The 56,521-nt window shown below is 69.7% G+C and carries 50 protein-coding genes and 1 tRNA gene (1 of these 51 cut by a window edge); 36 read left to right on the top strand and 15 right to left on the bottom strand.

What is annotated here, in order from left to right:
* Positions 1–73: 73 nt before the first annotated feature.
* From trxB to E3U25_RS08550, 7 genes are all read right to left on the bottom strand, one after another.
* A complete protein-coding gene (gene trxB / locus E3U25_RS08580) occupies positions 74–1,021 on the bottom strand; it encodes a thioredoxin-disulfide reductase (RefSeq protein WP_116220637.1) in 948 nt (315 codons plus the stop codon).
* Positions 1,018–2,445 (bottom strand): L-seryl-tRNA(Sec) selenium transferase, encoded by a 1,428-nt coding sequence (selA, locus tag E3U25_RS08575; RefSeq protein ID WP_116220638.1) that lies wholly within the window; start codon positions 2,443–2,445, stop codon positions 1,018–1,020. Before selA ends, trxB begins: the two co-directional genes overlap by 4 nt.
* Positions 2,446–2,522: 77 nt before the next feature.
* Positions 2,523–4,004: a 5-methyltetrahydropteroyltriglutamate--homocysteine methyltransferase gene (locus E3U25_RS08570; protein ID WP_116221661.1), complete on the bottom strand. Its 1,482-nt coding sequence runs from the start codon at positions 4,002–4,004 to the stop codon at positions 2,523–2,525.
* A 51-nt stretch (positions 4,005–4,055) separates the two neighbouring features.
* Positions 4,056–5,627, bottom strand: a complete 1,572-nt coding sequence (locus E3U25_RS08565; protein WP_140847270.1) for a hypothetical protein — start codon at positions 5,625–5,627, stop codon at positions 4,056–4,058.
* 9 nt (positions 5,628–5,636) lie between these two features.
* Positions 5,637–6,143: a hypothetical protein gene (locus E3U25_RS08560; protein ID WP_116220640.1), complete on the bottom strand. Its 507-nt coding sequence runs from the start codon at positions 6,141–6,143 to the stop codon at positions 5,637–5,639.
* Position 6,144: 1 nt separating this feature from the next.
* Positions 6,145–6,507 carry a DsrE family protein gene (locus E3U25_RS08555; RefSeq protein WP_116220641.1) on the bottom strand — a complete coding sequence of 121 codons (363 nt, stop codon included), beginning with the start codon at positions 6,505–6,507 and terminating at the stop codon, positions 6,145–6,147.
* A gap of 29 nt (positions 6,508–6,536) precedes the next feature.
* Positions 6,537–6,767: a sulfurtransferase TusA family protein gene (locus E3U25_RS08550; RefSeq protein ID WP_036760382.1), complete on the bottom strand. Its 231-nt coding sequence runs from the start codon at positions 6,765–6,767 to the stop codon at positions 6,537–6,539.
* A 322-nt stretch (positions 6,768–7,089) separates the two neighbouring features.
* On the opposite strand from E3U25_RS08550, the gene E3U25_RS08545 reads away from it, so the two are divergent.
* Positions 7,090–8,292: an aminotransferase class V-fold PLP-dependent enzyme gene (locus E3U25_RS08545; protein ID WP_116220642.1), complete on the top strand. Its 1,203-nt coding sequence runs from the start codon at positions 7,090–7,092 to the stop codon at positions 8,290–8,292.
* A gap of 126 nt (positions 8,293–8,418) precedes the next feature.
* Here E3U25_RS08545 and E3U25_RS08540 read toward each other — a convergent pair whose 3' ends face one another.
* Entirely contained in the window at positions 8,419–9,525 is a 1,107-nt protein-coding gene (locus E3U25_RS08540; protein WP_116220643.1) for a transglutaminase-like domain-containing protein, read from the bottom strand.
* A 220-nt stretch (positions 9,526–9,745) separates the two neighbouring features.
* On the opposite strand from E3U25_RS08540, the gene E3U25_RS25030 reads away from it, so the two are divergent.
* On the top strand, positions 9,746–10,498 hold the full coding sequence (locus tag E3U25_RS25030) for a UGSC family (seleno)protein (protein WP_425355719.1): 753 nt from the start codon (positions 9,746–9,748) through the stop codon (positions 10,496–10,498).
* Positions 10,495–11,529, top strand: coding sequence for a hypothetical protein (locus tag E3U25_RS08525; RefSeq protein ID WP_116220645.1), 1,035 nt, complete (start codon positions 10,495–10,497; stop codon positions 11,527–11,529). Before E3U25_RS25030 ends, E3U25_RS08525 begins: the two co-directional genes overlap by 4 nt.
* Positions 11,530–11,629: 100 nt before the next feature.
* Here E3U25_RS08525 and E3U25_RS08520 read toward each other — a convergent pair whose 3' ends face one another.
* Both E3U25_RS08520 and E3U25_RS08515 read right to left on the bottom strand, forming a co-directional pair.
* Positions 11,630–12,619, bottom strand: coding sequence for a LysR family transcriptional regulator (locus tag E3U25_RS08520; RefSeq protein WP_036753478.1), 990 nt, complete (start codon positions 12,617–12,619; stop codon positions 11,630–11,632).
* Positions 12,620–12,688: 69 nt separating this feature from the next.
* Positions 12,689–13,462: an SDR family oxidoreductase gene (locus E3U25_RS08515; RefSeq protein ID WP_116221662.1), complete on the bottom strand. Its 774-nt coding sequence runs from the start codon at positions 13,460–13,462 to the stop codon at positions 12,689–12,691.
* A gap of 220 nt (positions 13,463–13,682) precedes the next feature.
* Between E3U25_RS08515 and E3U25_RS08510 the strand changes: the two genes are divergently transcribed.
* From E3U25_RS08510 to E3U25_RS08495, 4 genes are all read left to right on the top strand, one after another.
* A complete protein-coding gene (locus E3U25_RS08510; RefSeq protein ID WP_083539108.1) occupies positions 13,683–14,711 on the top strand; it encodes a TRAP transporter substrate-binding protein in 1,029 nt (342 codons plus the stop codon).
* Between the two features lie 188 nt (positions 14,712–14,899).
* Complete coding sequence (gene selB, locus E3U25_RS08505) at positions 14,900–16,855, top strand: selenocysteine-specific translation elongation factor (RefSeq protein ID WP_166435381.1); 1,956 nt, start codon at positions 14,900–14,902, stop codon at positions 16,853–16,855.
* Positions 16,852–17,769, top strand: coding sequence for an NAD(P)/FAD-dependent oxidoreductase (locus E3U25_RS08500; protein ID WP_116220648.1), 918 nt, complete (start codon positions 16,852–16,854; stop codon positions 17,767–17,769). Before selB ends, E3U25_RS08500 begins: the two co-directional genes overlap by 4 nt.
* Positions 17,770–17,780: 11 nt before the next feature.
* Positions 17,781–17,874 (top strand) — tRNA-Sec (locus E3U25_RS08495).
* A gap of 282 nt (positions 17,875–18,156) precedes the next feature.
* Here the strand turns inward: E3U25_RS08495 and E3U25_RS08490 are convergent.
* On the bottom strand, positions 18,157–18,357 hold the full coding sequence (locus tag E3U25_RS08490) for a hypothetical protein (protein ID WP_114536667.1): 201 nt from the start codon (positions 18,355–18,357) through the stop codon (positions 18,157–18,159).
* 87 nt (positions 18,358–18,444) lie between these two features.
* Between E3U25_RS08490 and E3U25_RS08485 the strand changes: the two genes are divergently transcribed.
* Positions 18,445–18,663, top strand: coding sequence for an RNA polymerase sigma factor (locus E3U25_RS08485; RefSeq protein WP_244294864.1), 219 nt, complete (start codon positions 18,445–18,447; stop codon positions 18,661–18,663).
* Positions 18,664–18,718: 55 nt separating this feature from the next.
* Here E3U25_RS08485 and pdxY read toward each other — a convergent pair whose 3' ends face one another.
* Complete coding sequence (gene pdxY, locus E3U25_RS08480; RefSeq protein ID WP_072462259.1) at positions 18,719–19,555, bottom strand: pyridoxal kinase; 837 nt, start codon at positions 19,553–19,555, stop codon at positions 18,719–18,721.
* Positions 19,552–20,304, bottom strand: a complete 753-nt coding sequence (locus tag E3U25_RS08475; RefSeq protein ID WP_116220649.1) for an MOSC domain-containing protein — start codon at positions 20,302–20,304, stop codon at positions 19,552–19,554. The genes pdxY and E3U25_RS08475 overlap by 4 nt, the downstream gene beginning before the upstream one ends.
* Before the next feature lie 220 nt (positions 20,305–20,524).
* Here E3U25_RS08475 and E3U25_RS08470 point away from each other — a divergent pair, with 220 nt between their 5' ends.
* From E3U25_RS08470 to E3U25_RS08440, 7 genes are all read left to right on the top strand, one after another.
* Complete coding sequence (locus E3U25_RS08470) at positions 20,525–21,115, top strand: ANTAR domain-containing response regulator (RefSeq protein WP_036753460.1); 591 nt, start codon at positions 20,525–20,527, stop codon at positions 21,113–21,115.
* Complete coding sequence (locus tag E3U25_RS08465) at positions 21,106–22,278, top strand: CmpA/NrtA family ABC transporter substrate-binding protein (RefSeq protein ID WP_116220650.1); 1,173 nt, start codon at positions 21,106–21,108, stop codon at positions 22,276–22,278. The genes E3U25_RS08470 and E3U25_RS08465 overlap by 10 nt, the downstream gene beginning before the upstream one ends.
* A gap of 288 nt (positions 22,279–22,566) precedes the next feature.
* A complete protein-coding gene (locus E3U25_RS08460) occupies positions 22,567–23,775 on the top strand; it encodes an MFS transporter (RefSeq protein WP_116220651.1) in 1,209 nt (402 codons plus the stop codon).
* Positions 23,776–23,790: 15 nt separating this feature from the next.
* Positions 23,791–26,223, top strand: a complete 2,433-nt coding sequence (gene nirB / locus E3U25_RS08455) for a nitrite reductase large subunit NirB (RefSeq protein WP_116220652.1) — start codon at positions 23,791–23,793, stop codon at positions 26,221–26,223.
* On the top strand, positions 26,220–26,555 hold the full coding sequence (gene nirD, locus E3U25_RS08450; protein ID WP_036753448.1) for a nitrite reductase small subunit NirD: 336 nt from the start codon (positions 26,220–26,222) through the stop codon (positions 26,553–26,555). Before nirB ends, nirD begins: the two co-directional genes overlap by 4 nt.
* An 11-nt stretch (positions 26,556–26,566) precedes the next feature.
* On the top strand, positions 26,567–27,424 hold the full coding sequence (locus E3U25_RS08445) for a formate/nitrite transporter family protein (RefSeq protein ID WP_116220653.1): 858 nt from the start codon (positions 26,567–26,569) through the stop codon (positions 27,422–27,424).
* A gap of 8 nt (positions 27,425–27,432) precedes the next feature.
* Complete coding sequence (locus E3U25_RS08440) at positions 27,433–30,036, top strand: nitrate reductase (protein ID WP_116220654.1); 2,604 nt, start codon at positions 27,433–27,435, stop codon at positions 30,034–30,036.
* Between the two features lie 14 nt (positions 30,037–30,050).
* Here the strand turns inward: E3U25_RS08440 and E3U25_RS08435 are convergent, their stop codons facing one another.
* Entirely contained in the window at positions 30,051–31,154 is a 1,104-nt protein-coding gene (locus E3U25_RS08435; RefSeq protein ID WP_116221663.1) for an ABC transporter ATP-binding protein, read from the bottom strand.
* Positions 31,155–31,246: 92 nt separating this feature from the next.
* Here E3U25_RS08435 and E3U25_RS08430 point away from each other — a divergent pair, with 92 nt between their 5' ends.
* The 14 genes from E3U25_RS08430 (at position 31,247) to E3U25_RS08365 (ending at position 45,724) form a co-directional block, all read left to right on the top strand.
* Complete coding sequence (locus E3U25_RS08430) at positions 31,247–32,260, top strand: Fe(3+) ABC transporter substrate-binding protein (protein WP_036753436.1); 1,014 nt, start codon at positions 31,247–31,249, stop codon at positions 32,258–32,260.
* 22 nt (positions 32,261–32,282) lie between these two features.
* Positions 32,283–33,926 (top strand): ABC transporter permease, encoded by a 1,644-nt coding sequence (locus E3U25_RS08425; protein ID WP_116220655.1) that lies wholly within the window; start codon positions 32,283–32,285, stop codon positions 33,924–33,926.
* Positions 33,927–33,979: 53 nt separating this feature from the next.
* Positions 33,980–34,399, top strand: a complete 420-nt coding sequence (locus tag E3U25_RS08420) for a DUF2946 family protein (RefSeq protein ID WP_116220656.1) — start codon at positions 33,980–33,982, stop codon at positions 34,397–34,399.
* A 68-nt stretch (positions 34,400–34,467) separates the two neighbouring features.
* A complete protein-coding gene (locus tag E3U25_RS08415; protein WP_166435382.1) occupies positions 34,468–35,451 on the top strand; it encodes a DUF1775 domain-containing protein in 984 nt (327 codons plus the stop codon).
* Positions 35,438–36,070 (top strand): SCO family protein, encoded by a 633-nt coding sequence (locus tag E3U25_RS08410; protein WP_116221664.1) that lies wholly within the window; start codon positions 35,438–35,440, stop codon positions 36,068–36,070. Before E3U25_RS08415 ends, E3U25_RS08410 begins: the two co-directional genes overlap by 14 nt.
* A 411-nt stretch (positions 36,071–36,481) precedes the next feature.
* Entirely contained in the window at positions 36,482–37,759 is a 1,278-nt protein-coding gene (locus E3U25_RS08405; RefSeq protein WP_036753426.1) for an ABC transporter substrate-binding protein, read from the top strand.
* Between the two features lie 73 nt (positions 37,760–37,832).
* On the top strand, positions 37,833–38,795 hold the full coding sequence (locus E3U25_RS08400; protein ID WP_028713855.1) for a carbohydrate ABC transporter permease: 963 nt from the start codon (positions 37,833–37,835) through the stop codon (positions 38,793–38,795).
* Complete coding sequence (locus E3U25_RS08395; protein ID WP_036753423.1) at positions 38,792–39,625, top strand: carbohydrate ABC transporter permease; 834 nt, start codon at positions 38,792–38,794, stop codon at positions 39,623–39,625. Before E3U25_RS08400 ends, E3U25_RS08395 begins: the two co-directional genes overlap by 4 nt.
* Before the next feature lie 3 nt (positions 39,626–39,628).
* A complete protein-coding gene (locus tag E3U25_RS08390) occupies positions 39,629–40,630 on the top strand; it encodes an ABC transporter ATP-binding protein (RefSeq protein WP_036753420.1) in 1,002 nt (333 codons plus the stop codon).
* 41 nt (positions 40,631–40,671) lie between these two features.
* The gene (locus tag E3U25_RS08385) at positions 40,672–41,457 is read left to right on the top strand and encodes a ThuA domain-containing protein (protein ID WP_116220658.1); all 786 of its coding nucleotides are present in this window, start codon (positions 40,672–40,674) and stop codon (positions 41,455–41,457) included.
* The gene (locus E3U25_RS08380) at positions 41,457–42,506 is read left to right on the top strand and encodes a Gfo/Idh/MocA family protein (RefSeq protein ID WP_116220659.1); all 1,050 of its coding nucleotides are present in this window, start codon (positions 41,457–41,459) and stop codon (positions 42,504–42,506) included. Before E3U25_RS08385 ends, E3U25_RS08380 begins: the two co-directional genes overlap by 1 nt.
* 66 nt (positions 42,507–42,572) lie before the next feature.
* Positions 42,573–43,733: a Gfo/Idh/MocA family protein gene (locus E3U25_RS08375; RefSeq protein ID WP_116220660.1), complete on the top strand. Its 1,161-nt coding sequence runs from the start codon at positions 42,573–42,575 to the stop codon at positions 43,731–43,733.
* 270 nt (positions 43,734–44,003) lie between these two features.
* The gene (locus tag E3U25_RS08370) at positions 44,004–45,131 is read left to right on the top strand and encodes an aminodeoxychorismate synthase component I (protein WP_166435383.1); all 1,128 of its coding nucleotides are present in this window, start codon (positions 44,004–44,006) and stop codon (positions 45,129–45,131) included.
* Positions 45,089–45,724, top strand: coding sequence for an aminotransferase class IV family protein (locus E3U25_RS08365; protein WP_116220662.1), 636 nt, complete (start codon positions 45,089–45,091; stop codon positions 45,722–45,724). Before E3U25_RS08370 ends, E3U25_RS08365 begins: the two co-directional genes overlap by 43 nt.
* Before the next feature lie 5 nt (positions 45,725–45,729).
* Here E3U25_RS08365 and E3U25_RS08360 read toward each other — a convergent pair whose 3' ends face one another.
* Entirely contained in the window at positions 45,730–46,512 is a 783-nt protein-coding gene (locus E3U25_RS08360; protein WP_244294867.1) for an IclR family transcriptional regulator, read from the bottom strand.
* A 210-nt stretch (positions 46,513–46,722) separates the two neighbouring features.
* On the opposite strand from E3U25_RS08360, the gene nadA reads away from it, so the two are divergent.
* The 7 genes from nadA to glgA form a co-directional block, all read left to right on the top strand.
* The gene (nadA, locus tag E3U25_RS08355; protein WP_114536629.1) at positions 46,723–47,775 is read left to right on the top strand and encodes a quinolinate synthase NadA; all 1,053 of its coding nucleotides are present in this window, start codon (positions 46,723–46,725) and stop codon (positions 47,773–47,775) included.
* A 1-nt stretch (position 47,776) separates the two neighbouring features.
* The gene (locus E3U25_RS08350; RefSeq protein WP_116220664.1) at positions 47,777–49,345 is read left to right on the top strand and encodes an L-aspartate oxidase; all 1,569 of its coding nucleotides are present in this window, start codon (positions 47,777–47,779) and stop codon (positions 49,343–49,345) included.
* Positions 49,342–50,193, top strand: a complete 852-nt coding sequence (gene nadC, locus E3U25_RS08345) for a carboxylating nicotinate-nucleotide diphosphorylase (protein WP_116220665.1) — start codon at positions 49,342–49,344, stop codon at positions 50,191–50,193. The genes E3U25_RS08350 and nadC overlap by 4 nt, the downstream gene beginning before the upstream one ends.
* A gap of 233 nt (positions 50,194–50,426) precedes the next feature.
* Positions 50,427–52,823 carry a glycogen/starch/alpha-glucan phosphorylase gene (locus E3U25_RS08340; protein ID WP_116220666.1) on the top strand — a complete coding sequence of 799 codons (2,397 nt, stop codon included), beginning with the start codon at positions 50,427–50,429 and terminating at the stop codon, positions 52,821–52,823.
* 21 nt (positions 52,824–52,844) lie between these two features.
* The gene (gene glgB / locus E3U25_RS08335; RefSeq protein ID WP_116220667.1) at positions 52,845–55,046 is read left to right on the top strand and encodes a 1,4-alpha-glucan branching protein GlgB; all 2,202 of its coding nucleotides are present in this window, start codon (positions 52,845–52,847) and stop codon (positions 55,044–55,046) included.
* A 43-nt stretch (positions 55,047–55,089) separates the two neighbouring features.
* Positions 55,090–56,352 carry a glucose-1-phosphate adenylyltransferase gene (gene glgC, locus E3U25_RS08330; RefSeq protein WP_072462239.1) on the top strand — a complete coding sequence of 421 codons (1,263 nt, stop codon included), beginning with the start codon at positions 55,090–55,092 and terminating at the stop codon, positions 56,350–56,352.
* A protein-coding gene (glgA, locus tag E3U25_RS08325) for a glycogen synthase GlgA (protein ID WP_036753389.1) crosses the window boundary here: on the top strand, positions 56,349–56,521 show its 5' portion. 1,231 nt of this gene lie beyond the right edge of the window; the window shows 173 of its 1,404 coding nt (coding positions 1–173); it begins with the start codon at positions 56,349–56,351; the stop codon falls past the right edge of the window. The genes glgC and glgA overlap by 4 nt, the downstream gene beginning before the upstream one ends.

Here is a 56,521-nt window from a genome sequence, read left to right as displayed (position 1 = left end):
GGCCGCCGGCCGCCGGCGACGGCATCGGCGAAGAAAGCTTCCCGTTGCGCGCCCCGCCGCGGCCCCGTCCGCGTCACATCCCGTCGAGGTAGCGTTCCGCGTCCAGGGCGGCCTGGCAGCCGCTTGCGGCGCTGGTGACGGCCTGGCGATAGATCTGGTCCTGCACGTCGCCCGCGGCGAAGACGCCGGGGATCGAGGTCTGGGTCGCCATGCCGTGCCGCCCGCCCTGGGTGACGATATAGCCGCCGTCCATCTCGATCTGCCCGGCGAAGAGGTCGGTGTTGGGATGATGGCCGATGGCGATGAAGACGCCGTCCACCGCGATCTCGTCGACGGTCCCGTCCGCGGTGCTGCGCAGCCGGACATGGGTCACGCCGCGGTCGTCGCCCAGAACCTCGTCGATCTGGCTGTTCCAGCGCAGGGTGATCTTGCCGGCGGCGACCTTCTCCATCAGCTTGTCCTGCATGATCTTTTCGCAGCGCAGCTTGTCGCGGCGGTGGACCAGCGTGACATGGCTGGCGATATTGGCCAGATACAGCGCCTCTTCGACGGCGGTATTGCCGCCGCCGACCACGGCGACCGGCCTGCCCTTGTAGAAGAAGCCGTCGCAGGTCGCGCAGGCCGAGACGCCGCGGCCCATCATCGCCTGTTCGGACGCCAGTCCCAGGTATTTCGCCGAGGCGCCGGTGGCGATGATCAGCGCGTCGCAGGTGTAGCTGCCATTGTCGCCCTGCAGCCGGATCGGCCGGGCGGCCAGGTCGGCTGCGTTGATGTGGTCGTGGACATAGTCCGTCTCGAAGCGCTCGGCATGTTGCTGGAAGCGGACCATCAGGTCGGGGCCCTGCACGCCCTCGGCATCGGCGGGCCAATTGTCTACGTCGGTGGTGGTCATCAGCTGCCCGCCATGCGCCATCCCGGCGATGAGCATGGGCCTGAGATTGGCGCGGGCGGCATAGATCGCGGCGGTATTGCCGGCCGGGCCCGAGCCCAGGATGATCAGTTTCGAATGGCGTTCCGTCATGGCAGTTCCTTGGTTGGGGTTGGTTCGGCCAGCAGCGCGGCAAGGCCGGGCAGTTGCTCGACCAGCGGCTGCGGATCGTCGAGGCAGCGCAGGTCCAGCCAGACCGCGCCCTCGGCGATCCGCCCGATCACCGGCAGCGGCAGGCGGCGCAGCGCCCGCGCGATCCGCTCGGCGCTGGCGCCCGGCGCGGGGATGCGCAAGGCCAGGCTCGGCAGCTTTTCCAGCGGCAGCGCGCCCGAGCCGATCTGCGCCTGCGAGGCCGCGATCTCGGGCGCATGGCCGGCCGGCAGGGCGGCGGCCAGCGCGGGCAGGATCGCCTGGGCCATGGCCTGCATCTCGTCGGGCCGCCGGGCCAGGTGGCGCAGGGTCGGCAGCCGGTCCGCCAGCCGGTCGGGGTCGCGGTAAAGCGCCAGCGTCGCCTCCAGCGCCGCCAGCCGCACCTTGTCGAGCCGCAGGGCGCGTTTCAGCGGATGTTTCGCGCACCGTTCCACCAGGTCGCGGCGCCCGGCGATGAAGCCCGCCTGCGGCCCGCCGAGCAGCTTGTCGCCGGAAAACGTCACCAGGTCCACGCCCTCGGCCAGCGCGTCCTGCACGCTGCGTTCATGCGGCAGGCCCCAGCGCGACAGGTCGACCAGCGTGCCCGAGCCCAGGTCGTCGACCAGCGGCAAGCCGTGCCTGCGCGCCACCGGCAGCAGGTCCGGGCAGCGCGTCTCATGCGTGAAGCCTAGCACCTGGTAGTTCGAGGGATGCACCTTCAGCAGCAGCGCGGTGTCGGGGCCGATGGCGCCTTCGTAGTCGCGCAGATGGGTGCGGTTGGTGGTGCCGACCTCGCGCAGGCGGGTGCCGGCGCTTTCCATGATCTGCGGCATGCGGAACGAGCCGCCGATCTCGATCAGCTCGCCGCGCGAGACGATGGTCTCGCGCCCCTGGGCCAGCGCCGCCAGCACCAGCAGGATGGCGGCGGCGTTGTTGTTGACGATGCAGGCGGCCTCGGCGCCGGTGATCTCGGCGACCAGCGCCTGCACGGCATCGTCGCGCTGGCCGCGCCGGCCGGCGTCGAGGTCGTATTCCAGCGCCAGCGGCCCGGTCATGGCGCGGTTGGCGGCCTCGACCGCTCGCGGGGCGTAGATCGCGCGGCCGAGATTGGTGTGCAGCACCGTGCCGGTCATGTTGAGCACGCGCCTCATCGCCGGCGCGTTGCGGCTGTCGAGCCTTTCCAGCGCGGCCCCGGCCACCCTCCGGGCGGCGCTTTCCCGGTCCTCGGCCTCTGCGGTGCCGGCCAGAAGCTGCTGGCGGTATTCGTCCAGCAATTCGCGGATGCAGGCCAGGCTGGCGGCATGGCCATGCGCCTCGACGCAGGCGCGGCCGGCGGGCGTTTGCACGATCTCGTGCAGGGGCGGCAGGGTGGAAAGCTTGGATTGCATCTGTCAGTCCTTTGGGTGCCGGGTTGCTGCGGCCATGATGCGCGGCCCGGCGGCGATGCGACAGGGTCTTGGCGAGGTCACCGGAACCTCGCCGCGGCCTGGGCGATGGCGGCGATCTTGTCGCAGGCGAGGTCGCCGCAGCAGATCGGGTTGTCGGCGAAGGTGGCGAAGCCGCAATCTGGATGCAGCAGCACCCGTTCGCGCCCGAAGAGCGCGATGGCGCGCGCGATGCGGGCGGCGATATCGTCCACCGCCTCGGCCGCCTGCAGCTTCTGGTTCAACACGCCCACGCCGATGCGCGCGTCCTCGGGCAGGGCCGTCAGGATCGACATGTCGCCCGCGCGCGGCGTCGCGGCTTCCAGCAGATAGGCGCCCGCGCGGACCTGGGCCAGGGTGTCGATCAACGGCGCATAGCTGCCGCTCAGCGCCACCGACTCGTCGGGGGTCCAGTTGCCGCGGCAGACATGCAGCGCGATGCGGTCGCGGTCGAAGCCGTCGAAGACCGCGTTCAGCAGGTCGCGGGCAAAGCCCAGCTCATGCTCGGGCGCCAGCGTTTCCGACAGCGCGCCGCACATGAAGCTGCGCTTGTTCTTGGCGCCGGAAAAGACCACGTCCGACAGCACCGGCTCGTCGAACTGGATCAGCGCGGCGCCGGCCTCGACCAGCTCGGCCAGTTCCTCGCGCAGGACGCGCACGATGTCGGCGGCGATCTCTTCGCGGCTGGCATAGGCGCGGTCCGAGATGCATTCCATCCACATGGTCCGGGTCAGCAGATAGGGGCCGGGCAGGGCGACCTTGACCGGCCTGTCGGTCAGCGCGCGGGCGAAATCGACCTCATGCGCGACGATGGGGCGGGTGCGGCGCAGCCGGCCGAAGACCGCCGGGTGGCGCACATCGCCGGCGGGGATGTCGAGCGCGCGCAGCTCGGCCTCGAACTCCTCGGGGTGGTCGACCAGGGGCAGCAGGTCGGTCAGCGGGATCAGCTGGCAGTTTTCCAGCCGGGTGGCGACGAAACTGGCATAGCTGTCGCGGCGCTGTTCGCCGTCGGTGACGACATCGGCGCCGGCGCGTTCCTGCGCGGCGACGGCCAGCCGCACCGCGTCGTCTGCGGTCTGGTGAAAGGCGGCCTCGGACAGGCGGCCCTCGACATGGGCGTGCATGGCCTCGACCATCCAGCGCGGCCGCGGCCACGAGCCCATGCCCATCACCGCCAGCGGCGGCACCGGCGGGACGGGGCGCGCTACCCGCGGCGGCAGGGGGGCCGGTTCGGCGGGAACGGCGGGCGGCGGCTCGGCCCGGCGTTCCGACAGCGCGCCCTTGCAGATCAGGAAGGATCGCTGCCTTCCCTCGCGATGGACCGACAGGAACGCGTTGCCGGTCATCCGGCACCAGGCCGGCAGATCCTCGTCGACCGAGATCTCGGTCGAGAGGATCTCCAGCAGGCCGCCGCGCGGCAGCGGGTCGATATGCTTGCGGATCAGCAGCAAAAGGCCGTTGCCGCAATCCAGGTCGCCGCCGTCGAAGGACACGTCGGGCGGCAGCGGATGGGGGGTGGTCATGGGCGGTTCCTCCGGCGAAAGGGGGCCGCCGGCTGCCCGGCGGGCCATGGGTCAGCCGCGGCGGCGGCGGGCCAGTTCATAGCCGATCGCGCCCGAGGCGATCACCGCCACGGCAAGCGTCAGCAACAGCGCGGGCGACAGCGGCGCCCCGGCCGGGACCGGCACCACCGAGGCGGTCATCGGCGCAGCCGCCGGGGCCGGGGCCACGCCGCCCTCGGGCCTGGCCAGCGTTTCCAGCGCGACCTGGGTGCCGTAGCTGCGCGCCAGCAGCACCCGGCCCAGATCCTTGAAGATCGACTGGCCGGTGACGCGGCCCTGTCCCAGCACCAGGTCCACATTGGCGATCTGCGGCCCGCCCAGATCGGCCGAGCGGTTGCCCTGCCTGTCCTCGACATGCCAGGAGGTGACGTGATCGCCCTCGACGCTGTTGACCACGACCTTGAAATAGCCCTCGGGCCCGTCGACGGACTGGCCGGGTTTCAGGCGGATTTCCTGCTTGTTGGTCAGCATGAAGCCGAAGGCGTGGCCGGTCGGGCAGGTCACGGGCCAGACCGCGAAACGCGGGTCGCGGGCGAAATCGGCGCCGTAGTCGAAGGCGAAGGCATCGCCGTAGACCTTGAGACTGACCTTGCCGCCCTCGAACGCCGCGGGCCAGGGCGACAGGAACGCCACCACGTCGCCATGCTCGAACACCAGCGCCTTGCGGGCGTCGTGGTCCTCGATCAGCCGGTCGGACAGCACCGGGCCGAGGGTCTTGGCGGCGACGACCGCGCCGCCCTCGACCAGTTCCACCGTCGCGGTGCCGGCGGCCTCATCCACCGCGGCGACGCGCAGGGTCTGCCCGCCCATGGTCCAGGCGTCGCCCGGCGCGGCGAGGCCCTTGAACACCTCGGTCTCGGCATAGGTCATGCGGTCCATCCGCACCCCGGCCAGCCAGTCGAACACCAGCGCCTCGCGGCTCATCTCGCGCAGCTTGCCCTGGTTGTAGAGCTGGGCGAAGGAATTGCCCCACCAGTTCGGTTCCGTGGTGGAAAAGGCGGGCGAGCCGAAGGCCCATTCCCAGTCGAGGCCGGAAATGGTGCGCACATGCAGGGTGTGGTTCACCATCTGCTCGTGCCCGATGCTGGCGTAGTAGTGATAGACGGTGCCGCCCACCGCCACCGCCTGGCCGGCGGGGATGGTCACGTCCTTCTGCATCACCACGGTCATGTCGTAGTCGATATAGGTCGCGGTCCGGCCCAGGATCGGCACCTTCTCGCCGCGCAGGGCGACCTCGCCGCCCCAGCTGTCCTCCAGATAGGCCAGCCCGCCCGGCGGGATGACGACCTCGCCGTTCTCGACCCGGCTCTGGCGGATCAGCACGCTGTCGTGCTTCAGCGAGCGGCGGTCGAAGTCGTCGAAGGTCTCGAGCCCCTGATGCAACCCCGGCAGGCCCGCGACATAGGCCGGGTTCACCCCGCGCTCGGTCGGCAATGAGAACGGTGGCGGGGCGATCTCGGCCGCGGCCATGGGGTTGGCCAGGGGCCAGCCGTCCCTGGGTGGGATCAGCAGGGCGGAATCCTCGGCATGGACGGGGGTGGCAAGGGCGGCCGCGCAGGCGAGGGAAAGGAAGATGCGTTTCATGGCCATCCCCTATGGATTCACGCGCCGCGCGGGCAGCGCGCAGGATCCGGCCCGGCGCGAGAGGAACAGCATCCCCCAGCCGGTCAGGGCCAGCGTGTTCACCAGCAACAACCATTTCGGCACGCCCGCCAACGCCGATCCGATGACGCCGAGGCCCACCACCGACAGCACCGGGGCAAGGCAGGACACGCAGACCGCGCCAAGCGCCATCAGCCCGCCGCCCGCCGCGATGGCGCCGCCGCCCTTGCGCCCGGTCCGCAGCGCAAAGACGGCGAAGGCCACCGCCACGCCCACCGTGGCCGCCGTCAGATATTCCTGCTTGCGCAGGAAACTGACGGCGAAGGCGCGGTTGCGGTCGAAGGTCAGGGTGCCGGAGGCGACGAACTCTTCCGGCAGGAAGCCGCAGTCGAGCGCGTCGGCGACCGACCTGGGCATCTCGAACAGCAGGAACGACAGGCCGACATAGGCGGCGCAGGCCAGCACGAAGGCCGCGAGCATGGGTTTCCAGCGGGTCATGTCAGTAGCAGATCGAGGGGGCGCCGTCGGACATGAACTCGACCAGCTTGGCACCGCCCACCACCTTGGCCCCCGCGATCAGGCTGTCCTCGTCCAGCCCGCGCTTCTTGAAGCAGGGCGAGCAGACGTAGATCTCGCCCCCGGCCTCGGCAAAGCTGGCCATCAACTCGGCAAGCGGCGCGAAGCCTTCCTCGTGGATGCCGTCGGCATAGCCTTTCTGCGACAGCCGGGTGCCCTCGATGGACAGGAAGACGACGGCCTCCTTGTCCGAGGCGACGGCGGCATTGGCCACCACGAAGCCGACGGTGGCCTTGTCGGTATTGTCGCGGGCGCAGCTGATCGAGACGACGAATTTTCCGGGCATGGGTTTCTCCTGATTGATGCGGGTCGGGTTCAGCTCCAGTCGTCGCGCGACCGGATCCAGAACGAATGGGTGGCCGGGTCGTGGCGCAGCAGGTCGCAACGCGTCATGCGGCACCAGGCGGGAATGTCCTCGGGCGCGCCGGGATCGGTGGCGACGACGCGCAGCACCCGCCCCGGCATCTTGCGCAAGCGGATGCGCAACAGCACCACCAGCTCGCCGCAGCCGAGCGCGCCGGCATCGAAGACGGTTTCGTCGGTCATTCCGGCTGGTCCTCGGCCAAGGCCCGGCTGCCGGATCGGGGCGATCCGGGGTTCGGGGCGGGATGGGGATGATGGAACGGCGCAGGCCGGCCTTTGCGGCACCGCGCGCGGTCAGGGCGTGTCCAGCTAATCCATCTGCAAGGCTCCTCCCTCGCATTGTCGCCTGCAGCTTGGTCGGGCCGGGCAAGGCTGTCAACCAAGGGCACAGCCCCGCCTATGAATGGCATAGGGGCGGCTGTTTGTTGCGCCCCGGCCTTGCGCCGTGGTTGGGTTCATGCATGCCCGCCCGCATCGGCGGGCGCGACCAGGAACGGAGAGACCCATGATCGAGACGCTGGAGCTGCGCGGTGACTTCCCGATCCTTGCGCGCAGGGTGAACGGCAAGCCGCTGTGCTATCTGGACAGCGCCTCTTCGGCGCAGAAGCCGCGGGCGGTGCTGGATGCGGTGATGTCCGCCTATGCCGAGGATTATTCCAACGTGCATCGCGGGCTGCACCACCTGTCCGCCGTGATGACCGAGCGCTACGAATCCGTGCGCGGCATCGTCGCCGATTTCCTGAACGCCGACGAGGACGAGGTGATCTTCACCTCGGGCGCGACCGAGGGGATCAACCTGGTCTCTGCCGCCTGGGCCGCGCCGCGGCTGGGGCCGGGCGACGAGATCGTGCTGACCGCGGCCGAGCATCACGCCAATGTCGTGCCCTGGCATTTCCTGCGCGAACGCCAGGGCGTCGTGCTGAAATGGGTCGATTTCGATGCCGGCGGCTGGCTCGACCCGCAGGCGGTGATCGACGCCATCGGACCGCGGACGCGGCTGGTCGCGGTCACGCAGATGTCGAACGTGCTGGGGGTCGAGGTCGACCTGGCCGCCATCTGCGCCGGCGCGCGGGCGCGGGGCGTGCCGGTGCTGGTCGATGGCGCGCAGGGCGCGGTGCATGCGCCGGTGGACGTAAAGGCCATCGGCTGCGATTTCTATGCGCTGGCGGGGCACAAGCTCTATGGCCCCTCGGGCTCGGGCGCGCTCTGGGTCCGGCGCGAGCGGGCGGCCGAGATGCAGCCCTATCGCGGCGGAGGCGACATGATCCGCGAGGTCACGCGCGAGGCCGTGACCTATGCCGCGCCGCCCCTGCGGTTCGAGGCCGGCACGCCGGCGATCGTCGCCCAGATCGGCCTGGGCGCCGCGCTGCGCTATCTCGGCGGCATCGGCATGGCGCGCATCCGCGCGCATGAGCAGGCCCTGGTCGCCCATGCGCAGGCGGAACTGGCCAAGGTGCCGGGGATCGAGCTGTTCGGCATGGCGCCGGGCAAGGGGCCGCTGTTCTCGTTCCGGCTGGAGCGGGTGGGATCGCCGCAGTGCCTGGCGGCGCTGCTGGACCAGGAGGGCATCGCCGTGCGCGCCGGCTCCTTCTGCTCGCAGCCGCTGATGGCGGCGCTGGGGGTCACGGCGCTGTGCCGCGCCAGCCTGGGCCTTTATACCACGCGCGAGGACATCGACCGGCTTTGCGCCGCGCTCTGCGCCCTGTAGCCATTGGCCCGACATGCCGCTGTGGCGACAGGCGGCGGCGCAGCAAAGCCGAAAGTCGCTGCGCCGCCCCTGTCGCGGCCCCTCGGGCAGGCATCCGGGACCGGAACGCCTGCCCGAGGGGCTTGCTCAGACCTCTTGCGCGGTCATCTCGTAGGAGAATGCCTTGGCGTCCAGCTCGTCCAGCCGTCCCTGGGCGTTCAGGCCCTGCGGATACATCAGGAAGGGCAGGGCCGGGGCGCCGTTCGCGCCGGGCAGGGTCACGTCGCTGGCGGTGTTATAGGCGACCCAGTTGCCTTCCCAATTGCCGAAAAGCGCCGCGTTGACGGGTGCGACCAGCGGGTCGGCCGGATCCTTGATCCAGCGGTCCGTCTCGGCCCGCATCACCTTCAGCACGTCCGCCGGGTCCATCGCCACCCAGCCGTGGCCCGCCAGCCAGACCTCGGCCCGGCAATGCTGCGCGCCGGTCACGTCGGGGCTGTTTGCGCCCAGCTGCTTGTAGCCGAAGGCCGAGGGCGCCACCCGCACGCCGTAGATGTCGCGCGCCGGCATGTCCGAGGCGCGGGCCAGCCCCACGAAAAGCCCGTTCAGGTCGGCGCATTTGCCGCCGAGCCCGGCCGAGGTCAGCGTGGCCTGGATGTCGCCCGGTCCGCAGCCGGGCGTGTCCAGGTTGCGATAGCAATGGTTGACGATCCAGGCATAGATCGCGGCGATTTTCTCGCGGTCGGTGGTGGCGCCCTGGGTGATCTCGCGCGCGCGGTCCAGCACCACGCCGTCCAGCGGCTTGAGGCTGGAGCCCTTCAGCGCGGCTTCCAGCACCGCCGGGTCTTCCTGCACCTCCGAGGTGCGGCTCCAGTCCACGGTGCGGTTGCGGGTCTGGATGCGGCTGACCAGCTCGACCGTGGGCTCGGCGACCGAGGCGTCGAAGCGCGCGTGCAGCATCCGCGCCCCGCTGGCCGGATCGGTGACGAAGGCGGCTTCGCTGGCATTGCCGGTCACGCTGTCGTCCAGCGAGCGCTGGTAGTCCGACTGGGCCGAGGGCACCGGCAGCCAGATCTGCGCGGGGCCCTGCGGCGCAAGCCTGACCCGCGTGCGCAGCTCGAAGCTGCGCCAGTCGCCGGGCGCGGGGGCGAAGCCGCGGGGTTCGGGCGCCGCCCGCAGCAGGCCCGGCACCGCGGGGATCGCGGCGGCGGCCAAGGCGAGTTTCAACATGTTGCGTCGGCTGGTGCTGGGCATGGTCTGGTCCTCTGGTTGCGGGAGGATGCCGGGATGATGCGGGGTGCTGCCGCAACTGCCATCGGAACCTCCGACGTTGCACGGGGTCGCGTTCGGCTGGACAGCCACGACACATGCAGCCTAGTCGGCGGCGGCCGGCACCGTCAACGAATCTGAAGCGGGCCTATGAATGCCATAGGAGCCAGGGGAGGCCGTTCCGGCACGTCGCCGGCCTTGCCCCATGCGAGCGCCCGCGCCGCGCCGACCCAGGGCCGGGCCTGTCCCCCCGCCATGCCTAGGCGCGCCGCGGCTTTGGCATAGGGGGCGCCTATGCGGCCGGGTCGGCGATTGCCTCACGGGCCGTTCTGCCGGATCATCCAGGGCACCAGGGCCATCGCGCCCCCCGCGTTTTCAGGAGGGAACCATGACGGAACGACTGTTTATCCATGATCCGCGCGCCAAGGCCCGCGATGCCGCGGCGCAGCTTTATCCCAAGATCAACGGCTTGCAGGGCAAGACAATGGTGGTGCTGAACAACCACTGGACCTGCATGGACGAGATGATCGACCATCTGGGCGCCGCGCTGAAGTCGCGCTATGGCGTCAAGGACGTGATCCAGTTCGACGTCCCGGTCAGCACCGCCGTCGACGAGGCCGTGATCGCCGAGGCCGCTCGGCTGGGCGATTTTGCCGTCGTCGGCCTGGCCAACTGAGGCTCATGCACGTCGTGGAGTGTCCATGACTGCATCGAATTGACCAAACGCGGAATCCCCTCGGTCGTCTTTGTCACCGAACGCTTCACCGCGCTTGCCAGGATGGCGCGCACGGGACGGGGAATGCCGGATCTGCCCACCATCGTCTTTCCGCTCAACCCGCAATTCTATGCGGAGGGAGAGGTGGCGCGCGTCACCGAAACCATCGTCGAGACCTATGTCGGCCTGATCGCACCGGGCGCTGTCGGGGCGGGGCGGCAAGGCGGGGGAGATACGGAATGAACCAGCAGAACGCCGCCATGATCGAGGCGCCGGCCGATCCGGCCGAGCTGTTCGACACGCTCTATCGCATGGGACTGACCGACGGCATGCCGGTCATCCCGCCCACCGACGACCTGGTGCAGCGGTTCATCGCCGCATCGGGCCGGCCCGGCTCGGACGAGATCGCCGTGATCCCGCCGGCCAACCATCTGGCCACCGTGACCGGGATCGCGGTCAACGCCGTCATGGCCGGCTGCCTGCCGGAATACATGCCGGTGCTGATCGCGGCGGTCGAGGCGCTGGTCGAGCCGCAGTTCAACCTGTTCGGCGTCGCCACCACCACCAACCCGGTCGGGCCGCTGATCCTGGTCAACGGCCCGGTCCGGCAGCAGCTGAACCTGAACTGCGGGCGCAATGCGCTGGGTCCGGGGCGGCGGGCGAATGCCACCATCGGCCGGGCGATCCGGCTGATCATGCTCAACATCGGCGGCGCCATCCCCGAAGAGGTGGACAAGGCCACCCTGGGCCAGCCGGGCAAATACACCATGTGCCTGGGCGAGGCCGAGGAGGAAAGCCCCTGGGTGCCCTTGCATGTCGAGCGCGGCTTCGAGCCGGAGGACAGCACCGTCACCGTGGTCGGCGTGCAGGACATCGGCAACATGTTCGTGTGCTTCCAGCAGGCCGAGAGCATCCTGCGCACGCTGGCCAGCGGCATGGTGTCCTTTGCCGCCAACAACATGCTGCTGGGCGAAGGCAACCCGATCCTGTTCCTCAATCCCGGCCATGCCGACCTGCTGGCCAAGCAGGGCTACGACAAGCCGCGCATCCGCGAGGAGCTGTTCCGCCGCGCCACCTTTCCGGCCAGCGAACTGCCCCAGGAGGTCAGCGCGGTCGAGCAGAACTCGCGCAACATCATCGACGGCAGGAACATGGTCACGGCCAGGGCCGAGGACATCCTGATCGCGGTGGCGGGGGGCCCCGAGGCCTATCACAACTCGTATTGCGCGACCTTCGGCAACATGGCGGTGACGAAGAAGATCCGGCTGCCCTGAACCAGGCGCGGGGTGCGCCCCGGCGCACCCTGACACGTCCCCGAACAAGGTTATGAAAACGTGTCCCTACTGGGCGCGTCCCGGCGCACCCTGACGCGCCTCAGTCGCCGGCCGGTTTCAGCAGCCGCGCCTTCAGGCGATAGCGGGCGATCATCTCGGCCAGCACCGACAGGATCATCCGCTCGACCAGCAGGCTGGCCGAGGAAACCGGCCGATCGCGCCGGCGCAGCAGATAGGCGGTATGGGTTGGCGCCGGCTCGCGGAAGGGGACCAGCACCAGCGTCCCGTTCGCCACCTCCTTGACCACCGCGGCATGGGACAGGACGATATGCGCGCTGGCCCGGCTGGCGAATGTCACCAGGCTCAGCAGCGAATCCAGCTCCAGCAGCGGTTTCAGTTCGCATTTATGCGCCTTGGCCAGGCGATCCAGCATCAGTCGCATCGGGTTCTGCTTTGCCGGCAGGACCAGCGGCAGATCCGCCAGGCGATCGAAGGCGATGGCCTTCTGAGCCAGGCCGTCGATGACCGGGCTTTCGCTCCAGTTGTCCGAGGCGGCGACCAGGAACAGCTCTTCCTCGAAGATCGGCTGCGCGGCGAAGGCGTCGAAATCCGCCCCGCCATAGCAGACCGCAAGGTCCAGCGCGCCGCTGGCCAGCTGCTCCAGCAGGACCGTGGTGGTCGCCTCGGTGATCTGCACGCGGATGTCGGGATGCTCGTGGGCGATGCTGTCGGCCAGCGGCACCGCCATCAGCCCGGTCAGCGTCATCGGCAGGCCGACCGCGATCTCGCGCCGGCTCTGGTGGCCCAGCTTCTGGACCTGCTCCAGCGCGGTGTCGATGGTGTCCAGCACCTGCCGCCCGGTCTCGGCCAGGGTGGCGCCGGCCTCGGTCAGGATCACGCCATGCTTGCCGCGCACCAGCAGCGCGGTGTCGAGATCCTGTTCAAGCCGGGACAGCGCCTCGGACAGCGAGGGCTGGGCGATGCCCAGCCGGGCGGCGGCGCGGGTGATGCTGCCGCATTCCGCCACCATGGCCACGTAGCGCAGCTGCCGCAGCTCCAGCCGCGGCGGCTTGTTGTCCACGGCCGTCATGGCCGGGCATGTCCGGCAAGCGCCGGTATGGCTGGTCGGGACATGCCGCGCCTCCTCCGCCCGCAACGGTCAGGCGAGCATTTGCAGGTCGCCGTCGATGCTGATCGCCTGCCCCGAGATCGAGCGCCCCCGCGGCGAGGCCAGATAAGCGATCATGTCAGCCACCTCCCCGGCCTTCAACATCCTTTTGATCGAGGCATGGGCCAGCCAATCCTGCGCCACCGCCTCGGGGCTGCGGCCCTGCGCCTGGGCATTCGCCGCCAGCACGCGCTGCAGCCGGTCGCCGTCGATGATGCCGGGCAGCACCGCGTTGCAGCGGACCCCAGCCGGTCCCAGCTCGCGCGAGAGCGTGCGGGTCAGGCCCAGGATGCCCGATTTCGCCGCGGCATAGGCCGAGCGGTTGGTAAAGCCGAACTTCCCCGCCGCCGAGGACAGGTTGACGATCGAGCCGTTCGCCGAGCGCCGAAGATGCGGCACGGCAAAGCGGCAGCAGTAATACTGCCCGAACAGGCAGACCCGCAGGCAATGTTCCCAGGCCGCGATCTCGGTTTCCTCGACCGGGGCCAGCGGCCCCGAGACGGCGGCATTGTTGGCGAGACAGTCGAGCCCGCCCATGGCCTGCACCGCCGCGGCCAGCATCCGCTCGACCGATTGCGGGTCGGCCACGTCGCAGGCGCCCAGCGACAGCCCGTCCTGCCGGCCAAGCCGGCCAAGCGCCGCCTCGTCGATGTCGCAGGCATGGACGCGCGCGCCCTCTGCCAGGAAACGGCGCACGATTTCCGCGCCCAGCCCCAGGGCGCCCCCGGTGACGACGACGCGCAACCCCTTGATGTCCAGATCCATTGCCGCCCCTCCCCTCGTCATGGCCCGGTCCCCCGCAAGCCTAGCGGCCTGGCCGTGGCGGGGAATACCGGCGCGGCCCGATGTCGATCATAGGCGGTGCCTATGCAGGTGCTTTCGTCGTAGGTGCGCGCTGGAAATTGCCGCATCATCCCTGCGTCCGGGTGGAGGAGACGCCCGATCGCCAGGCCCCGGCCGGCGAAGACAGATCAGGGAGGACATCATGATTTCATGGAAAGCCGTGTTCCGACAGGGCAGCCGCCTCGCCGGTCCCGCCGCGGCGCTGGCGCTGCTGGCCGGGCCCGCGATGGCGGAGGACACGATCACGCTGAAGGTCGCGCATCTGCTGCCGGCGGATGTCTATATCTGGAAGCAGGGCGGCCAGGTCATGACGGACGAGATCACCGCCAGGACCGGCGGCCGCGTCCGCTTCGAGGTCTATCCGGCGGGCCAGCTGGGCAAGGACATGCTGTCGGTGCTGTCCTCGGGCATCGCCGACATCGCCTTCTTCGTCCCGCAATATTCCCCCGACAAGCTGCCGCTTTCGACCGCGGGCGAGCTGCCGGGGCTTTACGATTCGTCCTGCGAAGGCACGCATATGGTCTGGGACATCGTGAAGCCCGGCGGCCTTCTGGGCGACAGCGAATACAAGGCGCAGGGCATGCGCGTGCTTTTCGCCAACGTGATCCCGCCCAACGTGCTGATGACCACCAGGGTCCGGCCCGAGGGGATCGAGGCGATCAAGGGGCTGAAGATCCGCGCGAACGGCAATGCCGTCGGCAAGACCGCCAGCCAGCTGGGCGCCGTGCCGATCCAGGCCCCGGTGGGCGAGCTTTACGATTCGCTCAGCCGCGGGACCATCGACGGGACGTTCTATCCCTATGTCAGCCTGCCCGACTTCGACCTGGAGAACCTGCTGAAATACTCGGTCCACGGCCCGCGCTTCGGCGGCAACCTGGTCGGCTTCGCCATCAGCGAGGCCAGCTGGAACAAGCTGCCCGAGGACGTGCGGCAGATCGTGGCCGAGGCCGGGCTGAAGGCGCAGGACCAGCTTTGCAGCTACGAGGATCGCGAAACCCTGGTGATCCGCGACCGGATCGTGGCCGAGAACGGCCATAGCGTCGTCGAGCTGACCCCCGAGCAGATCGTCCAGTTCGAGGAGAAATTCGAGGGCGTGGTCGCCGCCTGGGCGCAGGACATGACCAAGGCCGGGCTGGACGCGCAATCCGTGCTGGATGCGCTGAAGCAATAGCCCTGGGGGCGCGGTCCCCGTGCGGGATGGGCCAGGGGTGGCCGCGATGCCCCCGTGGCCCGCGCGGCCCGCCGGGGCCGGACGCAAGCCGGATCATCGACAACAATGGAGCGTGCCATGGTTTCCCGCAGCGCCATCTTTCTGCGCAACGGCCTGCCGCATCGGGCCCGGCCCGTGGCGGGGCGGCCATGATCGTCGCCACGGCCGGCCATATCGACCACGGCAAGACCACGCTGGTCCGTGCCTTGACCGGGATGGAGACCGACAGGCTGAAAGAGGAAAAGGCCCGCGGCATCTCGATCGAGGTCGGCTTTGCCCATCTGCCGCTGGACGACGGCCGCATGCTGAGCTTCATCGACGTGCCGGGGCACGAGCGCTTCATCCGCAACATGCTGGGCGGGGTCTATGCCGTGGGCCATGCCCTGCTGGTGGTGGCGGCCGACGACGGGGTGATGCCGCAGACCCGCGAGCATCTGCATATCCTCGGCCTGCTCCGGCTGCGCGACGGCACGGTGGTCATCACCAAATGCGACCGGGCCGGCCCCGACAGGATCGCGCAGGTCCGCGCCGAGGTCGACGAGCTGCTGGAAAGCGCGGGCTTCCCGCCCATTCCGCAGATCGCCGTCTCGGCACCGACCGGCGCGGGGATCGGGGCGCTGCGGCATCGGCTGGCCGAGGTCGCCGCCCTGGAAAGCCCGCCGGAACGGCAGGATGGTGCCTGGCCGCGCTTTGTCGTGGACCGCGTCTTCGTCGCCGCCGGCAGCGGCACGGTCCTGCGCGGCACCCTGCTGGCGGGAGAGGTGCGGATCGGCGACAGCCTGCAGGTCAGCCCCGCCGGCATCCGCGGCCGGGTGCGCAAGCTGCAGCGCCACGGCCAGCCGGTCGAGCTGGTCCGCGCGGGCGAGCGTTGCGCGATCAACCTGGCCAATCTCGACCATGCCTCGGTGGCGCGTGGCGATTGGCTGGTTCACCCCGAGGCCGATCACGTGACCGACCGCATCGACGTGCGCATCCGGGTTCTGCGGGGCGAGGCGCGGGCCCTGGCGCATTGGACGCCGCTGCATCTGCATATCGGCGCCGCCGACATCCCGGCCCGGCTGGCGCTGCGCCGCGGCGGCGCCATCGAGGCCGGGCAGGAGGCGCTGGCGCAGCTGCGGCTGGATCGCCCGGTCCATGCCGCGCATGGCGACCGGCTGATCATCCGCGACCAATCGGCCAGCCGGACCATCGGCGGCGGCTTCGTGGTCAATCCCTTTCCGCCCTCTCGCCGCAGCCGGCGGATCGCGGTTTTGCAGGCGCTGGACGGCCGCGACCGGCGGGCGGGCTTGCTGGCGCTTCTGGACGGCCTGCCGGACGGGGTGCCGATGGACTGGTTCGCCCGCATCCACACCATGCCGCTGCCGCAGGCGCTGGAGCTGCTGCCCCAGGGGGCGCCGCTGACCAGGACGCGCATCCCCACCGCCTTTTCCTTCCTGCGCGCCGAGCGGCTGGGCCTGCGCGCTGCCGAGGCGGTGGCGCGCTTTCACGCCGCCCGGCAGGATGCCAAGGGGATCGAGTTGAGCCGGCTGCACAAGGAAATCGCGCCCGGACAGGAGGCCGAGGTCTTTGCCGACCTGGTCCGGCAATGCGCCGCGGGTTGGGGGCTGGAACTGGTCGGCTCGCAATTGCGGCTGGCCGGCTTCGATTCCACGGCAAACCCGCAGGACAAGCAAAGCTGGTCGCTGATCTGGCCGATCCTGGAAGATGCCGGCTTCCAGATCCCCAGCGCCCGCGAACTGTCGGTCCAGACCAGCATCCCCTTGCAGAAGGTCCGCGACCTGCTTCACCGCAAGGCCGCCCTGGGCGAGGCGGTAAAGATCACGCCCGAGCGCTTTGCCCTGCCCGAAACCGTCGAGACGCTTGCCCGCAAGGCGGCCGAGACGGCGCGGCGGTCCGCGGACGGGCTGTTCAGCGCTGCGGACTACCGCGACGTGATCGGGACCGGGCGCGCCCTTGCCATCGAGATCCTGGAATGCCTGGACCGGCAGGGGGTCACGCTTCGCCAGGGCAATGTCCGCTTGCTGCGGGCCGGGCATGACGCGACGGCCGCGGCCGCGGCCGGGCCGGCGCATCCACCCCGCATCCAGAACAGGAGAACGAGATGAGCAATCCCTACGACATCTTCATCATCGGCTCCGGCGTCGCCGGCATGGCGGCGGCCGGGCAGGCCGCGCAACGGGGGCTCAGGGTCGCGCTGGCCGAAGGCGGCATGTTCGGCGGGCTGGTGCTGAACATCAACAGGCTCTGGCCCGGCCCCGAGGGCATGCCGGAATCCGGCGTCGACCTGTCGGCCGAGCTGATGATGCGCGCCACCGAGCTGGGGGTGGAAAACATCCCCGAACATGTGACCGCCATCGAGGCGGGCGAAGGCGGCGGCTGGACCGTCGTCACCGGCGCCGCACGCCACGCCGCGCGCAGCGTGATCGTCGCCAGCGGCGCCAGCCACCGCGCGCTCGGCATCCCCGGCGAGGCCGAGTTCGAGCATCGCGGCGTCTCGCATTGCGCCGATTGCGACGGCCCGATGGTGCGCGGCAAGCCCGGCATGGTGGTGGGCGGCGGCGATTCCGCCCTGCAGGAGGCGCTGATCCTGGCCGAATACTGCCCGGTCGTGCATCTGGTCCATCGCAGCGACCGCTTTACCGCGCGGCCGGATTTCGTCGAGGCGGTCGGGGCCGCTGCGCCGATCTCGGTCCGCTTCGGCACCGTGGTCGAGGCGCTGGAGGGCGCGGGCGGGCTTTCCCATGCCCGGCTGCGCGACCTGCGCAGCGGCGCCCAGGACCGGGTCGAGGTGCAGGGCTTCTTCGCCATGGTCGGGCTGGTGCCGAATACGGGCTTCCTGCCGCCGGGCGCGGTGCAGGGCCAGGAACCGCTGGCCGTCGACGACCATCTCGAGACATCGTTGCCGGGTATGTATGCCATAGGTGCGGTGCGCGCGGGGTTTGGCGGCGAGGTCGGCCATGCGCTGGAAGATGCGAACCGGGCCGTGGCGGCGATCTGCGCCCGGCTGCAGGCCGCCTGAGGGGCGGCGATGGAAGGGAAGCGTTCCTGGTGGGGCGGCCGGATTTCAAATCCGGTTGAGGCTGCGTCAGTCTTTGGTGGGTTCGACTCCCACTCCCTTCCGCCAATCGCCTTGCCGGAGGGTCCGGCGCAGGCCGGCCTGCCGGGCCGGGCCCCTGCCTGCGGATCCGGCTTTGCAGGTGTAGCGCGTCAAAAAACCGGCGCTTTGCGTCAAAAAAAACCGGCGCGGATGAAGGGAGGTTGAAGGCGCCTTCAAGCCTCGATCCTCGGCCAGCTATGCGCCAGACGCATGACGCGTCACCAAGATCGGCCCCCGTACCGCTCGCAGGGAGCCCTCCGGCGGGGGGCGTTGCAGCACGGTCTCCGGCTTGGTCCGTCCGCTGACAGCCTAGGCCCGCCCCTCATCCACCAGAGTCATCAGCGCCCGCTGTGCCGTCTCAGTGGCGCAGGTCGAGCCGCGCAGCCAGCGGCCCAGCGTCTGCTCTGTGGTGTGCAGCCGCGGCGCGGCAGCATAGGCGCTGCCGCCGTGCCGACCGATCCAGTCGCGCAGCACCTCGGCGAAGGGGCGGGGGTCAGATATTGGGGTCACGATATGCCTCACGCGCCCAATCGACTAGCCCGCGCGTGAATGCGTCGAACTCTGCCTCCGTCATCCTGGTGACGTGGCGGTGATCCGATGACGACGCTCGGCGCCAGGCCTCCGCCTTGCTGTTCGATATTTCGAGGCGAGCCGGACAAGACGCGGCGGATCTTCGTTCTGCACCGCATCCGGGGCCTTAGCTATCGCGAGGTGGCACAGCATATGGCGCTGTCGGAAAGCTCGGTGCAAAAGCACCTGGCGCGGGCGCTCTTCGAGGTCACGTGCCGGTTGCGGGAATACGAGGACGGCCGATGAAGGCGCAATCCGGCAAGGGCGCGCCGGCCGGCAATTCCGCCGCCAGGGCGCGGCTTCAGGCCCCCAGCAGCGCCATGCGGAAATCGCGGTCGCACAGGACGACCTCCTTCGTTCCCAGCGCCGCCGCGCGCATCAGCGCCCGCGAGGTCTGGACCTGCGCATATTCGACCGCCTGCGCCAGGCTGCGCCCGCTTCCCAGCGCCGCGGCGACAAGGCCGGCGAACAGGTCTCCGGTTCCCGCCATGGCCAGCGGCAGGTGCGGCGTCGGGTGGCGCGACAGGCCCTCGGGACCGTGGATCACGCTTTCCAGCATGTCCGGCGCCGTCTCGCGCAGCTTGCAGCCGGTGACGATCAGCCGCGCCTCGGGGGCCATGCGCAGGGCGCGGGCGGCGCGGGGGATGTCGGCCAGTTCCGCGATGGGCTGGCCGGTCAGCCAGGCGACCTCGAACGGGTTGGGCGAGGCGATGTCGGCCATGGGCAGCAGCCGGTCGCGGAAGGTGTCGGCGATCTCCCTGGGCACATAAAGCCCCGGCTGCTCGTCGCCCAGCACCGGATCGCAGTAATAGCGCAGCCGCGGGTTCGCCGCCTTGGCGCGGGCGACGAAATCGGCGGTCAGCCGCGCCACCTCGACCGAGCCGATATAGCCGGTCAGCAGGAAATCCGCGCGCTCGGGCAGGCCGCGGTCCCAGGCGCCCTGCAAGAGGTCGGCGAAGAAATCGCCCGGCAGGGCCCGGCCGCGCAGGGTCGGGTAATCCGGCGTGTTGGAAAAGATCACCGTCGGGATCGGCGCCACCTCCAGCCCGGCGGCCAGCATCGGAAAGACCGCGGCGGAATTGCCGACATGGCCCATGACCACCTGGCTCTGGATCGAGATCACCAGCGGCCGGCTCATGCGCTGCCCTCCAGCCGCCTGGACCAGTCCTCGACCCGCCCGCTCTCCAGCCGGCGGATGGCGTAGCGCCGCCAGCCCTCGGCCAGCACGTCGAGCCCGGCGATGCCCTGCAGCTCGCCCAGGTTCAGCCGGTCCACGTAAAGCGCATGCCACAGCCGGCCGAGCGTCCATTCCGGCGCCACCCGGTCGACCAGCTCCAGCCGGTCGCCGGGGGCGACCACGCCGGGCTGCAGGATGCGGTAATACCAGCCGGTGCGGCCGCTTTCCTGCACGCGCCGCGCCATGTCCGCGACCCCGAAGCGGCGATTCAGCTTCCAGCAGGGCTGCCGCCCCTGCGAGACCTGCACCAGCGCCGTGCCCAGCCGGAAGATGTCGCCCACCGCGACCTCCGCCTCGGTCGGCCCCTCGGTCGAGATATTCTCGCCAAAGGCGCCGGGCGCCCCCAGCAACCCCATGATTTCTCCGTTTTCCAAATACCCCACGGGGGTCCGGGGGTGTGAAACCCCCGGTGCTTCGGCCGGGCGCAGCCGCCCAAGTTCCTCGCGCCAGGCCGCATAATGATCGAAAGGATAGTGATGCACGGCCTTTTCCGGCCCGCCATGCACGCGGCGGTCGGCCTGTTCGTCGCCTTCGAGCCCCTCCGGGCCAAGCGCCAGCGGCCGGTCCACCGGGCGCTTGTCGATGCCGCTTTTCTGGTCGCTTCCGGGCAGGGGGGCGGCCTTGCCCGTCAGCAGGATGATCTCTGGCATGGTGTCCCTCTGCTCGCGCGTCGCCGCCAGATTAGCCAAACCCCCGCCAGGCTCAAGGGAGCGGGCGCGGCAACCTTCCTGCCCGCCCCTTGGGCAGAGCCGCCCGAAAACTGCCCGCCGGGCGGGCAGATCCCGCGCGGGGCGGCACGGCGACGGGGTGATGCGTTGCGGGCGTGCGGCTGCGATGGCACCTGCAAGGGCGGCACAGATCAGGAAGCAGATGGACAAGCGCCTTTCCATCGTCGTCATCGAGCCCGACCCCGAGCGCGCCGCCCCGATCGTGGACGGGCTGCGCGAGATCGGCGACCACGACATCCGCATCATCTCCGAGGAAACCGGGCTGGCGCGCCATATCGCCGAATGCCGGCCCGACATCGTGCTGATCGACCTGGCCAACCCCTCGCGCGACGTGCTCGAGGAGCTGGCGCTGGCCTCGGGCCCGACCGAGCGGCCGGTGGCGATGTTCGTGGACCGCTCGGACGAGCATCTGACGCGGGCGGCGGTCGAGGCCGGCATCTCGGCCTATGTCGTGGATGGGTTGCGGCCGGACCGGATCAAGCCGGTGCTGGACGCGGCCATCGCGCGCTTTCACATGTTCCAGCGCATGCGCGCCGAACTGGCCGCGACCCGCGCCGCGCTGGAGGAGCGCAAGGTGATCGACCGCGCCAAGGCGGTGCTGATGAAGGCGCGCGGCATCGACGAAGAGGCCGCCTATGCGCTGTTGCGCAAGACGGCGATGGACCAGGGCAAGCGCGTGGCCGAGATCGCGCAGCAGCTGGTCCTTGCCGCGGGGTTGCTCTCATGCCGCTGACGTCCCTGCGCCTTGGCTATGTGCCGCTGATCGACGCCGCGCCCCTGATCGTGGCGCGCGAGCTGGGCTTTGCCGCCGAAGAGGGGCTGGAATTCCAGCTGCTGCGCCTGGGCGCCTGGGCGCAGGCCCGCGACATGCTGGGCGCCGGGCTGATCGAGGCGGCGCATATGCTGGTGCCGATGCCGGTCGCGCAGGCGCTGGGTCTGGGCCCGGCGCTGCCGGAGCTGGACCTGGCGATGTTCCTGTCGCAGGGCGGGCAGGCGGTCGCGGTCAGCGCCGCCCTGGCCGCCAGGATGCGCGAGCAGGGCCACGACTTCGACTTCCGCGATGCCCGCAAGGCCGCCCATGCGCTGCATGAGGCCGCGCCCGGCCGGCTGCGGGTGGGCGTGCCCTTCCATTTCTCGACCCAGCTGGAACTGATCCGGCACTGGCTGGGCGCCAGCGGCTTCAGCCCGGCCCTGGAGGTCGTGACCGTGCCGCCGCCGCTGATGGCCGAATCCATGGCCGCGGGCGAGGTCGATGCCTTCTGCGTCGGCGAGCCCTGGGCGTCGAGCGCGGTGGACCGCGGCCTTGCCTCGCTGCTCTTGCCGGGCACCGCGATCTGGGCCTCGCCGCCGGAAAAGGGGCTGGTGCTGCGCCGCGACTTCACCGAAGGCCAGCCGCAGCTGACCGGCGCGCTGATGCGGGCGGTCTGGCGCGCCGGGCGCTGGCTCGACGAGCCCGAGAACCGCGATACCGCCGCCGAGATCCTGTCGCGGCGCGAATACCTGGACCTGCCGACCGAACTGGCCGAGCGCGGGCTGACCGGGCGGCTGCAGGTCACGCCCTCGGGCGAAATCCGCCATGTGCCGGGCTTCATCGCCTTCCATGCCGGGGCGGCGAACTTCCCCTGGAAAAGCCTGGCCGCCTTCTTTGCGCAGCGCATCGCCGCGCGGCATGGGCTGGACCCGGCGCCGGCGATGGAAAAGGCGATGGCGCATTTCCGCACCGATCTTTATCGCCAGCACCTGCGCGAGGCGGGGGCGGCGCTGCCCGGCGCCTCGGCGCGGCTGGAAGGCGCGCTGGCCGAGGACCGCGAGGTCGCGGCCGAAAAGGGCCAGATGATTCTGCGCGCCGATGCCTTCTTCGACGGCACCATCTTCGAGCCCCCTTTCGCCGGCTGAGCGTTTCGCGGGCAGGCCGGGCGCGATGCTGCCCGGCTTTCGGGCGGAACGGGCGGCGGATGCTGCGATGCCGCATCAAGGCTTGATCCGGCCGGCATCCTGACCCAATCTGGTCCCATGGCCCGGCGCAATGGCGTGCCACCGGCCCGCTCGCAATGATGCGGCACGGATTCCCGCAAGGGCGCGGAAATCCCTCCCCTCCGAAAGCGCAGTCCCGCTGCGGCGTCCCGCCGCCCTGGCCGCGCGCTTTCCGACAGCCTTCGCCATCAGCAACGCATCGGAGCCACCATGCCCGCCGTTTCCCCCGTTCCGCCCTCCGAGGCCAGCCGCGCGCTGGGCCTCTCGACCTTCGCCTTCACCATCTGCTTCGCGGTCTGGACGATCTTCTCGATCATCGGCCTGCAGATCCGCGAGCAGCTTTCCCTGACCGAGACCCAGTTCGGCCTGCTGATCGGCCTGCCGATCCTGACCGGCTCGCTGGTGCGCATCGCGCTGGGCGTGCTGACCGACCGGCTGGGCGGGCGGCGCGTCTATACGCTGACCATGCTGGCCGCCGCCGGCGCGACCTTCCTTCTGTCCCATGCCTCGACCTGGCCGCAGATGCTGCTGGCGGCGCTGGGCGTCGGGCTGGCCGGCGGCTCCTTCGCCGTGGGCGTCGCCTATGTCTCGCGCTTCTATGCCGAGGGGCGGCAGGGCACGGCGCTGGGCATCTTCGGGGTCGGCAATGTCGGCGCCGCCGTGACCAAGTTCGCCGCGCCCTTCGTCATGCTGGCGCTGGGCTGGCAGGCGACCGCGCAGATCTGGGCCGGCGCGCTGGCGCTGACCGCGATGCTGTTCTGGCTTTTCAGCAAGGACGATCCCGTCACCGCCGCAGGGGCCGGCCGCAAGGCGCCGCTGCGCGCCGAGTTCGCGCCGCTGCGCCAGGTCCGGGTCTGGCGCTTCTCGGCCTATTACTTCTTCAGCTTTGGCGGCTTCGTGGCGCTGGCGCTGTGGCTGCCGCATTACCTGACGCAGGTCTACGGCTTCGACATCGCCACCGCCGGCATGATCGGCGCGGCCTATTCCATCCCCGGCTCGATCTTTCGCGCTTATGGCGGGGTGCTGTCGGACCGGATCGGCGCGCGGACGGTGATGTATGCGACCTTCGCCGTCTCGCTGGCCGCGACCGGGATCCTTTCGATCCCCTCGGGCGTGCCGGTGCCGGTCTTCCTGGCGGTGATCTTCGTCCTGGGCTTCTTCATGAGCCTGGGCAAGGCCGCCGTCTACAAGCACATCCCCAGCTATTACCCCGGCCATGTCGGCGCGGTGGGCGGGCTCGTCGGCATGATCGGCGGCCTGGGCGGGTTCCTGCTGCCGCTGCTTTTCGGCTGGCTGCGCGACCAGACCGGGCTGTGGTCCAGCTGCTTCATGGCGCTGTTCCTGCTGGTCGGGGCCTGCGCGCTCTGGATGCATGCCTCGATCCGCCAGATGGGCCGCGCGCCCCTGCAAGCCGCCTGAGAAAGGAGTCACGCGATGAAGAAACTCGTCGTCATCGGCGCCGGCATGGCCTCGGGCCGCCTGCTGGAGCAGCTGTTCGAGGCCGCGCCCGGCGAATGGCATGTCACCCTGTTCAACGCCGAGCCGCGCGGCAACTACAACCGGCTGATGCTGTCGCCGGTCCTGTCGGGCGAAAAGACCTATGAGCAGATCGTCACCCATGACGCGGACTGGTATGCCGCGCATGGCGTCGACTGCCGCTTTGGCGAGCCGGTGGTCAGGATCGACCGGGCCAATCGCGCCGTCTATTCCAACACGGGCGGCGCGCCCTATGACGCGCTGGTCATCGCCACCGGCTCGGCGCCCTTCATCATCCCGGTGCCGGGCAGCGACCTGCCGGGCGTCGTGACCTATCGCGACCTCGAGGACACCAATGCGATGATCGAGGCCGGCGTCGCCGGCAAGGACGCGGTGGTGATCGGCGGCGGGCTGCTGGGCCTTGAGGCCGCGGCCGGCATGGCGGCGCGGGGGGCCAGCGTCACCGTCGTCCACCTGATGGGCCACCTGATGGAGCGGCAGCTGGACCCCGCCGCCGGCTACCTGCTGCAGCGCGACCTGGAGCGGCGCGGCATCAAGGTGCATTGCAAGGGCGCGACCAAGGCCATCCTGGGCCACGACCGGGCCGAGGCCGTGCTGCTGGAGGACGGCACCGTCCATGCCGCCGACCTGGTCTGCATGGCCGTCGGCATCCGCCCCGAGGTGCGGCTGGCCAATGACGCGCATCTGGAGGTCGAGCGCGGCATCGTCGTCGACGACGCCCTGCGCACCAGCGACCCGCATATCTTCGCGCTCGGCGAATGCGTCGAGCATCGCAGCCAGGTCTTTGGCCTTGTCGCGCCGCTTTACGACCAGGCCAAGGTGCTGGCCCGGACCCTGCTGGGCGAGGAAGCCGCGTTCCGCCCGGTGCAGACCGCGACCAAGCTGAAGGTGACGGGCTGCGACCTCTACAGCGCCGGCGATTTCGCCGAAGGCGAGGGGCGCGAGGACATCGTCTTTCGCGACCCCGGCCGCGGCATCTACAAGCGGCTGGTGCTGGAGAACGACCGCATCATCGGCGTCGTCATGTATGGCGACACCGCCGACGGCAACTGGTTCTATGGGCTGATGAAGGACGAAACCGACATCAGCGAGGTGCGCGACACGCTGATCTTCGGCCCGGCCTTCCAGGGGGGGACCACGCTGGACCCTATGGCGGCCGTTGCAGCCTTGCCGCCTGAGGCGGAGATCTGCGGCTGCAACGGCGTTTGCAAGGGCACCATCGTCGATGCCGTTCTGGGCGGCGCCCACACGCTGGACGCCGTGCGCGCCTGCACCAAGGCGTCGGGATCGTGCGGCACCTGCACCGGGCTGGTCGAGCAGGTGATGAAGCTGACCCTGGGCGACGGCTTCGTCGCGCCCGTCCCCGCCGGCATGTGCAAATGCACCGACCACAGCCACGAGGACGTGCGGCGGCTGATCCGCTCGATGGGGCTGAAGTCGATCCCGGCCGTCATGCAGGAGCTGGGCTGGAAGACCGTGGGCGGCTGCCATTCCTGCCGCCCGGCGCTGAACTATTACCTGCTGGCCGAATACCCGCTGGACTATCGCGACGACCGCCAGTCCCGCTTTGTCAACGAGCGGAACCACGCCAATATCCAGAAGGACGGCACCTATTCGGTGGTGCCGCGCATGTGGGGCGGTGTCACCACGCCGGGCGAGCTGCGCGCCATCGCCGACGCGGCCGAGAAATATGCCGTGCCCATGGTCAAGGTCACGGGCGGGCAGCGCATCGACCTGCTGGGTGTGCGCAAAGAGGATCTGCCGCATATCTGGGCCGACCTGAACGCGGCCGGGCTGGTCTCGGGCCACGCCTATTCCAAGGGGCTGCGCACGGTGAAGACCTGCGTCGGCAGCGAGTTCTGCCGCTTCGGCACCCAGGATTCGACCGGGCTGGGGATCAGGCTGGAAAAGCTGCTCTGGGGGTCCTGGACGCCGCACAAGGTCAAGCTGGGCGTCTCGGGCTGCCCGCGCAACTGCGCCGAGGCGACCTGCAAGGACGTGGGCGTGATCTGCGTCGACTCGGGCTACCAGATCAGCGTCGCCGGCGCCGCCGGGATGGAGGTGAAGGAGACCGAGCCCCTGGCCTCGACCCCCTCCGAGGACGAGGCGGTCGAGATCATCACCGCCTTCGTCCAGCTTTACCGCGAACATGCGCGCTATCTGGACCGGCCCTATAAATGGGTGGCGAAGGTCGGGCTCGACTGGGTGAAGGCGCAGGTCGCGGACCTGCCGACCCGCCGCGCGCTGGTCGAGCGCTTCGAGGTCAGCCAGTCGGTCTATCGCCGCGACCCCTGGGCCGAGCATTCCACCACCACCGAGACGCCCAAATGGGCGCCCCTTGCCGATCTGACCCTGGAGGCCGCGGAATGACCATCTTTGTCGACATCGGAGCCCTGGACGACATCCCCCGCCAGGGCGCGCGGGTGATCCGCACCGCGCAGGGCTGCGTCGCGGTGTTCCGCACGCTGGACGACCGGGTCTTTGCCCTGGACGACCGCTGCCCGCACAAGGGCGGCCCGCTGTCCGAGGGCATGGTTCATGGCGATCGCGTGACCTGCCCGCTGCACAACTGGGTGTTCGACATGAACTCGGGCGCCGCGCAGGGCGCCGACGAGGGCGCGGTCCGCACCTGGCCCGTTCGCGTCGAGCGGGGCCGCGTCCTGATCAGCGCCGAACTCGTCTCCCGCTCGAATGCCGCCTGAGGAGTTGCATCATGTCCTACGTCAATCCTGCTGATTTCGCGAAGAAAATGATCGATGCCGGCGAGGCCAAGGTCTTCATGTCCACCAAGGACACCCTGATCCGCGCCTATATGGCCGGGGCGATCCTGGCGCTGGCGGCGGCCTTTGCCGTGACCGTCACCGTGAACACGGGCGAGCCGCTGATCGGCGCGCTGTTGTTCCCGGTCGGCTTCTGCATGCTCTACCTGCTGGGCTTCGACCTGCTCACCGGGGTGTTCACGCTGGTGCCGCTGGCGCTGATCGACCGCCGGCCGGGGGTGACGCCGCGCGGCATGCTGCGCAACTGGGGGCTGGTGTTCGCCGGCAATTTCGCCGGCGCCTTCACCGTCGCGGTCTTCATGGCGGTCATCGTCACCTTCGGCTTTTCCGAGGCGCCGAACGCGGTCGGCGAAAAGATCGGCCATATCGGCGAGGGGCGGACGCTCGGCTATGCCGCCCATGGCGCGGCGGGGATGCTGACGCTGTTCATCCGCGCGGTCATGTGCAACTGGATGGTCTCGACCGGCGTGGTCGCGGCGATGATGTCCACCACCGTCTCGGGCAAGGTCATCGCCATGTGGATGCCGATCCTGGTCTTCTTCTACATGGGGTTCGAGCATTCCATCGTGAACATGTTCCTGTTCCCGGCCGGGCTGCTTCTGGGCGGGCAGTTCACCATCATGGACTACATGATCTGGAACGAGATCCCGACCGTGCTGGGCAACCTGGTCGGCGGGCTGACCTTTGTCGGCGCGATGATCTATGCCACGCATCACAAGACCTCGCCCCGCCGCGCGGCGGATGCGGATGCCGGTGCCCGCCCCGAAGCCCCCGCCGTTCCCGCCGAGTGAGGGCCCCGATGCAGACCATCCGCACCACCTGTCCCTATTGCGGCGTGGGCTGCGGCGTGCTGGCCGCGCCGGACGGCCGCGGCGGGCTGGGCATCGCCGGCGACCCCGCGCATCCGGCGAACAAGGGCCGGCTCTGCGTCAAGGGCTCGGCGCTCGGCGAGACGGTCGGCCATGCCGGCCGGCTGCTCGCCCCGCGCATCCACGGGCGCGAGGCCGGCTGGGACGAGGCGCTGGACCTGGTCGCGCGCCGATTCACCGAAACCATCGCCGAACACGGGCCGGATTCGGTCGGCTTCTACGTCTCGGGGCAGCTCCTGACCGAGGATTACTATGTCGCCAACAAGCTGATGAAGGGCTTCATCGGCTCGGGCAACATCGACACCAATTCGCGGCTTTGCATGGCCTCGGCGGTGGCGGGGCACCGGCGGGCCTTCGGCTCGGACACGGTGCCGGGGCTCTACGAGGATCTGGAGCTGGCCGATACGGTGGTGCTGGTCGGCTCGAACCTGGCCTGGTGCCATCCGGTGCTTTACCAGCGGCTGGCCGCGGCGCGCGAGGCGCGGGGCACGCGGGTCGTGGTGGTCGATCCGCGCCGCACCGCGAGTTGCGACATCGCCGACCTGCATCTGCCGCTGGCGCCGGGTTCGGATGCGGCGCTGTTCAACTTGCTGCTGGCGGAAATCGGCAGAAGATCAGAGATCTGCGCCGACAACCTGGAAGGAATCGAGGATGCCATGACTGCGGCGCGCGAGACGCTGCCCTCGGCCACCGGGCTGGCGCACAGCCAGATCAGGCAGTTCCTCGACCTGTGGCTGCACAGCGACAAGGTGGTGACGGTCTGGTCGCAGGGCGTGAACCAGTCCGACAGCGGCACCGACAAGGTGAACGCGATCCTGAACTGCCACCTGGCCAGCGGCCGCATCGGCCGGCCGGGCATGGGCCCGTTCAGCGTCACCGGCCAGCCCAACGCCATGGGCGGGCGCGAGGTCGGCGGGCTCGCCAACATGCTGGCCTGCCACCTGGAGATCGAGAACCCCGCGCATCGCGCGGCGGTGCGCGGTTTCTGGAACGCGCCCCGCATGGCCGAGCGGCCGGGGCTGAAGGCCGTGGACATGTTCCGCGCGGTCGAGGACGGCCGGATCAAGGCGCTGTGGATCATCTGCACCAACCCCGCCGTGACCATGCCCGAGGCCGACCGCGTCGCCCGCGCCATCGCCGGCTGCGATTTCGTCGTGGTCTCGGACATCATGGCGCGGACCGACACCACGCGGCTGGCGCATGTCCTGCTGCCGGCGACCGGCTGGGGCGAAAAGGACGGCACGGTGACGAATTCGGAACGCCGCATCAGCCGCCAGCGCCGGACGCTTGCCCCCGCGGGCCAGGCGCGCGACGACTGGCGCATCCTGGCCGAGGTCGGGCGCCGCATGGGCTGGCCGGGGGCCTTCGGCTGGACCAGCCCGGCGCAGGTCTTTGCCGAACATGCCGCGCTGTCGGGCATCGCGGGCGGGTTGGGCAGCGATTTCGACATCTCGGCCCATGCCGGCATCGCCCAGGCGGAGTATGACGCGCTGGAGCCCTTCCTGTGGCCGCAATCGGCGCGCCGGCAGGGCGGGCGCTTCTTTGGCGACGGGCGGTTCCATACGCCCTCGGGTCGCGGGCGGCTGGTCGCGGTCACGCCGCGCGTGCCGCAGCCGGCTGGCGCGGATCGTCCGTTCCAGCTGAATACCGGCCGGGTGCGCGATCATTGGCACACGATGACCCGCACCGGCCTGTCGCCGCGCCTGTCGCGCCACCTGGCCGAGCCCTTCCTGGAGCTGCATCCCGGCGATGCCGCCCGGCTGGGCCTGGCGCCCGCCAGCCTGGCCGAGGTCGTAAGCCCGCATGGCCGCGCCGTGCTGCGGGTGCTGGTCAGCGACCGCGTGGCGCCGGGCCATCCCTTTGCGCCGATGCATTGGACGGGCGAGACCGCGCCCTCGGGCCGGGTCGATGCGCTGGTGCCGGGGACGGTCGATCCGGTCTCGGGCCAGCCGGCGCTGAAATCGGCGGCGGTGGCGATCCGGCCCCTTGCCGCGCGCTGGTTCGGCTTTGCCGTCTCGGCGGGTCCGATCCGCCCGGATTGCGCCTATTGGGCGCGGGCCACGCTGCCGCGGGGCGAGCAGGCCGAACTGGCCGGGCTGGAGCCGGTGCAGGACTGGACCGCCCATGCCCGCGCGCTGTTCGGCCTGCCGGACGAGCCGCTGGTGCTGCATGACCGCGCCCGCGGGCAGGTGCGGCTGGCCTTCCTGCGCGAGGGCCGCTTGCAGGCGGCGCTGTTCGTCGCGCCCGAGCCGGTGGGCCTGTCGCGCAGCCATGTCGCGGCGCTGCTGGGCGAAAGCGGGGCCGAGGCGCTGGCCGGCCGCCCCGGCGCCGACCGCCCGGACGAAGGCGCGCTGGTCTGCGCCTGCTTCGGCATCGGGGTGAACAGCATCGTGCGGGCCATCGCCACCCAGGCCCTGACCTCGGTCGAGGCGGTGGGGCAGGCGCTGCGGGCGGGCACCAATTGCGGCTCGTGCCGGCCCGAGATCCGCGCGCTGCTGGAGGCCGGCACCGCCCGCCGCACCGCCGCCGAATAGGGAATGGGCCGCGCCTATGCGCCGTCGCCGGCAAAGACCATGGCGCTGCCGGGCTGGACTGCGACGCGGATCAGGCTGCCCGGCGCGGGCAGGACCAGGCCGGGGATGCGGGATTTCATCGCCGCGCCGCCGGGTTCCAGCCGGATCTCGATCAGGCTTTCGCGGCCCAGATAGCGCGCGCGCTCGACCCGCGCCGGGGTGCCGCCGGCCTCGGCCGGGACCAGGTGCTGCGGGCGGACGGCGACCTCGGCCCGGCTGCCCTCGGCAAGGCCGGGGGCGGGAAAGGCGCCCAGCACGGTCTGCACCCGCCCGCCCGCCACCCGTCCCGCGACGATGTTCAGGTCCGAGAAGAAGGCCGCCACGCCGCGGTCGGCCGGGCGGTTGTAAAGCTCGTCCGGGCGGCCTTCCTGGATCAGCCGGCCCCGGCGCATGACGGCGATGCGATGGCCCATCAGCATCGCCTCTTCGGGGTCGTGCGTGACCATCACCACTGCGGTTTCGGTTTCGCGCAGCAGGTCCAGCGCCGCGTCGCGCACCCCGTCGCGCAGCCGGTGGTCGAGGCTGGAGAAGGGCTCGTCCATCAGCATCAGGCAAGGGCGCGGCGCCAGGGCCCGGATCAGCGCCACGCGCTGCTGCTCGCCGCCCGAAAGCTCGTGCGGGTATTTCGCGGCATGGCCGGACAGGCCCACGCGCTCCAGCAGCGCGGCGATCCGGTCGCGGTCCTGCCGCGCCGGGCCGCGCAGGCCGAAGCCGACATTCGCCGCCACGTCCAGATGCGGGAACAGCGCGAAATCCTGGAACACCATGCCGACCGGCCGGCGTTCGGGCGGAAGGAAGGCGCCGGCGCCCGACATCGGCCGGCCGGCGATGCGGACGGCGCCGGAATCGGGCCGCTCGATGCCCGCGATCATGCGCAGCGTGGTGGACTTGCCGCAGCCCGAAGGGCCCAGCAGGCATGTCACCTGGCCCGGCGCCACGCGAAAGCCGACATCCTCGACCGCCGCCACGCCGGCGAAGCGGCGGCACAGCGCCTCGACCTCCAGCATGGGCAGGGACGGGGTGGCATCTGGCGCATCCACCTGGCTGGCCCAGTCGGGAGGGCTGGCGAATTGGTTCATCGGCATCCCTTCGTGACCGCAACCGCATGAGAATAGTTTACATTACTAATTAGTTTAGTAAACATGTCGAGAAATCGCAAGGAGGACAGGGAATGCGTGTCGGACTATCTGGAGTGATCGGTGTCCTGTTGGCGGCACAGGCCGTCGCCGCAAGTGCCCAGGAATTGAACCTTTACACCACGCGCGAGCCGAATCTGATCGAGCCGCTGCTGGCATCGTTCAGCGAAACCACCGGGGTGAAGGTCAATACGATCTTCCTCAAGGACGGCCTGCCCGAGCGGGTCGAGCAGGAAGGCGACGCCTCGCCCGCCGACGTGCTGATGACCGTGGACATCGGCAACCTGGTCGACCTGGTCGACCGCGGCCTGACCCAGCCGGTCGAATCCGAGGTGCTGGCCGCCGCCATCCCCGAGAACCTGCGCGACAAGGACGGCAACTGGTTCGCGCTGTCGCAGCGGGCGCGGGTGCTTTACGCCGACAAGGATCTGGACCTGGCGAGCTTTACCTACGAGGATCTGGCCAAGCCGGAATGGAAGGGCAAGGTCTGCATTCGTTCGGGGCAGCATCCCTATAACGTGGCGCTGACCGCCTCCTACATCGTGCATCACGGCGAAGAGGCCGCCAAGGCATGGCTGGAAGGCGTCAAGGCGAACCTGGCCCGCACCGCCGGCGGCGGCGACCGCGACGTGGCGCGCGACATCATGGGCGGCATCTGCGAGATCGGCATCGCCAATTCCTATTACGTCGGGCTGATGCGCAGCGGTGCCGGCGGCCCCGAGCAGGAGGAATGGGTCAAGGCGATCAAGGTCATCCTGCCCACCTTCGAGGGCGGCGGCACGCAGGTCAACGTCTCGGGCGCGGCGGTGGCCAAGCACGCGCCGAACCGCGACCAGGCGGTGCAGCTGCTGGAATACCTGGTCTCGGACGAGGCGCAAAGGATCTATGCCGAGGCGAATTTCGAATATCCGGTCAAGCCCGGCGTCGCGGTCAGCCCGGTGATCGAGGACATGGCGGGGCTTCAGGTCGACGGCACCGACCTGACCGAGATCGCCCGCCAGCGCAAGGCGGCGAGCGAACTGGCCGAGGCGGTCGGCTTCGACAACTGAGCCCGCCGCGGGCGCAGGCCGCATGACCCCGGAACTGACACGAGCCCCCCGCGTCCGCGCGGGGATGGGCTGGCAGGCGGCGGCACTGGCCGTCGCCGCGCTTGTCCTGCTGCCGGTTCTGGCGCTGGGGCTGTTCGCGCTGCGGGGCAGTCCGGGGCTCTGGGCGCATCTGGTCAGCAACGTGCTGCCGGTGGCGGCGCGGCAGACGGTGATCCTGCTGGTCGGCGTCGGCGCCATCGTCGCCACGCTGGGCACGGTCACGGCCTGGCTGGTCGCGGCCTGCGACTTTCCGGGCCGGCGCTTCTTCGGCTGGGCGCTGCTGCTGCCGCTGGCGGTGCCGACCTATATCGTCGCCTATGCCTATCTGGACCTCTTGCACCCGGTCGGGCCGGTGCAGGGCGCGATCCGCGGCTGGCTGGGCTATTCCAGCCCGCGCGAGTTCCGCCTGCCCGACATCCGCTCGATGCCGGGCTGCATCCTGCTCTTGGGGCTGGTGCTTTACCCCTATGTCTACCTGCCGGTGCGGGCGCTGTTCGCCATGCAGGCCGGCAACCTGCTGGATGCGGGGCGGAGCCTGGGGGCGGGGCCGGTCGCCGGCTTCCTGCGCGTGGCCTTGCCGCTGGCCCGGCCCGCCGTCGCCATCGGCACGGCGCTGGCGCTGATGGAGGCGATGAACGACATCGGCGCGGCCGAGTTCCTGGGCGTGCGCACGCTGACCGTCTCGGTCTATTCGACCTGGATCAACCGCTCGGACCTGCCGGGGGCGGCGCAGATCGCGCTGGCGATGCTGGCCATCACCATGGCGCTGGTGATGCTGGAGCGCCGCGGCCGCCGGCGCCAGCGCTATGCCGCGGGCGCACAGCCCCTGCGGCGCACGCGCCTGCGCGGCTGGCGCGCCTGGGGGGCCACGCTGGTCTGCGCGCTGCCGGTGGCCCTGGGTTTCGCGGCGCCGGCCTGGTATCTGGTCGGTGCGGCCTGGGCGCGCTATCGCTTTGCCGGGCTTTCGCCGCGCATCATCGAAGAGGCCGGCAACACCGCCCTTTTCGCCGCGCTGGCGACGCTGGTCGCGCTGGTGCTGGGCCTGGTCGTGACCGGGGCGGCGCGGATGCGGCCGGGGCGCCTGACCCGCAGCATGGCGCGGCTTTCGACGCTGGGCTATGCGGTGCCGGGCACCATCCTGGCCATCGGGCTTTTGCCGGTGATCGCGCTGGCCGACCGGCAGATCGCCGCCGTCTCGCAGGCGCTGCTGGGCGCGGGGCCGGGGCTTTTGCTGCTGGGGTCGGGCGCGGCGCTGGTCTATGCCTATGTCGCGCGCTTCCTCGCCATCGCCACCGGCGGGATCGAGGCCGGGCTGAGCCGGGTGCCCGCCTCGCTCGACCATGCGGCGCGGACGCTGGGCCGCAGCCCCGGCCAGGTGTTCCGGCAGGTGCATGTGCCGATCTCGCGCCCGGCGCTGGCGGCCTCGGGGCTGTTGATCTTCGTCGATTGCGTCAAGGAACTGCCCGCCACGCTGCTGCTGCGGCCGCTGAACTTCGAGACGCTCTCGACCCATCTTTACGGCGAGGCGGCGCGCGGCACCTATGAGGACGCCGCCATCGCCGCGCTGATCATCGTCGTCATCGGCATCCTGCCGGTGATGGTGCTGGCGCGGACGATTCGCCGGTGATTGCGGCAGATTGTCCCTTTTCTCCGGCCCCGATTTCTGACAGGGCTGCGCCCATGCGGGGTCGAAGCGGACATCGGACGACGAGGCTTGGACGCGGCACGGCGCTGCGGCGCCTGTGCTGCTGGCTGGCGGTGCTGCCTTTCCTGCTGTTCTCGCTGATCCAGCCCGGCACCATGTTCGTCCGCGACGCGCAGGGCAGCGTCGCCGTCGTGCTGTGTTCGGGCGAGGGGCCGGTCCAGATGGCCGTGGCGGCCGATGGCAGCCTGGTCCCGGCGGACGAGATGCCGCATGGCGATCCCCATGCCTGCGATTGGGCGCCGCATGGCCAGCCGGCGCTGCAAGGGGTCGTCGCCGATGCGCCCCGGCCCATGGCGGCCGCGGCGCGGCTGGCGCTTTGGCCCGCACCGCCGGCCCCGCCGCATGCCTCGGCCCTGCCCGAGCCCTCGGCGCGGGGGCCGCCGCGCCTCATCTGACGGAATCCTGCTTCGGCAGCCGGCGGGCCAGGGCCCGGCGGTGCCTTTCCCATCAGATGAGAACGATCATGCAAAAACCTGTTTTCGCCGCGCTTTGCGCCACGCTTCTTGGCCTTGCGGCCGGTCCGGCCCTGTCCCATGCCACGCTGGAGAAATCCGAGGCCCCGGCCGGCGCCGCCTATCGCGCGGTGATCCGCATCGGCCACGGCTGCGACGGCCAGGCCACCCAAACCCTGCGGGTGCAACTGCCCGATGGCTTCTACAACGCCAAGCCCATGCCCAAGCCGGGCTGGGCGCTGGAGACGGTCAAGGGCGCCTATGCCAAGCCCTTCGACAACCACGGCACGCAGATGACCGAGGGCACGCGCGAAGTGATCTGGTCCGGCGGCGCGTTGCAGGACGACTGGTATGACGAATTCGTCATCCGCGGCACCCTTGGCGCGGATGTGGCGCCGGGCACGGTGCTGTATTTCCCGACCGTGCAGGAATGCGCGGATGGCAAGGCCGACTGGACCGACGTCTCGGGCAGCAAGGACGTGCCGAACCCCGCGCCGGGGCTGACGGTCATGGCGGGCAAGGCGGGTCACGGTCATGGACACGGGCAGGGCCAGGCCGATCAGGCGGCGGATGCCGGGCCGGTGGTCCTGGGCGACCTGTCGCTCAGCGGCGCCTTCAGCCGCGCGACGCCCCCCGGCGCGCCGGTGGCGGGCGGCTTCCTGACCATCGCCAACGGCGGGGCCGAGGACCGGCTGGTCGCGGCCCATGCCGATTTCGCCGGCCGCACCGAGATCCATGAGATGGCGATGGAGGGCGAGGTGATGCGGATGCGCCAATTGCCCGAGGGTCTGGCGATCCCGGCCGGCGCCACGGTTGAATTGAAACCCGGCGGCTATCACCTGATGTTCATGGAATTGAAACAGCCGCTGGTCGAGGGCGAGACGGTGAACGTCACGCTGAGCTTCGAGAAGGCGGGCGAGGTCAGCCTGCCGCTGGCGGTCGGGCCGCGCAATGCCGGGGCGGCGCATCAAGGGGGTGGCCATGGCGGGCACTAAGGGCAAGTCCGGGTTGAAACCGCTGCGCTATGCGCTTTGGGCGCTGGTCGTGCTGGCGCTGGCCGGCTTGGGCTGGTTCCAGTTCGTCTCGCCCCGCTCGGGTTCGGGCACGGGCTCGATCGCCGATGCCGGGACGGCGGCGCTGGGGCGGGGCGACTACCGGCTGGTGGCGACCGACGGCACCGAGTTCAGCCAGGCCGCGCTGAAGGGCCAGCCCTCGGCGGTGTTCTTCGGCTTCACCCATTGCCCGGACGTCTGCCCGACCACGCTGGGCGACGTCGCCAGCTGGCAGGAGGAACTGGGCGAGGACGGCAAGAAGCTGCGGGTGTTCTTCGTCACCGTCGACCCCGAGCGCGACACGGTCGAGGCGCTGCGCGAATACGTGTCCTGGGTGCCGGGGGTGGTCGGCGTCTCGGGCGCGCCCGAGGAGGTCGCCAAGGCGGTCAAGGCCTTCCGCATCTATGCCCGCAAGTCGCCGCTGGAAGGGGGCGACTACACCATGGACCATTCCTCGACCATGCTGCTCTTTGACGGCAATGGCGATTATGCCGGGCTGATCGGCTATCAGGAGGACCGCGAGCGCGCCCTGGCGAGCCTGCGCCGCCTGCTGAACGGCTAGAGCCCCCGCGGCGCCGGTTTCCGGCGCCGCTTTCCCCAATCCGGCGGGTCTGGCCGGTTTTCGTCTCCGAAATGTTTTGGAAACCCGCACGGCGGCCGATTCTTGGCCTAGCGCCGGTGATTCGGCCGCGAAAGCGCCCTTGGCGGCGAAATGCGCCCTGCGATGTTAGCGTATGACATCCGCCGCCCCGCCCGGTCGCCGCGACACCCGCAGCGCCGATACGGTTTTCCCCAGGAAATGCATGGTTTTTTGCCACCTGTCGGAGGTTTCCGGCGGGGTCTGCCGGAATTATTGACCGGATCGGCCGGATGCGGTAGGAAATTCCCGAAAGGTTTCGGAACGGGGCGCAGGCAGGGGCGCCCGATGCTGCGAACGGTGCTGGGAGGCACCTTTACCAAGGGGAGGATGAGGATGGGAAAAATCAGCCGGGGCGCGCTGCGCCCGGTCGCATTGGCCGCGCTGCTGGGCAGCATCGCGCTGCCTGCCGTGGCGGACGAGCTGTTCTATGTCGCCGGCGGCGTGGGCAAGCAGGCCGAGCATTTCAAGGATCTGGTCAAGCCTTGGGAGGAACGCACCGGCCACACGGTGACGCTGGTGCCGATGCCGCAGTCCAGCTCGGACCAGTTCGCGCAATACCGGCTGTGGCTGGCGGCGGGGACGGCGGATGTGGACCTCTATCAGACCGACGTGATCTGGGCGCCGCAGCTGTCCGAATATTTCGTCGACCTGTCCGAGGCGGCCAAGGACATCCTGGGCGAGCATTTCCCCTCGGTCATCGAAAGCCAGACCTCGGACGGCAAGCTGGTGGCGCTGCCGCTTTATACCGATGCCCCGGCGCTTTACTACCGCACCGACCTGCTGGAGAAATACGGCAAGCCGGTGCCCAAGACCTGGGCCGAGCTGACCGAGACCGCCAAGCTGGTCCAGGACGGCGAGCGCGCCGAAGGCCAGGGCGACCTGTGGGGCTTCGTCTGGCAGGGCAATGCCTATGAGGGGCTGACCTGCAACGCGCTGGAATGGGTGAAGTCCTTTGGCGGCGGCCAGATCGTCGAGGCGGACGGCACCATCTCGATCAACAATCCGCAGGCGGTGGCGGCGCTGGAACTGGCGGCCGGCTGGATCGGCACCATCAGCCCGCGCGGCGTGCTGGCGCACAAGGAAGAAGAGGCGCGCGGCGTCTGGCAGACCGGCAATGCCGTCTTCATGCGCAACTGGCCCTATGCCTTCGCGCTGAGCGCGGGCGCGGACAGCGCGGTCAAGGGCAAGTTCGACGTGGCGCCGCTGCCCGCCGGCACCGAAGAGGCCGGCTCGGCCGCGACCCTGGGCGGCTGGAACGTCGCGGTGTCGAAATTCTCGACCAAGCAGGAGGCGGCGGTCGACCTGGCGCTTTATCTCGCCTCGGCCGAGGCGCAGAAGCGCCGCGCGCTGCTGGACGGCAACCTGCCGACCGTGGTCGCGCTTTACGACGACCCCGAGATCGCCGAGGCGGTGCCGCTGATCCCGCGCTGGAAAGAGGTCTTCGCCGATGCGGTGCCGCGCCCGTCGGGGCCGACCAAGAGCAAGTATAACGAGGTCTCGTCGAAATTCTGGTCGGCCGTGCATGACACGCTGTCGGGCAACGGCACCGCGGCCGAGAACCTGGAACTGCTGGAGCTGGACCTGAGCGACATGCAGGGTTCGGGCTGGTAAGGCGCTTGGCGGGGGCCGGCGCGCAAGCCCGCCGGCCCCGAGCGGCCCTTGCGGCCGATGAGGAGTTTCCCCCATGACTGACCCCATCGCGGGCCGCCCCGGCGGTCCCAGCCTGCGGCAGCGTCGGCAAAGGGCGGCCTTCTGGTTCCTGGCCCCCATGCTTTTCGCGCTGCTCTGCGTCGCGGCCTGGCCGCTGGCGCGCACCATCTGGTTCTCGTTCACCAACACCACGCTGTCGAACCTCTATGGCGGCGAATGGATCGGCTTCGACAACTACCTGTCGATGCGCACGCTGTCCTCGGGCCGGGTGGTCTGGCGCGGCACGCTGGTCGATCCGGCCTGGTGGAACGCGGTCTGGAACACCGTCCGCTTCTCGCTGATCTCGGTCGGGTTCGAGACGGTGCTGGGCCTGATCGTCGCCCTGGTGCTGAACGCCGAGTTCAAGGGCCGCGCCCTGGTGCGCGCCGCCATCCTGATCCCCTGGGCGATCCCGACCATCGTCTCGGCCAAGATGTGGGCCTGGATGCTGAACGACCAGTTCGGGATCCTGAACGACATCCTGCTGCGGCTGGGGCTGATCGGCGAGAAGATCGCCTGGACCGCCAGCACCGAGACGGCGATGACCGCCGTGCTGATCGTGGACATCTGGAAGACCACGCCCTTCATGGCGCTGCTGATCCTGGCCGGGTTGCAGATGGTGCCGCGCGACATCTACGAGGCGGCGCGGATCGACGGCATCCACCCGGTCAAGGTGTTCTTCCGCGTCACCCTGCCGCTGATCAAGCCGGCGCTGATGGTGGCGGTGATCTTTCGCATGCTCGACGCGCTGCGCATCTTCGACCTGATCTATGTGCTGACGCCGAACAGTTCGGCTACCAAGACCATGTCGGTCATCAGCCGCGAGAACATGATCGACTTCGACAAGTTCGCCTATGGCGCGGCGCAATCGACGCTGCTGTTCGCGATCATCGCCGTCTTCGTCAGCGCCTATATCTGGCTCGGCCGCGTGGACCTGGGCGGGGAGGGCTCGAAATGACCCGTCACAAGCTGCTGAAACAGATCGGCTTTTATGCGCTGGTCGTGGTGATCGTCGTCTTTTCGGTCTTTCCCTTCTACTATGCCGTCGTGACCAGCTTCGCCTCGGGGACGGCGCTGTTTCGGGTGAACTACCTGCCCGCGGGGTTCGACCTGCGCAACTACCAGGCGGTGCTGGGGTCGAAGAACTTCCTTTACTCCATCGGCAACTCGCTGGTGATCGCCACGGCCACGGTCGGGCTGTCGCTGTTCCTGGGCGTCACCGCCTCATACGCGCTGGCGCGGGTGCGGTTCCGGGGGCGGGGGCTCTTGCTGATGACCATCCTGGCCGTGTCGATGTTTCCGCAGATCGCGGTGCTGGCCGGGCTGTTCGAGCTGGTGCGCTTCCTGGGCATCTTCAACACCCATTGGGCGATGATCCTGTCCTATACGATCTTCACGCTGCCCTTTACCGTCTGGGTGCTGACCACCTTCATGCGCGACCTGCCGGTCGAGATCGAGGAGGCGGCGATCGTCGACGGCGCCAGCCCCTGGATCATCATCACCCGCGTCTTCCTGCCGCTGCTGTGGCCGGCGATGGTGACGACCGGGCTTCTGGCCTTCATCGGCGCCTGGAACGAGTTCCTGTTCGCGCTGACCTTCACCAGCACCGAAAGCATGCGCACCGTGCCGGTGGCCATCGGCCTGCTTTCGGGCGCGTCCGAGCAAGAGATCCCCTGGGGCCCGATCATGGCCGCCTCGGTCATCGTGACGGTGCCGCTGATCGTCCTCGTCCTCATTTTCCAGCGCAAGATCGTGGCGGGCCTGACCGCCGGCGGCGTGAAAGGTTGAACCATGGCCAAGATCGAGTTGAAGAACGTCACCAAGTCCTATGGCGGCTTGCAGGTCATCAAGGGCATCGACCTGGAGATCCGCAAGGGCGAGTTCATGGTCTTCGTCGGCCCCTCGGGCTGCGGCAAGTCCACGCTGTTGCGGCTGATCTCGGGGCTCGAGGAGATCACCACCGGCGACATGCTGTTCGACGGGCAGCGGGTGAACGACCTGGTGCCCTCGGACCGCGGCATCGCCATGGTGTTCCAGAGCTATGCGCTTTACCCGCATATGAAGGTCTATGACAACATGGCCTTCGGCATGAAGCTGGCCAAGGCCGGCAAGGCCGAGATCGACCGCCGCGTGCGCGAGGCGGCGCGGCTCTTGCAGATCGAGCATCTGCTGGACCGCCTGCCCAAGCAGCTGTCGGGCGGCCAGCGCCAGCGCGTCGCCATCGGCCGCGCCATCGTGCGCGACCCGCGCGTCTTTCTGTTCGACGAGCCGCTGTCGAACCTCGACGCGGCGCTGCGGGTGCAGACGCGGCTGGAGATCGCCAGGCTGCACCACGGCATGGAGGACGTGACGATGATCTACGTCACCCATGACCAGGTCGAGGCGATGACGCTGGCCGACCGCATCGCCGTGCTGCGCGACGGCAAGCTGGAGCAGGTCGGCACCCCGGCCGAGCTTTACGAACGGCCGAACTCGACCTTCGTCGCGGGCTTCATCGGCAGTCCCAAGATGAACTTCCTGACCGACGGCTTCGCCCATGCGCATGACTGCGCGACCCTGGGCATCCGGCCCGAGCATATCGACATCATCGAGGGCGGTCCCTGGTCGGGGGAGGTCGTCCATGCCGAGGATCTGGGCGCCGACCATTACCTTTTCGTCGAGATCGGCGCGGCCGAGCCCATGGTCGTGCGCCAGCCGGGCAAGCTGGCCTTGCCGCTGGGCACGCGGCTGAGCCTTGGGCCGCGCGAAGGCCACCTGCACCGTTTCGACGCCAACGACGCGCCGATCCGCTGAACCCACCACCCGTTCCCGCAGGGAACAACAAGGAGCGATGAATGACCATCCGAGTCACTGTCTGGGGCGAGAACGTCCACGAGCAGAAGAACAAGACCGTCGCCGGGATCTACCCGGACGGGATGCACAACACCATCGCCGCGGCGCTGAACCGCGATAGCGGCATCGCGGCCGGCAGCGTGACCCTGCAAGACCCCGAGCATGGGCTGACCGCCGAAAGGCTGGCCCAGACCGACGTGCTGATCTGGTGGGGCCATTGCGCCCATGGCGAGGTGCAGGACGCGGTGGTCGAGCGCGTGGCCGAGGCGGTCTGGTCCGGCATGGGCATGATCTTCCTGCATTCGGCGCATTTCTCGAAGCCCTTCAAGCGGCTGATGGGCACGCCCTGCAACCTGACCTGGCGCGAGGCGGGCGAGCGCGAGCGGCTGTGGCTGACCTCGCGCAACCATCCCATCGCCGCCGGCCTGCCCGATCATTTCGAGCTGGAGCACGAAGAGATGTATGGCGAGCCCTTCGGCGTGCCCGAGCCGCTGGAGACCGTCTTCGTCAGCTGGTTCGCGGGCGGCGAGGTGTTCCGCTCGGGCCTGACCTACAAGCGCGGGGCCGGCAACGTGTTCTATTTCCGCCCCGGCCACGAGACCTATCCGACCTATCACGACGCCAATGTGCAGCGGGTGATCCTGAACGCGGTGAAATGGGCGCATAACCCGGCCGCGCGCCTGGCCGAGCCGACCGTCGCGCCCAATGTCCCGGTCGAACAGGCGCTGGAGCCGATCGAGGAGCGCGGTCCCAAGCTGCACGCCGCCGGCGAAGAGGGCTATCGCTGATGGTCCGGCTTCTCGTCATCGGCACCGGCGGCATGGCGGCGAACCATGCCCGCGCCTTCGCCGCCATGCCCGGCGTCGAGCTGGTCGGCGGCGTCGATCCGCGGCCCGAGCCGCTGGCCGCCTTCAACGCCGAGCACGGCATCGCCCGCGGCTTTGCCAGCCTGGACGAGGCGCTGGCCTGGGGCGCATTCGACGCCGCGACCAACGTGACGCCGGATGCCGCGCATTACCCGACCACCATGCCGCTGCTGGCGGCGGGCAAGCATGTGCTTTGCGAAAAGCCGCTGGCCACCAATGCCGCCGATGCGGAGGCGATGGCCGAGGCGGCGGCGCGGGCGGGCGTGGTGAACATGGTCAATCTCAGCTATCGCGACGTGCCGGCGCTGCAAAAGGCCGCGGCCATGGTGCGCGCGGGCGAGATCGGCGAGGTGCGGCATTTCGAGGCGAGCTACCTGCAAAGCTGGCTGACCCAGCCCGGCTGGGGCGACTGGCGCACCGACCCGAAATGGCTGTGGCGGGTGTCGACCGCGCATGGCTCCAAGGGCGTGCTGGGCGACGTGGGCATCCATATCCTCGACTTCGCCACCTGTATCGCCGGCCAGGATGCAGCGCAGGTTTCCTGTCTGCTCAAGACCTTCGACAAGGCGCCGGGCGGGCGGATCGGGGACTATGTGCTGGACGCCAACGACAGCGCCACCATGCAGATCGTGCTGGAGAACGGCGCGCTGGGGACGGTGGCGGCGACGCGCTTTGCCAGCGGGCACCTGAACGACCTGCGGCTGCGGATCTACGGCGACCGCGGCGGGCTGGAGGTCGGCTTCGAGAACCGCGTGAGCCGGCTGCGCGCCTGCCTGTCGCCGGACCTGGAGACCGCCGCCTGGCACGAGGTCGAATGCCCGCCGGTGCCGACGATCTACCAGCGCTTCATCGCCGCGATCCGGGGCGAGGGGGCGGCCGATCCCGATTTCGCCCGCGGCGCGGCGCTGCAACGCCTGCTGGACCGGGCCGAGGAATCCTCGGTCGAGTCCGGCCTTAGCCTCGCTGTCTAGGCGCAACCGATCCGGCGGCGGCCTTCTCCTCCCTGCCGCCGCCGGACATCCCGCAAGGAGCATGGCATGACCCGGACCGTTCATCGCGCGCCCCGCATCCGCCTTGGCATGGTCGGCGGCGGGCAGGGCGCCTTCATCGGCGGCGTGCATCGCATCGCCGCCCGCATCGACGACCAGTATGAGCTGGTCGCGGGCTGCTTTTCCTCGACGCCCGAAAAAAGCGCGGCCTCGGCGGCGGAACTGGGCGTGGGCCGCGCCTATGGCGATTTCGCGCAGATGGCCATGCGCGAGGCGCGGCGCAAGGACGGGATCGAGGCGGTGGCCATCGTCACCCCGAACCACCTGCACGCCCCCGTCGCCCGCGCGTTCCTGAAACGTGGCATCCATGTGATCTGCGACAAGCCCTTGACCGCGACCCTGCCCGAGGCGCGCAAGCTGGCCAATGCCGCCGCGGATTCGGATGCGCTGTTCGTGCTGACCCACAACTACACCGGCTATCCGATGGTGCGGCAGGCCCGCGCCATGATCGCATCGGGCGAGCTGGGCGAGATCCGGCTGGTGCAGGTCGAATATGCCCAGGACTGGCTGGCCGAGCCCATCGAGCAGGCGGGCAACAAGCAGGCCGGCTGGCGCACCGATCCGGCGCAATCCGGCGCGGGCGGGGCCATCGGCGACATCGGCACCCATGCCTTCAACCTGGCCGGCTTCGTCACCGGGCTGGAGCTGGAGGCGCTGGCCGCCGACCTGCAAAGCTTCGTGCCCGGCCGTCCGGTCGACGACAACGGCCATGTGCTGCTGCGCTATCGCGGCGGGGCGCGCGGGATGCTGTGGTGTTCGCAGGTCGCCTCGGGCTGCGAGAACGCGCTGCGGCTGCGGGTCTATGGCAGCCGCGCCGGGCTCGAATGGGCGCAGGAGGAACCCAATGCCCTGTGGGTCACGCCGCTGGGCCGGCCGCGCTATCGGCTGTCGCGCGGCGGTGCCGGCACCGGGGCCGAGGCCGCGCGCCTGACCCGCATCCCCGCCGGCCACCCCGAGGGCTATCTGGAGGGCTTCGCGAACATCTATGCCGAGGCGGCGCGCGCCATCCTGGTCCGCCGCGACGAGGCCGCGCCCGACCCGGCGGTGGTCTTTCCCGGCATCCGCGAGGGGCTGGAGGGCGTGGCCTTCGTCGATGCCTGCCTGCGTTCCAGCAAGCGCAACGGCGCCTGGGTCGCGTTGGCGCTCTAGCAGGCTGCTGAAAAAGGATTTTAAGAGGGCACGCAGCAGAAATCGTTCTGGATCCAGCTAATATCGGCCCGGAAACGGGGTGTTTTCGGCAAATTTGAGGTGGATTTCCCGGTTCCCCGCCCGCACTGTCCTGTCGCAAGGACTTTTTCAGCAGCCTGCTAGGCCCCGGCAGAGCCCGGCATTCCGCGCGATTGTCGCGCCGGTCCAGCGCCGGCCATTGTTCATGCCGCCCCGGCCATGCTACCTCGCGCCGCGAGAATGGAGGCGCGCGTGATCCTTTGCGAATTCGGTCCTGACGGCAAGCCGGTCCTGTTCCGGGATCCGCGGGAAGTGCTGGTGGTCACGCGCCCCGAGGACGCCCTTGCCGCGCTCGACCATCTCGAGGCGCGGCGCCGGCAGGGGGCCTGGATCGCGGGCTACCTGTCCTATGAGCTGGGCTATGCGCTGGAGCCGGTGCTGGCGCGCGACATGCCGGCCGACCGGCGCACGCCGCTCATGGCCTTCGCCGTCCATGACGCGCCCGAGCCCGCGCCGGCGCTGCCCGCGGGCGACGCGGCCCGGCTGGCGCCGCTGGAGCCGATGATCTCGCCGCAGGATTATGCCGCGGCCTTTGCCCGCACCCGCGACTATATCGCGGCGGGGGATTGCTACCAGATCAACCTGACCTTTCCCATCCGCTCGCGCCTGATCTCCGGCTCGGCGTTGGAGCTTTACGCCGCGCTGGCCGCGCGCCAGCCGGTCGGCTTCGGCGCCTATGCCGATCTGGGGCAGGGGCCGGTGGTGGTCTCGCGCTCGCCCGAGCTGTTCTTTCGCCTGGATGCGCAGGGCCGGATCGAGGCGCGGCCGATGAAGGGCACCGCACCCCGCGACCCCGATCCGGCGCGCGACGCGGCCTTGGCGGCGGGGCTGGCGGCGTCGGAAAAGAACCGGGCCGAGAACCTGATGATCGTCGACCTGCTGCGCAACGACATCGCCCGCCTCTCGCGCGTGGGTTCGGTGCGGGTGCCCGAGCTTTTCGCCGTGGACAGCTTTGCCACCGTCCACCAGATGAGTTCGCGCGTGGTGGGCCAGCTGGAACGCCCGGCGGACCTGGGCGCGCTGTTGCGTGCGCTGTTTCCCTGCGGCTCGATCACCGGCGCGCCCAAGATCCGCGCCATGCAGATCATCCGCGAGGTCGAGCCGTTCCCGCGCGGCGTCTATTGCGGCGCCATCGGCTGGATGGCGCCGGACGGGGCGGCCTGTTTCTCGGTCGCGATCCGCACGCTGTCGGTCTGGCCGGATGGCGAGGTCACGCTGAACGTCGGCGGCGGCGTGGTGCAGGATTCGACCGCCGAAGGCGAATGGGAGGAGGCGCTATGGAAAGCCCGCTACGCGCAGGATCTGACGACCCCGATCTGAGGCTGATCGAGACGGTGCTGTGGGACGGCGCCGGCTGCCCCCGGATCCAGGGGCACCTGGCGCGGCTGGCGGCGGGGGCGCGGGCGCTTGGCTGGCCCTGCGACCTGCAGGCCGCCCGCGCGGCGCTGGTCGCGCCTGCGGGCCAGCCCGCGCGGCTGCGGCTGACGCTGGACCGGGCTGGGCGGATCGAGGTGACGCGCGGCCCATTGCCGCAGTCGCGGCCGGAGTGGCGGCTGGCGCTGGCCGGGACGCGGCTGCGCTCGGACGATCCGTGGCTGCGGCTCAAGACCACGCGGCGGGCGCAGTACGACGCCGCCCGCGCCGCCCTGCCCGAGGGGATCGAGGAGGCGGTCTTCCTGAACGAGCGCGGCGAGGTCTGCGACGGCACCATCACCACGGTCTTCTTCGACCGCGGGCAGGGGATGCGCACGCCGCCCCTGTCCTGCGGGCTTTTGCCGGGCGTGCTGCGCGCCGGGATGCTGGCCGAGGGCACCTGCCGCGAGGAACTGCTGAGGGCCGAGGATCTGCCGCGCGTCCGGCTGTGGGTCGGCAATGCGCTGCGCGGCCTGATCCCCGCCGCCTGGGCGGGCTGAGCCGGTCAGGCCAGCGCCGCCAGCTCGCGTGCGGCGCGCTGCAGCGCCGGCAGATGCGTCATTGCCGTTTCCAGCGACATGCGCTGCACCGGCGCGTGGAAGGTCACGGCGGCCAGAACCCGGCCGCGCGCATCCAGCGCCGGGACCGAGATGCCGACCATGCCGGGAATGAACTCCTGGTCGTCGACGGCATGGCCCTGTTCGCGCACCCGCGCCAGCTCCTCGCGCAGGCTTTTGGCCGAGGCGAAGGTGTTCGGCGTATGCGGCTGCAGCCGGGCATGGCGCAGGAAATGCTCGACGCTCTGCGGGTTCATGAAGGCCAGGCAGACCTTGCCGGCCGCGGTGGCATGCAGCGGGATGCGGGTGCCCAGCCGGATCACCAGCCGCAAGGGCCAGGTGGTCTCGACCCGGTCCACATAGACCAGCGTGTCCCCTTCGGGGATCGAGATCGAGCAGGTCTCGCCCACGGCGGCGAACAGTCGCACCAGCACGTCGTGGCGCGGCAGGTCGTATTGGCCGGCATGCATGACGCCCAGCATCATCTGCCGCAGCTTGAGGCCGGGCAGGTAGCTGCGCCCGTCGAGCTGGCGCGACAGGTAGCCCTCTTGCTCCAGATGGGCGACCAGGCGGTGGATGGTGGGCTTGGGCAGGCCCAGGGCGGCATTGATCTCGGTCGCGGTCATCGGGCGGGCCTCGCGCGCCAGCACTTCCAGGATCTGGAGGTTTCGCAGGCTGGGCGGCACAGGGGAATTGTCTTGGAACTCTTGCATGGCCTGGAACCCGATCACTTCACCGTCCTTTTTACCGCAGGACGGCCCGAGGTCCAGACGCCAAGGCCGGGCAAGGCCGCTTGTCCCCTTGCCGCGGCGTAGCATTTGCGTTGCCCGAGCGTCATCCATGGGTTAGGAACCGCGACTCACGGGCCCGGCGCTCTGGTATCGGGGGCCGGGCGCATTATATCCGGGGTGACTGCGACGCGGGCAGAGTGGGGGGACCGAATGCTCGATCTGACGACCATCCGCAGCGAGCTGGGCTCGCATTACGATCTCGAGCCCTCGCTCGAGCTGGCCGAGCGCATGGCCGATATCCATGCCCGGATGGGTCGCGTCATGCCCTGGCCCGACTGGGCGATCCATGCCCCCTATGTCGCCGCGATCAACAAGCTCAAGAAGGAACGCGGCGCCGTGGTGCTGGCGCATAACTACATGACGCCGCAGATCTATCACGGCATCTCGGACGTGGTGGGCGACAGCCTGGCGCTGGCCATCGCCGCGACCAGGGTCGAGGCCGAGGTGATCGTGCAATGCGGCGTGCATTTCATGGCCGAGACCTCGAAGATCCTGAACCCGCAAAAGACCGTGCTGATGCCCGACATGGCGGCCGGCTGCTCGCTTGCCGAAAGCATCACCGCCGAGGGCATCGCCGAGATGCGCGCCCGCTATCCCGGCGCGCCGGTGGTCAGCTACGTCAACACCACCGCCGAGGTGAAGGCGGCGTCCGACATCTGCTGCACCTCGGCCAATGCGGCGCAGATCGTCGCGGCCATGGACAGCGACACCGTCATCATGACGCCCGACAAGTGGCTGGCGCAGAACGTCGCCAACAAGGTGCCGCAAAAGCGCATCGTCTGGTGGGACGGCGCCTGCATCGTGCATGAGCAGTTCACCGCGCAGGACCTGCGCGACTTTCGCGACTGGAATCCGGGGCTGAAGATCATCGCCCATCCCGAATGCCCGCCCGATGTGGTGGCCGAAGCCGACTATGCCGGCTCGACCGCCAATATCCAGGGCTGGGTCGAGACCGAGCGGCCGAAGCAGGTGATGCTGGTCACGGAATGCTCGATGGCCTCGAACATCTCGGACGCCAATCCCGAGGTCGAGTTCCTGGGCCCCTGCAACATGTGCCCCTACATGCAGAAGATCACGCTGGAAAAGGTGCTGTGGTCGCTGCACACCATGACCGGCGTGGTCGAGGTCGATCCCAAGGTCGCGGACCGCGCCCGCCTGGCGGTGCAGCGCATGATCGACCTGTCGCAGCGCCTGGCGGCCTGAGGTGCGCGAGGTCTCGACCGGCCGCGTCATCATCGTCGGCGCAGGTCTGGGCGCGCTTTACGCGGCGCTGAAACTGGCGCCGCGCCCGGTGCTGATGATCTCGCCCGAGGTTCTGGGGCAGGGCGCAAGCTCGGCCTGGGCGCAGGGCGGAGTGGCGGCGGCCATGGACCCGGCCGACAGCGCCGAGGCCCATGCCCGCGACACGCTGCGCGCCGGCGCCGGCACCGTCGATCCCGCCATCGCCCAGCTGGTCACGGACGAGGCGCGGGTGCATATCCTGGACCTGACCCGGCTCGGCACCCCCTTCGACCGCAAGCCGGACGGCGGCTATGTGCTGTCGCGCGAGGCGGCGCACAGCTTTGCCCGCGTCGTGCGGGTGCGCGGCGACCAGGCCGGGGCCGAGATCATGCGCGCGCTGGTCGCCTGCCTGCGCGAGGCGCCCTCGGTGCAGGTGCTGGAGGGTGTCATGGCCACCGGCTTGCGGGTCGAGGGCGGCGCGGTCGCGGGGGTCGAGGTCACGCTTTCGGGCCCGCAGGGCTCGGCGCCGGTCCTGATCCGGGCGCCGGGCGTGCTGCTGGCGGGCGGTGGCTCGGGCGGGCTTTACGCGCTGACGACGAACCCGCCGCGCATCCGCGGCCAGGTGATCGGCATGGCGGCGCGGGCGGGGGCCGAGATCGCGGATGCGGAATTCGTGCAGTTCCATCCCACCGCCATCGACTGCGGCGAAGACCCGGCGCCCCTGGCGACCGAGGCGCTGCGCGGCGAGGGGGCGCAGCTGCTGAACCGGCTGGGCGAGCGCTTCATGCTGGCGGTGCATCCCGATGCCGAGCTGGCGCCGCGCGACGTGGTGGCGCGCGCGATCTATGCGCAAAGCCAGGCGGGGCTGCGGCCGGTGCTGGACACCCGCGCCTGCCTGGGCGCCCGCATCCTGAGCGAATTCCCGGCCGTCGCGGGGGCCTGCTCGCGGGCGGGGATCGACCCCACCCGCGAGCAGATCCCGGTGGCGGCCGCGGCGCATTACCACATGGGCGGGGTGGCGGTGGATGACGAGGGGCGGGCCAGCCTCGACCGGCTGTGGGTCTGCGGCGAGGCGAGTTCGACCGGGCTGCATGGCGCGAACCGGCTGGCCTCGAACGGGCTTTTGGAGGCGCTGGTCTTTGCCCGCCGCTGCGCGCTGTCGATCGAGGCGCGGCTGGGCCCGGCAGCGCAGGACGCGCCGGAAGTCGTGCTGCCCGACCTGCCACCCGGCCCGGTGCCCGACCCGGTGCTGGTCGCCCGCCTGCGCCGTGCCATGACCGAGGGCGCGGGCGTCCTGCGCGACGCCGGGGGCCTGACCCGCTGCCTGCGCGAGATCGCCGCCATCGAGGCCGCGCAGCCCGATTGCCCGGCGCTCTCGAACATGACCGCCACCGCCACGCTGATCGCCGCTGCGGCGCTGATGCGGCAGGAAAGCCGCGGCGCGCATTGCCGCACCGATTTCCCGCAGACCCTGCCCGAAGGGCGCCGCTCGCGCCTGCGGCTGGCGCAGGCGCTGGCCCTGCGCGCCTCGCTTGAACCGGAGACGACATGACCGAGATGCCCCCGCTGCCCGAGATGATCCTGGAACCGCTGGTCCGGGCCGCGCTGACCGAGGATCTGGGCACCTATGGCGACATCACCACCCGCACGGTGATCCCGGCCGGCACCCGCTACCGGGCGCGGATCGTGGCGCGCGAGGGGGGCGTGGCCTCGGGGATGCAGCTGGCGGCCATCGCCTTTCGCCTGATCGACCCAGGCTTGGACTGGCGGCTGCAGCATGCCGACGGCAGCCGCTTCCAGCCCGGCGACACGCTGGCCGAGATCGAGGGCGAGGCGGCCTCGATCCTCTCGGCCGAGCGGGTGGCGCTGAACTTCGCCGGCCGGCTGGCGGGCATCGCCACGCAGACGGCGGCCTTCGTGGCCGAGACGGCGGGAACGCGCGCGCGCATCACCTGCACCCGCAAGACCACGCCGGGGCTGCGGCTGGTCGAGAAACAGGCGGTGCTGCACGGCGGCGGCTTCAACCATCGTTTCAGCCTGTCCGACGCGATCCTGATCAAGGACAACCACATCGCCGCGGCGGGCGGCATCCGGCCGGTCCTGCAAGCGGTCAAGGCCCGCGCCTCGCATATGATGCGGGTCGAGATCGAGGTGGACCGGCTCGACCAGCTCTCCGAGGTGCTGGAGGAGGGCGGCGCCGATGTCGTGCTCTTGGACAACATGGAGACGGCAGAGCTGCGCGAGGCCGTCGCCATGGCCCAGGGCCGTGTGGTGCTGGAGGCTTCGGGCAACATGCGCCTGGCGCGCGTGGCCGAGGTGGCGGCGACGGGGGTCGATTACATCTCGGTGGGCGCGCTGACGCATTCGGCGCGCACGCTGGACCTGGGCCTGGATTTCTGACCGCCCAAAGAGCCGCAGAACATGCGGCCCTTGCCCGGTTTGGCGCAATCCTTTGGCGTGTGGGGCCGGGAACGCGGGCGATTCCGACGATCCGAGCCGGGTTTCGGCACGATATTGCCCGCGTCGGTTAACGCTAACAGAATTTTCTCCCAACCGCTTGCTTTCGATAACGGATGGCTTAAGCCAAGGGGATGACCCGAAAGGATACGGGTGTGCCGAAAGAAGGGTGATCCATGGCCAGGGACGACATGCCCCAAAGCGATTTCCGCGACGCGATCCTGTGGCACCTGGCCTATACGCTGGGCAAGGATCCCGACCACGCGCAGGTCTTCGACTGGCGGCTGGCGCTGAGCCACGCGGTGCGCGACCGCATCGTGGACCGCTGGATGGCCGCGACCCGCGCCACCTATCGCGCCGACGCCAAGCGGGTCTATTACCTGTCGATGGAGTTCCTGATCGGACGGCTGCTGCAGGACAATATCGTCAACCTGCAACTGGCCGACGAGGCGCAGGCGGCGGTGGAAAGCTTCGGCCTCGACTATGCCGGGCTGCTGCTGGACGAACCCGACGCGGCGCTTGGCAACGGGGGGCTGGGGCGGCTGGCGGCCTGCTTCATGGAATCGCTGGCCACGCTGGGCTGCCCGGCCTATGGCTATGGCATCCGCTACGAACACGGGCTGTTTCGCCAGAGCTTTGCCGAGGGCCGGCAGGTCGAGGCGCCCGAGGACTGGCTGGAACGGCCCTTCGTCTGGCAGTTCGAGCGCCCCGAGGCGCGCTTTACCCTGGGCTTCGGCGGCCGGGTCGCGACCCGCGACGGCCGGGCGGTCTGGGAACCCGAAAGCTTCGTGCAGGCCGAGGCCTTCGACACGCCGGTCATCGGCTGGCGCGGGGCCTGGGCCAATACGCTGCGGCTCTGGGCCGGGCGGGCGGTCGATCCCTTCGACCTCGACCGCTTCAACGCCGGCGATTTTGCCGCCGCGGCCGAGGCCGAGGCGCTGGCCCGCACCATCTCGCGCGTGCTTTATCCCGAGGATTCGACCGAAAAGGGCAAGCGGCTGCGGCTGACGCAGGAATATTTCTTCTCGGCCGCCTCGATCCGCGACATCCTGCGCCGCTTCGAGGCCGACCATGCCGACCTGCGCCTGTTGCCGCAGAAGGTGGCGATCCAGCTGAACGACACCCATCCCGCCATCGCCGGGCCGGAACTGGTGCGCATCCTGCATGATGAACGCGGCCTGCCCTTTGACGAGGCGGTCGGGATCACCCGCGGCTGCGTCAACTACACCAACCACACGCTTCTGCCCGAGGCGCTGGAAAGCTGGGGCGAGGGGCTGTTTGCCGATCTGCTGCCGCGGCACCTGCAGATCATCGACCGCATCGACGAGGCCGATGCCAAGGCCCATCCCGACCGCCGCAATACCGCGCGCGGCGATGGCAAGGTGCGGATGGGCGAGCTGTCCTTCATCCTGTCGAACCGGGTGAACGGCGTCTCGGCCCTGCATACCGGGCTGATGAAGACCACGGTCTTTGCCGACCAGCATCGCATCTGGCCCGACCGCATCGTCAACCAGACCAACGGCGTGACCCCGCGGCGCTGGCTTCTGGGTTGCAACCCGCGGCTGTCGCGGCTGATCACCCAGACCATCGGCGACGGCTGGGTGGGCGATCTGGAGCAGTTGCACGCGCTGGAGCCCCATGTCGCCGACGCCGGCTGGCTGGATGCGTTCGCCGCCGTGAAGGCCGCGAACAAGACGGACCTGTGCGACTGGATCGCCCGCGAACATGGCGTGGCGCTGAACCCGCAGGCGCTGTTCGACGTGCAGATCAAGCGCATCCACGAATACAAGCGCCAGCACCTGAACATCCTGGAAGCCATCGCCCTGTGGCAGGAGATGCGCGAGAACCCGTCCGCGGACTGGACGGCGCGGGTCAAGATCTTTGGCGGCAAGGCGGCGCCGGGCTATTTCTTCGCCAAGGACATCATCCGGCTGATCAACGACGTGGCCGCCGTCATCAACGCCGATGCGGCGACGAACGAGAAGCTGCAGATCCTCTACCTGCCCAACTACAACGTGACGCTGGCCGAGCGGCTGATCCCGGCCGCGGACCTGTCCGAGCAGATCTCGACGGCGGGCAAGGAGGCATCGGGCACCGGCAACATGAAATTCGCGCTGAACGGCGCGCCGACCATCGGCACGCTGGACGGGGCCAATGTCGAGATCCGGGAACTGGTCGGGGCCGAGAACTTCTTCCTGTTCGGCCTGACCGCCGAGGAGGCCGAGGCCCGCCGCGCCGTCCCCGACCATGCCGCCCGCGCGGTCGCCGCCGATCCGCGCCTGACCCGCGCCGTCGAGGCGATCCGCAGCGGCACCTTCAGCCCAGGCGAGCCGGACCGCTATGCGAATATCGTCGAGAACCTGACGCGGGCGGACTATTTCCTCGTCGCCTCGGATTTCGCCGATTACTGGCGGGCGCAGCGCGAGGTCGACTTCGCCTATGCCAACCGGACCGAATGGACGCGCATGGCGGCGCTGAACGTGGCGCGCTCGGGCTGGTTCTCGTCGGATCGCACCATCCGCGGCTACATGCAGGACATCTGGAACGCGAAAAGCCTGCTCGGGCAGGAGTGACGCCGTCGCGGAGGGGGAACCATGGCGCAGATCGACCCGGATGATATCGCCGACCCCGCGGTGCTGAGCCGCATCGCCGAGGGACGCTTCGACGATCCTTTCGCGGTCCTTGGCCCGCATCCGCGGGGCAGCACGCGCCATGTCACCGCCTTCGATCCCGGCGCGCAGGAGATGGCGGCCATGGCGGGCGGCAAGGCGCATCCGCTGGACCCGGTCGAGGGCTATCCCGGCCTGTTCCATGGCATGGTGCCGGGCGCGGAACCCTATCTCTTGCGCGGGCGGCGCGACGGCGAGGAATGGCTGGTCGAGGACGCCTATCGCTTCGGCCCGGTCTTGGGCGAGCTTGACGAATACCTGCTGGGCGAGGGGCGGCACCATGGGCTGTGGCAGGCGCTCGGGGCGCATGTGATCGAACACCAGGGCACGGCCGGCACGCATTTCGCGGTCTGGGCGCCCAATGCCCGCCGCGTCTCGCTGATCGGGGATTTCAACGCCTGGGACGGGCGGCGCCATGTCATGCGCCGCCGCGGCGCGACCGGCGTTTGGGAGATCTTCATGCCCGGCCTGGGCGAGGGCACCGCCTATAAATACGAGATCCTCGGCGCCTATGGCGGGCTGGCGCAAAAGGCCGATCCGGTCGGCTTCGGCGCCCAGCACCCGCCGGCCACGGCCTCGGTCGTGCGCGACATTGCGGGCTATGGCTGGTCGGACCGTGGCTGGATGGGCACGCGGGCCGAGGCGCAGCGCATCGACCGCCCGATCTCGATCTACGAGGTGCATCTGGGCAGCTGGCGCAGGAAGGACGGCGGCCGCCCGATCTCATACCGCGAGGCGGCGGTCGAGCTGGTCGATTACGCCAAGGACATGGGCTTCACCCATATCGAGCTGCTGCCGATCAGCGAATATCCCTTTGACGGCTCCTGGGGCTACCAGCCGGTCGGGCTGTTCGCGCCGACGATCCGCTTCGGCCCGCCGCACGAGTTCCGCGACCTGGTGAACGCCGCGCACAAGGCCGGGCTGGGGGTGATCCTCGACTGGGTGCCCGGCCATTTCCCCACCGACCCGCACGGGCTGGTGCAGTTCGACGGCACCGCGCTTTACGAACATGCCGACCCGCGCGAGGGCTTCCACCAGGACTGGAACACGCTGATCTACAATTACGGCCGGGCCGAGGTGATGAATTACCTGACCGCCAATGCCTTGTATTGGCTCAGGGAATATCACCTGGACGGGCTGCGGGTGGATGCGGTGGCCTCGATGCTCTACCGCGACTATTCCCGCGCCGAGGGCCAATGGGTGCCCAACAAGGACGGCGGGCGCGAGAATTACGAGGCCATCGCCATGCTGCAGGCGATGAACCGCCTGACCTATGGCGAGGAACCGGGGATCATGACCGTGGCCGAGGAATCGACCAGCTATCCCAGGGTCTCGCGACCGGTGCATGAAGGCGGGCTGGGCTTCGGCTTCAAGTGGAACATGGGCTGGATGAACGACACGCTGGATTACATCAAGCGCGAGCCGATCCATCGCAAGCACCATCACCACCAGATGACCTTCGGCCTGCATTACGCCTTCAGCGAGAATTTCATCCTGCCGATCAGCCATGACGAGGTGGTCCACGGCAAGGGCTCGATGCTGGCCAAGATGCCCGGCAGCGAATGGGAGAAATTCGCCAACCTGCGCGCCTATTACGGCTTCATGTGGGGCCATCCGGGCAAGAAGCTGCTGTTCATGGGCCAGGAATTCGCCCAAGGGTCGGAATGGAACCACGATGCCGAGATCGACTGGGCCTGCATCGGCAACCCGCTGCATTACGGCATGCAATTGCTGGTGCGCGACCTGAACGCGATCTATCGCACCACGCCCGCACTTTACGCGCATGATTGCGACGGCGCGGGCTTCCAGTGGATCGAGGCCGATGATGCCGCCCATTCCATCTATGCCTGGGTGCGGCGCGGGGGTCCGGGCGATGCCGAGGTGGTGGTGGTCTGCAACTTCACCCCGGTCGAGCGCAGCGGCTGGCGCATGGGCTTTCCGCAGCCGGGCCTGTGGCGCGAGGTGCTGAACAGCGATGCCGAGGTCTATGGCGGCGCCGGGCGCGGCAACCTGGGCCGCGTCACCGCCCTGCCGGGCGAAAGCCACGGCCAGCCCGCCCATGCGGACCTGGTGCTGCCGCCGCTTTCGACGCTGATCTTCATCAAGGACGACAGGACGACATCATAGCAACCACACCCGCGCGCCGGGCAAAAAGGGGGAGGGCAGAGAGATGGCACCGCGTGAGGAAAGGCTTTCCAGAAGATCCATGGCCTTCATTCTGGCCGGCGGCCGCGGCTCGCGCCTGCGCGAGCTGACCGACAAGCGCGTGAAGCCGGCGGTCTATTTCGGCGGCAAGTCGCGGATCATCGACTTCGCGCTGTCGAATGCGCTGAACTCGGGCATCCGCAAGATGGCGCTGGCCACGCAATACAAGGCCCACAGCCTGATCCGCCACGTCCAGCGCGGCTGGAACTTCTTTCGCGCCGAGCGCAACGAGTTCCTGGACATTCTGCCCGCCTCGCAGCGTTACGACGAATCGATGTGGTATCGAGGCACGGCCGATGCGGTGGCGCAGAACATCGACATCATCGACAGCTACGGCGTCGACTACGTGCTGATCCTGGCCGGCGACCATATCTACAAGATGGATTACGAACTGATGATCCGCCATCATGTCGAGGCGGGCGCGGACGTGACCATCGGCTGCCTGACCGTGCCGCGGGCCGAGGCATCGGCCTTTGGCGTCATGGCGGTGGACGGCAACGACGTCATCACCAGCTTCCTGGAAAAGCCCGCCGATCCGCCGGGAACGCCGGACGACCCCGAGGTGACGCTGGCCTCGATGGGGATCTATGTCTTTCGCTGGGACTTCCTGCGCGACCTGCTGATCCGCGACATGCAGGACGACAATTCCAGCCATGATTTCGGCAACGACCTGATCCCCCAGATCGTCAGGGACGGCAAGGCGCAGGCGCATCGCTTTGCCGACAGCTGCGTGCGCTCGGACGGCGAGCCGGTCTATTGGCGCGACGTGGGCACGGTCGATGCCTTCTGGCGGGCGAATATCGACCTGACCGACTTCAACCCGGACCTGAACCTGTGGGACCGCGACTGGCCGATCTGGACCTATTCCGAACTGGTGCCGCCGGCCAAGTTCATCCATGACGAGCCCGACCGCCGCGGCAGCGCCGTCAGTTCGCTGATCTCGGGCGGCTGCATCATCTCGGGCAGCGAGATCCGCGAGTCGCTGCTGTTCACCCAGGTCCACACCAATTCCTATTCCAGCCTGGAGCGCGCGGTGGTGCTGCCTTACGCCAATGTCGCCCGACACGCGCGTTTGACCAATGTGGTCATTGACCGCGCCGTTCGAATCCCCGAAGGGCTGGTCGTCGGCGAAGACCCGGAAGAGGACGCGAAATGGTTCCGCGTCTCGGAAGGAGGTGTCACGCTGATCACGCAGGACATGCTGGATCGAAGGGAAGCGTCTTTATGACAAGGGTTCTGTCCGTCGCCTCGGAATGCGTGCCGCTGGTCAAGACCGGCGGCCTTGCCGACGTGGCGGGCGCGCTGCCGGCGGCGCTGGCCGGGCAGGGGGTCGGGATGCGGGTGCTGCTGCCCGGCTATCCGGCGGTGCTGGGGGCCGCGGCCAAGGCCCCGGTGGT

Origin of the sequence: Paracoccus versutus, from assembly GCF_029909795.1 — a bacterium.
Lineage (GTDB): Bacteria > Pseudomonadota > Alphaproteobacteria > Rhodobacterales > Rhodobacteraceae > Paracoccus > Paracoccus versutus.
Note: the sequence above shows the minus strand (reverse complement) of the source record. Positions and strands in the feature narration are given on the sequence as shown.

Excerpts from the sequence above, each read along its gene's own strand:
- E3U25_RS08465 (WP_116220650.1), top strand. The coding sequence starts at position 21,106 with ATGCCGCTGACGTCCCTGCGCCTTGGCTATGTGCCGCTGATCGACGCC.
- trxB (WP_116220637.1), bottom strand. The coding sequence starts at position 1,021 with ATGACGGAACGCCATTCGAAACTGATCATCCTGGGCTCGGGCCCGGCC.
- E3U25_RS08410 (WP_116221664.1), top strand. The coding sequence starts at position 35,438 with ATGGCGGGCACTAAGGGCAAGTCCGGGTTGAAACCGCTGCGCTATGCG.
- E3U25_RS08400 (WP_028713855.1), top strand. The coding sequence starts at position 37,833 with ATGACTGACCCCATCGCGGGCCGCCCCGGCGGTCCCAGCCTGCGGCAG.
- E3U25_RS08435 (WP_116221663.1), bottom strand. The coding sequence starts at position 31,154 with ATGAACCAATTCGCCAGCCCTCCCGACTGGGCCAGCCAGGTGGATGCG.
- E3U25_RS08415 (WP_166435382.1), top strand. The coding sequence starts at position 34,468 with ATGCAAAAACCTGTTTTCGCCGCGCTTTGCGCCACGCTTCTTGGCCTT.
- E3U25_RS08405 (WP_036753426.1), top strand. The coding sequence starts at position 36,482 with ATGGGAAAAATCAGCCGGGGCGCGCTGCGCCCGGTCGCATTGGCCGCG.
- glgB (WP_116220667.1), top strand. The coding sequence starts at position 52,845 with ATGGCGCAGATCGACCCGGATGATATCGCCGACCCCGCGGTGCTGAGC.
- E3U25_RS08485 (WP_244294864.1), top strand. The coding sequence starts at position 18,445 with ATGACGACGCTCGGCGCCAGGCCTCCGCCTTGCTGTTCGATATTTCGA.
- nadC (WP_116220665.1), top strand. The coding sequence starts at position 49,342 with ATGACCGAGATGCCCCCGCTGCCCGAGATGATCCTGGAACCGCTGGTC.
- E3U25_RS08500 (WP_116220648.1), top strand. The coding sequence starts at position 16,852 with ATGAGCAATCCCTACGACATCTTCATCATCGGCTCCGGCGTCGCCGGC.
- E3U25_RS08440 (WP_116220654.1), top strand. The coding sequence starts at position 27,433 with ATGCAGACCATCCGCACCACCTGTCCCTATTGCGGCGTGGGCTGCGGC.
- glgC (WP_072462239.1), top strand. The coding sequence starts at position 55,090 with ATGGCACCGCGTGAGGAAAGGCTTTCCAGAAGATCCATGGCCTTCATT.
- E3U25_RS08420 (WP_116220656.1), top strand. The coding sequence starts at position 33,980 with ATGCGGGGTCGAAGCGGACATCGGACGACGAGGCTTGGACGCGGCACG.
- E3U25_RS08475 (WP_116220649.1), bottom strand. The coding sequence starts at position 20,304 with ATGCCAGAGATCATCCTGCTGACGGGCAAGGCCGCCCCCCTGCCCGGA.
- E3U25_RS08430 (WP_036753436.1), top strand. The coding sequence starts at position 31,247 with ATGCGTGTCGGACTATCTGGAGTGATCGGTGTCCTGTTGGCGGCACAG.
- E3U25_RS08375 (WP_116220660.1), top strand. The coding sequence starts at position 42,573 with ATGACCCGGACCGTTCATCGCGCGCCCCGCATCCGCCTTGGCATGGTC.
- E3U25_RS08565 (WP_140847270.1), bottom strand. The coding sequence starts at position 5,627 with ATGAAACGCATCTTCCTTTCCCTCGCCTGCGCGGCCGCCCTTGCCACC.
- E3U25_RS08365 (WP_116220662.1), top strand. The coding sequence starts at position 45,089 with ATGGAAAGCCCGCTACGCGCAGGATCTGACGACCCCGATCTGAGGCTG.
- E3U25_RS08510 (WP_083539108.1), top strand. The coding sequence starts at position 13,683 with ATGATTTCATGGAAAGCCGTGTTCCGACAGGGCAGCCGCCTCGCCGGT.
- E3U25_RS08390 (WP_036753420.1), top strand. The coding sequence starts at position 39,629 with ATGGCCAAGATCGAGTTGAAGAACGTCACCAAGTCCTATGGCGGCTTG.
- E3U25_RS08555 (WP_116220641.1), bottom strand. The coding sequence starts at position 6,507 with ATGCCCGGAAAATTCGTCGTCTCGATCAGCTGCGCCCGCGACAATACC.
- E3U25_RS08340 (WP_116220666.1), top strand. The coding sequence starts at position 50,427 with ATGGCCAGGGACGACATGCCCCAAAGCGATTTCCGCGACGCGATCCTG.
- E3U25_RS08515 (WP_116221662.1), bottom strand. The coding sequence starts at position 13,462 with ATGGATCTGGACATCAAGGGGTTGCGCGTCGTCGTCACCGGGGGCGCC.
- nirD (WP_036753448.1), top strand. The coding sequence starts at position 26,220 with ATGACCATCTTTGTCGACATCGGAGCCCTGGACGACATCCCCCGCCAG.
- E3U25_RS08545 (WP_116220642.1), top strand. The coding sequence starts at position 7,090 with ATGATCGAGACGCTGGAGCTGCGCGGTGACTTCCCGATCCTTGCGCGC.
- nirB (WP_116220652.1), top strand. The coding sequence starts at position 23,791 with ATGAAGAAACTCGTCGTCATCGGCGCCGGCATGGCCTCGGGCCGCCTG.
- E3U25_RS08445 (WP_116220653.1), top strand. The coding sequence starts at position 26,567 with ATGTCCTACGTCAATCCTGCTGATTTCGCGAAGAAAATGATCGATGCC.
- E3U25_RS08540 (WP_116220643.1), bottom strand. The coding sequence starts at position 9,525 with ATGCCCAGCACCAGCCGACGCAACATGTTGAAACTCGCCTTGGCCGCC.
- E3U25_RS08560 (WP_116220640.1), bottom strand. The coding sequence starts at position 6,143 with ATGACCCGCTGGAAACCCATGCTCGCGGCCTTCGTGCTGGCCTGCGCC.
- E3U25_RS08525 (WP_116220645.1), top strand. The coding sequence starts at position 10,495 with ATGAACCAGCAGAACGCCGCCATGATCGAGGCGCCGGCCGATCCGGCC.
- E3U25_RS08460 (WP_116220651.1), top strand. The coding sequence starts at position 22,567 with ATGCCCGCCGTTTCCCCCGTTCCGCCCTCCGAGGCCAGCCGCGCGCTG.
- selB (WP_166435381.1), top strand. The coding sequence starts at position 14,900 with ATGATCGTCGCCACGGCCGGCCATATCGACCACGGCAAGACCACGCTG.
- E3U25_RS08520 (WP_036753478.1), bottom strand. The coding sequence starts at position 12,619 with ATGACGGCCGTGGACAACAAGCCGCCGCGGCTGGAGCTGCGGCAGCTG.
- E3U25_RS08425 (WP_116220655.1), top strand. The coding sequence starts at position 32,283 with ATGACCCCGGAACTGACACGAGCCCCCCGCGTCCGCGCGGGGATGGGC.
- E3U25_RS08550 (WP_036760382.1), bottom strand. The coding sequence starts at position 6,767 with ATGACCGACGAAACCGTCTTCGATGCCGGCGCGCTCGGCTGCGGCGAG.
- nadA (WP_114536629.1), top strand. The coding sequence starts at position 46,723 with ATGCTCGATCTGACGACCATCCGCAGCGAGCTGGGCTCGCATTACGAT.
- E3U25_RS08385 (WP_116220658.1), top strand. The coding sequence starts at position 40,672 with ATGACCATCCGAGTCACTGTCTGGGGCGAGAACGTCCACGAGCAGAAG.
- E3U25_RS08380 (WP_116220659.1), top strand. The coding sequence starts at position 41,457 with ATGGTCCGGCTTCTCGTCATCGGCACCGGCGGCATGGCGGCGAACCAT.
- E3U25_RS08395 (WP_036753423.1), top strand. The coding sequence starts at position 38,792 with ATGACCCGTCACAAGCTGCTGAAACAGATCGGCTTTTATGCGCTGGTC.
- pdxY (WP_072462259.1), bottom strand. The coding sequence starts at position 19,555 with ATGAGCCGGCCGCTGGTGATCTCGATCCAGAGCCAGGTGGTCATGGGC.
- E3U25_RS08570 (WP_116221661.1), bottom strand. The coding sequence starts at position 4,004 with ATGACCACCCCCCATCCGCTGCCGCCCGACGTGTCCTTCGACGGCGGC.
- selA (WP_116220638.1), bottom strand. The coding sequence starts at position 2,445 with ATGCAATCCAAGCTTTCCACCCTGCCGCCCCTGCACGAGATCGTGCAA.
- E3U25_RS08470 (WP_036753460.1), top strand. The coding sequence starts at position 20,525 with ATGGACAAGCGCCTTTCCATCGTCGTCATCGAGCCCGACCCCGAGCGC.